This window comes from Marmoricola sp. URHA0025 HA25, from assembly GCF_054059435.1.
This window is the reverse complement of the sequence record NZ_JBSSCD010000001.1, coordinates 1,405,567-1,463,111: the sequence shown is the minus strand read 5'-3', so window position 1 is coordinate 1,463,111 and position 57,545 is coordinate 1,405,567. Positions and strand designations below refer to the sequence as shown.

Below are 57,545 nucleotides of genomic sequence, written 5' to 3'. Positions count from 1 at the left end.
CTGGGCCATCGACGCCACCCGGTCGCGGTCGAGCCGGAGCCGGTCGATCAGGTGGGCCGGAGTGCCGGCCTGCTCTGCCGCGGCGACGTCCTCGCCGTTGGCCGCGAGGATCCGGTCGCTGCCGTCGAGGAGCGCCGCAGCCATCGCCTCGAGCGCGGCGTCCTTGGTGGCCCGGGTCGCGAGCGCGAGCACGGTGGCGGCTTCGCGGGCACGCGTCGCCACCTGCACGATCTGCTCGGACATGGTGCTGAGCCTAGTGCTTGCTCAAAGGCGGAACTGCACCGACGTCGGCGAGCGGAACCCGACCGGACGGCCGCCTCCACGCCGGTCGCGGAGCGCCTTCTCCACCACCTCGAGGCCGACCACCTCCCACGACGGGAGCCCGGCCGAGTCGCGGTGCTCGGTCCACAACCGCAGCGCCAGGGAGGCGACGTCCAGCATCGAGTCGCCCTCCTCCCAGAACTGCAGCTCGGCGCTGTCGCCGGTGAAGGCCACGGAGTCGATGAACGGCCGCTGCTCGGCGAGTCTGGCCAGCGCTGAGCGCACCAGCAACGGCTCGACCGCGGTGCCCGCCACGGTGATCGTCACGTGCCACAGGCGCCCAGCAGGGTCCCTCAACGCGCGCCTCCTCAACCCCGTCGACCCCCGACAGCGCCAGTCTGGTCGACCCCCGGTCGCGGCGGTGCCGAATGCCACAACTTTCCGCGGTCGGGCAATCTCAGACGAGGAGGGTGAGGTCGTCGCGGTGGACGACCTCGCGCTCGTACGACGCACCGAGCTCGCGGGCCAGCTCGCGGGTGGAGCGGCCCAGGAGCGCCGGCAGCTCCGCGGCGTCGTAGTTGACCAGGCCCCGGGCGATCGCCCGGCCGTCCGGGTCGAGGAGGTCCACCGGGTCGCCGGCGGCGAAGGAGCCGGTGACGTCGGTGATCCCGGCCGGAAGCAGCGAGGCGCGCCGCTCGGTCACGGCGCGGACGGCTCCGGCGTCCAGCCGGATCGCGCCCTTGCCCTCGGTGGCGTGGGCGAGCCAGAGCAGCCGGGTCGGCCGCCGCCGCCCGGTGGCGTGGAACAGCGTGCCGACGTCGTCGCCGGCGAGTGCGCGGCCGACCTTGTCGGCGCCGGTGAGGATCACCGGGATCCCGGCGGCCGTCGCGATCCGGGCGGCCTCCAGCTTGGTCTGCATGCCGCCGGTCCCGACACCCGCCTTGCCGGCCTTGCCGACCGTGACGCCGTCGAGGTCGGAGTCGCGCCGGACGTCGCTGAGCAGCCGGCTGCTCCCCGGGACGCCCGGGACCTTCGGGGGCGGCCCGTCGTACAGGCCGTCGACGTCGGAGAGCAGCACCAGCAGGTCCGCGTGCACGAGGTGGGCCACCAGTGCTGCCAGCCGGTCGTTGTCGCCGAACCGGATCTCCGTGGTCGCGACGGTGTCGTTCTCGTTCACGATCGGCACGACGCCCAGTCCGATCAGCGTCACGAAGGTGCGCTGGGCGTTGCGGTAGTGCCCACGCCGGGTCACGTCGTCGAGGGTCAGCAGGACCTGCCCGGTCACCTGGTCGTGCCGGGCGAACTCCTCGGTGTAGCGGTGGACCAGGATCCCCTGCCCGACCGACGCCGCGGCCTGCTGCCGGGCCAGGTCGCGCGGCCTCCGGCGCAGCCCCAGCGGTGAGAGGCCCGCGGCGATCGCCCCGGAGGACACCAGCACGACCTCGACGCCCGAGGCGTGCGCGTGCGCGAGCGTGTCGACCAGCGCACGGACGCGATCGGGGTCGATGCCGCCCTCCGCGGTGGTCAGGGACGACGAGCCGACCTTGACGACCACCCGCTTCGCCTCGACGACCGCCGTCCGGCTCATTCCTCGTCCTCCGGTACGTCGAACCGGCGGGCGACGTCCGCACGGGTCTCCGTCTCGCCGCGCTCGGGCATGGCCTCGTCGATCGCACGCCGCCGGTGGGCCGCCGGGCGGGACTCGGTGAAGCGCTGGTCCTCTCCGCGGCGGCCGAGCATCTCGGCGCCACCAGCGTCGAGTCCGGGCTTGAAGTCGAACACCACGGCGTTGTCCGGGTCACCGATCAGGACCGGATCGCCCTCGACGGCGCCGAGCGCGAGGAGCTTGGCCTCCACGCCGAGCCGGTTGAGCCGGTCGGCCAGGAAGCCGACGGCCTCGTCGTTGCTGAAGTCGGTCTGCTTGATCCACCGCTCGGGCTTCTCGCCGCGCACGCGCCAGCCCTCACCGGTCTCCCGGATCGTGAACTCCTCACCGCCGTGCCGCGCCTTGGGCCTCAGCACGATCCGCTCGGCGGTCGCCACCACGCGCTCCCGGCGCGCCTTCGCCACGACCTCCGCCATCGCGAACGACAGCTCGCGCAGGCCCTCGTGGGTGACCGCACTGACCGCGAGCACCGGCCAGCCGCGTCCGCGGATGTCCTCGCCGACCATGTCGGCCATCTCGCGGCCGTCGGGCAGGTCCACCTTGTTGAGCGCCACCAGCCGGGGCCGGTCCTCGAGGCCGCCGTACCGGGCGAGCTCCTGCTCGATCACGTCGAGGTCCTCGGCCGGGTTGCGGCCGGGCTCCATCGTGGCCAGGTCGACCACGTGCACGAGGGCCGCGCAGCGCTCGATGTGCCGCAGGAAGTCGTGACCGAGGCCGCGGCCCTCGCTCGCACCCTCGATCAGGCCCGGCACGTCGGCGACGGTGAAGGTCACGTCGCCGGCCTGCACGACGCCGAGGTTCGGGACCAGGGTCGTGAACGGGTAGTCGGCGATCTTGGGGCGCGCCCGGCTCAGCGCAGCGATCAGGCTGGACTTGCCGGCGCTCGGGAAGCCGACCAGGCCGATGTCGGCGACCACCTTCAGCTCGAGGCGGACCGTGAGCTCCTCGCCGGGCTCGCCCAGCAGCGCGAAGCCGGGGGCCTTGCGCTTGGCGGAGGCGAGCGCAGCGTTGCCGAGGCCGCCCTTGCCGCCCTCGGCGACAACCAGCTCGGTGCCGGCGCCGACCAGGTCGGCGATCACCTCGCCGTCCTCGCCGACGACCACGGTGCCGTCCGGGACGGGCAGGACCAGGTCCTCGCCGTGCGCGCCGTTGCGGTGGGCGCCGGCGCCGTGTCCGCCGTGGGTCGCCTTGCGGGTGGCGTTGTGGTGGTAGTCGATCAGGGTGGTCACGTCGGGGTCGACCCGCAGGATCACCGAGCCGCCCGGCCCACCGTTGCCGCCGTCGGGGCCGCCGAGCGGCTTGAACTTCTCACGGTGCACCGAGGCGACACCGTTTCCGCCGCGGCCCGCGGCGACGTGGAGCACCACGCGGTCGACGAACGTCGGGACTGCCATCGCGTGCTCCTTTCCTCGAACAGGACGAAGGGCGCCCCTGGCAGATCAGGGACGCCCAACGTTGGAATCTGTGTGTGGTGCTAGCGCCGCCCGGTCACTGTGCCGGGGACGGGACGATGTTCACCACCCGGCGACCGCGCCGGGTGCCGAACTCGACGTTGCCCGCGACCAGCGCGAACAGCGTGTCGTCGCCACCACGGCCGACTCCGCTGCCGGGGTGGAAGTGGGTGCCACGCTGGCGCACGATGATCTCGCCGGCGTTGACGAGCTGGCCGCCGTACCGCTTCACGCCGAGGCGCTGGGAGTTGGAGTCGCGCCCGTTCTTGGTGGACGCTGCGCCCTTCTTGTGTGCCATGTTCGTCTTCCTTCGACGTGGGTGGTTTCGACGGGCTCAGCCACACTCGGTGGTCGAGCCCTGTCCAGACCTAGAGCTTGATGTCGGTGACCTTGACCTGGGTGTACTTCTGGCGGTGACCCTGGCGCTTCTTGTAGCCGGTCTTGTTCTTGTACTTCTGGATGATGATCTTGGGGCCCTTGGTGGCGCCGAGGACCTCGACGGTGACCGCGGCCTTGTCCAGGCCGGTCGAGGTCACCTTCTCACCGTCGACGACCATCACCACGGGCAGGCTCAGGGACGCGCCAGCGACCTCGTCGGTCCTGTCGATCTCGATGACGTCGCCGACAGCTACCTTCTGCTGCTTGCTGCCACTGCGCACGATCGCGTACACGTCCGTTCACACTCCTCGTCCATGAATCCGGGCCGCTGGCACACGTCCGCCTCGCCGAGAGGCTGGAGGGTGGTCCACGCGGAAGGGCGCGCACGAGCACGCCGAGGGTCAACTTTACGCGGTCGCCGGGCGTGGGGTCAAAACGGGACGGTGCCGCCCTCGCCGAGATCGTTAACCGATGTGAAGTATTCTGCCCGGGTGCCGCAACCAGCCTCCTCCGAACCCACCAGCCAGGCACCGCTCTCCCGCCTGGACAAGGACCACCCGCACTACCGCTGGGTGGCGCTGTCGAACACCACCCTGGGCATGCTCATGGTCACGATCAACTCCTCGATCGCGATCATCTCCCTGCCGGCGATCTTCCGGGGGATCCAGCTGGACCCGCTCGAGCCGGGCAACGTGAGCTACCTGCTCTGGATCATCATGGGGTTCCTGGTGGCGACCGCCGTGCTGGTCGTGACCCTGGGCCGCCTCGGGGACATCTACGGCCGCGTGAAGATGTACAACCTCGGATTCGCGGTGTTCTCGCTGTTCTCGGTGCTGCTCTCCGTCGACCCGTTCACGGGTGGGCAGGGCGCGATGTGGCTGATCGTGATGCGCGTCGGGCAGGGCGTCGGCGGCGCGATGCTGTTCGCGAACTCCACCGCGATCCTCACCGATGCCTTCCCCGCCCACCAGCGCGGCATGGCCCTGGGGATCAACCAGGTGTCCGCGATCGCCGGCTCGTTCCTCGGCCTGCTGCTCGGCGGCGTGCTCTCGGAGTGGCACTGGCGAGCGGTGTTCTGGGTCAGCGTGCCGATCGGCATCTTCGCGACCGTCTGGGGCTACCGCTCGCTGGTCGAGCTCGGCGAACGACGGGCGGCCCGGATCGACGTACCGGGCAACCTGACGTTCGGTCTCGGGCTCACCGCGATCCTGGTGGCGATCACCTACGGCATCCAGCCGTACGGCGACCACACGACCGGCTGGACCAACCCCTGGGTGCTCGGCGGCCTGATCGGCGGGGCGGTCCTGCTCGTCGCCTTCGTGGTGGTCGAGCAGCGGGTCGAGCACCCGATGGTGTCGATCGGGCTGTTCGGGATCCGGGCGTTCACGATGGCCAACCTCGCCGGGCTGATGGCCTCCATCGGCCGCGGCGGACTCCAGTTCATGCTGATCATCTGGCTCCAGGGGATCTGGCTTCCGCTCCACGGCTACAGCTACGAGTCCACGCCGCTGTGGGCGGGGGTCTACCTGCTGCCCCTGACGATCGGCTTCCTGGCGGCAGGTCCGGTCTCGGGCTGGCTGTCGGACCGTTACGGCGCCCGCCTCTTCGCGACCGGTGGCTCGCTGATCGTGGCTGCGACGTTCATCGCCCTGCTGCTGATCCCGATCGACTTCCCGTACTGGTCGTTCGCCGTGATCATCTTCCTGAGCGGGGTCGGCTCCGGGCTGTTCAGCGCGCCGAACGCCACCGCGGTGATGAACTCGGTGCCCGCCCACGAGCGCGGAGCGGCGTCCGGCGTGCGGGGCACCATCTTCAACTCCGGGACGTCGTTGTCGATCGGGGTGTTCTTCTCCCTGATGATCGTCGGCCTCGCCGACGTGCTGCCGAGGAGCCTCACCGACGGCCTCACCGCCCAGGGTGTGCCGCACGACGTCGCCGCGCGGATCGGCAACCTGCCACCGGTGGGCTCGCTGTTCGCCTCGTTCCTCGGCTACAACCCGATCGGCTCGCTGCTCGAGCCCAACGGCACGCTGCACACGCTCCCGCGCGATCGGGTCGACGTGCTCACCGGCAAGGAGTTCTTCCCGCACCTGATGAGCCACCCGTTCCACCACGGCCTGGTGATCGTGTTCGTCACCGCGGCGCTGATGATGGTCGTGGCGGCGGTCGCCTCCTGGGCAGCCGGCGGGAAGTACGTCCACGACGACCGCGCCGGCGAAGCCCTCGGCCGGGAGTGACCCCATGGTGATGGAAGACCCGGCCGGCACGTCGTCCCCGGAGACCGCCCGGCTCTACCTGGCGCTCGGTCGCCTCAACCGGGCGCTGCGGCGGGACGCGCGGGACGCGCTCGTGGGTCACGGGGGCCTGAGCGCGCTCGCGACCCTGGTCGCCGACGGGCCGCAGCGTGCCGGCGCGCTCGCGGCGGCGGAAGGCGTGACGGCTCCCGCAATGACCAGGATCCTCAATTCCCTCGAGGAGCAGGGCTACGTCGTACGCCGGCCCGATCGTGTGGACGGCCGCGCCAGCGTGGTCGCGGCGACACCGGCCGGCCTGGCACTCGTCACAACCGGCCGATCGGCGCGGATGCGTGCCCTCCAGGATCGCCTCGACGCCCTGCCGGACGAGCAGCGCGCGCGGCTCGCCGACGCGCTGCAGTCGCTGGAGGACCTCGGCGCGGAACGCTGACCGGTCAGCGCTTGCGCGAGCCCTTCTTCTTGACCGGCACGTGCACCAGCGACGGACCGTGGTCCTCGTCGTGCTCGCCGCCCTCGTCCTGCTCGGGCGCCTCGGCGCCCGGTTCGGGGGCGTCGGTCGTCGCAGCTGGCGGTCCGGCCGGCCGGCCGGCGCGGCGACGGCGCGTGCTCGTCACCACGATCGGTGCGGCGGCCGGCTCCGAAGCCACCGGTTCGGCGATGTCGGCGCCGTCGGCCGGGCCGGAGCCGTCGGTCGCCTGCTCGGCGGGGGCGATGCCCGCCCAGGTGACCTCGATCGGCTCGTCGGCCTTCTCCTCGGGGTCCGGCGCGGTGCCCATCAACGCTGCCTCGAAGGGGTCGCCCTTGACGCGTCGCGAGCGTCGCGGCGCCCTCCCGCCGGTCGCGGCGGTGGCGGCAGTCTCGGCCTGGCTGGACTCGGCGTCGGTCGCCTCGGTCGCAGGCGGCGCGAGTGTCTCCTGGACTTCGGGAGCGTCGTGGGAGTCCGCCTCCGCGGACTCGGGGTGCGGCTTGGTGCCGGCGAGCGCCATCGGGGACGGCTTCACCGACTCTGCCGGCGCTGGGCCGTCGGCGCCGCCGCGGCCCCGGGTGCGTCCCGCGCCGCCGCGTCCGCGGCGCGAGCGGCCCTCGTCGGGCGTGCTGCCCCGGCCGTTCGGCTCGACCGGCTGCTCGTGGACGATCACGCCGCGGCCCTTGCAGTGCTCGCACTCCTCGCCGAAGGCCTCGAGGAGTCCGGTGCCGATCCGCTTGCGGGTCATCTGCACCAGGCCCAGCGAGGTCACCTCGGCGACCTGGTGGCGGGTGCGGTCGCGGCCCAGGCACTCGACCATGCGGCGCAGGACGAGATCGCGGTTGGACTCGAGCACCATGTCGATGAAGTCCACGACGATGATGCCGCCGATGTCGCGCAGCCGCAGCTGGCGCACGACCTCCTCGGCAGCCTCCAGGTTGTTCTTGGTGACGGTCTCCTCGAGGTTGCCGCCGGAGCCGGTGAACTTCCCGGTGTTGACGTCGACCACGGTCATCGCCTCGGTCCGGTCGATCACCAGCGAGCCGCCGGAGGGCAGCCAGACCTTGCGGTCGAGCCCCTTGGCGATCTGCTCGTCGACCCGGTACGCCGCGAAGATGTCCTTGCCGTTCTGGGACTCGTAGCGCTCCAGGCGATCCTTGAGGTCGGGAGCGACATGGGCGACGTACCCCTCGACGAGGTCCCAGGCGTCCTCGCCCTCGACGACGAGACGGGCGAAGTCCTCGGTGAACAGGTCCCGGACCACCTTGAGGGTCAGGTCGGGCTCGCCGTACAGGAGCTCGGGGCCCTTGCCGGCCTCGACCCGCTTCTCGATCTCGCTCCAGCGGGCAGTGAGCCGCTCCACGTCGTGGGTGAGCTCCTCCTCGCTGGCACCCTCGGCGGCCGTGCGCACGATGACGCCGGCGGTGTCCGGGACGATGTCCTTGAGCAGCGACTTGAGCCGGTTGCGCTCGGTGTCGGGCAGCTTGCGCGAGATGCCGCTGGTCGTGCCGTCGGGCACGTAGACCAGGAAGCGGCCCGGCAGGCTGATCTGACCGGTGAGCCGGGCGCCCTTGTGGCCGACCGGGTCCTTGGTCACCTGCACCAGGATGGTCTGCCCCGACTGGAGCACGGACTCGATCTTGCGCGCCTGGCCGTCCTTGTGGCCCAGTGCCGACCAGTTCACCTCGCCGGCGTAGAGGACGGCGTTGCGACCCTTGCCGATGTCGACGAACGCCGCCTCCATCGAGGGCAGGACGTTCTGGACGCGGCCGAGGTAGATGTTGCCGATCAGCGACGTCTGCGACTCACGGGCGACGTAGTGCTCGACCAGCACCTTGTCCTCCAGCACGCCGATCTGGGTGAGCTCGCCGCGCTGGCGGATCACCATCAGGCGCTCGACGGACTCGCGACGGGCGAGGAACTCGGCCTCGCTCACGATCGGGGCGCGGCGGCGGCCGGCCTCACGGCCCTCGCGGCGGCGCTGCTTCTTGGCCTCGAGCCGAGTGGACCCGGCGACACTGGTGATCTCGTCCTCGGGATTGCGCGGCTTCCGGACCCGGGTGCGACGGCGACGGGTGCCGCCCTCTCCGCTGTCCCCTGCCTCGGCGCCGTCTCCGTCGGCGTCCTCGCGGTCGTCGGTCGAGGTCGACGACTCGTCGCCTCCGTCGGGGCCGTCCTCACCGGCACCGCGGCGGCGGCGACGGCCACCCCGGCGGCGACGGCGCCTGGCGCCGCCCTCCCCCGACTCGCCCTCGTCACCGTCGACACCCTCGATGTCGGGCTCGGCCTCGGCCGGTTCGTCACCGGCCTGCGGTGACCGCTTCTGGGCCTTCTTGGCCGTGGTCTTCTTCGCCGTCGTCTTCTTGGCCGTCTTCTTGGCGGTCTTCTTCGCGGGTGCCTCGGCGGTCTCGGCGGGCTCCGTGACGGTCCCTGCGTCGGCTTCGGCCGCGGACTCCGGGTTGGTCGCGGCGACGGCCTTCGCGGCGCGCTTCCGGGTCGGTGTGGTCGCCTCGGGTGCCTGGAAGAGCACCATCGGCGCCGCCGGCTCCTTGGTGGCCCGCTTCGACGCCTTCCGCGGCCTCTCGGCGCCCTCGGGCTCGGCGCCGTCCTGCGGTGCGTCACCGCTCGGCTCGCTCTCGGCGGGCGCGGCCTTCTTGGCGGTCCTCTTCGCGGCGGTCTTCTTCGCGGCGGCCTTCTTGGCGGTCTTCTTCGCCGCCTTCTTCACCGGCGCCCCGGCCTGGGGTGCCACAGCTCCCTGATCGGGGGCGTCGCCGGCCGAACCGGAGCCGACCGCGCCTTCAGGGGTGGAATTGTCAGAATTGCTGGTGTCGTCAGCGTCGAGCACGGTGCTCTCCTATGCACGGGCCCTGCGCATCGCCGGGCGACCGTGCGGGTCGCGCCGCGGGGAGTGAGCCCCGCGACCAAAGCCTTCAGTCGGCGACGACATCCTCCGTGTGCGTACGTCGAGCGGAGTCTCCCCGGTCACTGACCGCGGTCGCTAAGCCTTGGCCGAGTCGCACTGTCACCACGTCTCAGCCGGCCGCGTCGCGGTCCGGTGACAACGGATCCCCCACCGTGCCGGAACGTGGATCAAGTGGACCCTGCGCCAACCGCTGCGCGAGGGCAGCTGGGCCGGCGTCGATTCCCGTGACCTCACGGAGCGCGGCGAGAACGTCGTCGGGTCTCACGGACGGTGTTCCGTGTCGCAAGACCACTGCGAGTATCGCACATGTTTCCCCGCCGTTCTCCGACGCGCCGACCGCCCGTGTCCCCAGTGACACGATCGCCGCGCGGGCGTCGAAGGTCCGCAGCCCCTTCTTGGTCATCCGCTCGACGGGGATCTCGGGCGTGGCGAGCAGCCGCTCCACCCCGGCCGCGAGCACCTCGGGATCGACACCGCTGACGGTGACCTCCCACAGCGACGCCTCGAGCCGTTCGGCCAGCGACCCGCCGGCGCTCACGACGACCTCCAGGAGGTCCAGCCCCTCGGGAAGCGACGCGTCGAGCTCCCGGCGCAAGGCCTCGGGCTCGACCGCCTCGGACAGCCCGATCTCCAGGTACTCGGCCTCGCTGGCGGCCCCGGTCGGGCTGGCACCGGCGTACGAGATCCGGGGGTGGGGGTTGAACCCCGACGAGTAGGCCATCGGCACCCGCGCCCGGAACAGGGCCCGCTCGAAGGCCCGGCTGAAGTCGCGATGGCTGGTGAAGCGGAGCCTCCCACGCTTGGCGTACCGGATCCGGAGCCGCTGCACGGGAGGTGCCTGCTGCTCGGGCTGGTCTCGGGGAGGCACCACGCCGAGGACCCTATCGAGTGGCGAAACCGCCGCGTCGGTGTCCTACGGTGTCCCCGTGCCGGCGACCGAAGTTCCCTCTCGACCCCCGGCCACGAACGAGGACTCGAGCACCAAGGGCCGCGAGCGCCGCCTTCTCCTTCTCGGCCGCCTGGCTCTCGGCTACGCGCTCGTGGTCACTCTCCTGCCCATCAAGCCGACCATGCCGGAGCTCGGCCTCGATGCCAGCTGGAAGATCGCCATCAACCGGGCCACCGCCGAGGGCCTGCAGTTCGGCCATGACATCGTCTTCACCTACGGGCCGCTGGCCGGCGTCGTCTCCGGCGTCTACGAGCCCGGAATCCGTACCCTGGTCTTCGGCGCCGCCCTCGTGCTCGCTGCCGGGTTCGTGACCGCGGCACTGCTCGCGTTCTCCCGACTCGGCGGGATCTTCCACCTGGTCGCTGCGCTCGGCATCGTCACGTTGACGTCGCTTCCCGCCGAGGGGCTCGACGGACTCGTCCTCCTGTACCCGATGGTGGTCGTCTCCGCCGTCCGCAACCTGCCTGAGCGACGTCGTGCGCGGCTGCTGCTCGTGGTCCTGCTGGCGGCGCCCTTCGGTCTCCTGCCGAGCGTCAAGCTCTCGATCGTCCCGGCCCTGGCCGCAGGACTTGCGGCAGCCGCGGTCCTTCTCGTGCGTCGACGGGACTGGCCCGCCCTCGGCCTGCTCGCGGTCGTCCCGCTGGTGAACCTCGCCCTCTGGTGGCGCGCAGCCCACCAGTCGCTCTCCGGACTCGTCGACTACGTCCACAACTCCTGGTACGTCGTCGCCGGGTACTCCGAGGCGATGTCCGTCCACGAGGTGTCCCGCCTGTCCTCGGGCGCGGGCACTCCGATCTTCGTGTTCGGGGCGGCCATCCTGCTAGCCGGCGCGATCGCGACGCGGCACGACGTCGACTCGCTGATCGAGGCGGGCATGGTCGCGGTGACCCTCTTCCTGGCGTTCAAGTCGGGCTTCGTCCGCGCCGACCTGCACATGCAGTCAGGGGCTCTCGCGCTCCTCGCGGCGGCGGCCATGGTCCTGCCGGGCGGCAACGGCACCCGGTTGCGACGCGGCGTGGTGACCGCAGGCGTCGCGGCGGCAGCCCTGACGTGCTACCTGAGCGGACCCGTCTCGAGCCCGCTCGCGGCCGTCGGGGACCAGACGGTGCGGCTGGCGTCCGCGGCGGCCTCCGGCGACCTGTCCTCGAGCTCGCTGGACCGTCACTATGCGGCTGCGCTGCGGTCGATCCGGGAGCAGGCGAGCATCCCCGAGGCCGTGGGCAGGAGCGACCTGTACACGTCCTCGTTGAGCCTGCTCTTCGCCCAGGGGGCGACCTGGGACCCGCGACCGGTCATCCAGAGCTATGCGGCGTACACACCCGAGCTCGCCCGGCTCAACGCCCGACACCTCGCCGGCCGGGATGCGCCGCGGACCGTGTTCTACCAGGTGGCGCCGATCGACTTCCGGCTGCCGGCACTCGAGGACGGCGCGAGCTGGCTGCCTCTTCTCGAGAACTACAGCGTGTCCCCCGAGTCCTCGGCCTACCTGGTGCTGCACCGACGAGCCGCCCCCGCCGCGGTGGTGCTCGGCGCGAGCACCCACGTCATCCGTGCCCGCATCGGCGCTCGCGTCGACCTCCCCGCGGAGGGCACGAGCTGGCTCGCCAGCTTCGACGTGAAGGGGACCATGCTCGGCAAGCTGCGCAACGCCCTGTGGAAGCCGCCGCAGCTGCGGATCGCCGTGCAGACGGCCGACGGCAGGACCGCAGTCCGGCGGTTCGTCCCCGCGATGGCCCGCAGCGAGTTCATCCTCTCGCCGTACGTCGCCGACACTGCCGGGCTGCAGTCGTTGTTCCCGGGACAACCCGCGGATCCGGGCAAGCAGGTCACCTCCATCAGGTTGCTCGCCGATTCCTCCACCGATCTCCACTTCTGGCAGAAGGACTACTCACTGAGGCTCCGATCTCTGGTCGTGTCCCCGCAGTGACCGTCGCCCGCACGGAGGCCGGCGTGGTGAGGCATTACGATGATCCGGCCTCGGTCAGCAGAGCGCAGGCCTCGACGAAGGGACCTCGATGAGTTCGGAATCGGAGGACCTCAAGGTCCTCTATGCCAACCGCTTCGGCCAGGAGGAGGAGCAGCGCACCGATCTGTGGCAGGTCCTCTGCTCGCACTTCTTCCAGAAGTGGGTTCCTGAGGACGCGACCGTGCTCGACGTCGCGGCGGGGCACTGCGAGTTCATCAACAACATCCGCGCCGGCCGCAAGATCGCGGTCGACCTGAACCCCGACGTGAAGGTGCGCGCCGCCGGCGACGTGGAGACGCACAACCAGCGGTCCGACGCGATGACCGGGATCCCCGACGCCTCGGTGGACCGGGTCTTCATCAGCAACTTCTTCGAGCACGTCCCGCGCGAGGTCATCGTCTCCACGCTGGTCGAGGTGCTCCGTGTCCTCAAGCCCGACGGCAAGCTGCTGATCCTGCAGCCGAACGTGCGCTACTGCGCCAAGGACTACTGGATGTTCTTCGACCACATCACCCCGGTCGACGACCGTGCCCTGGTCGAGGCACTCCGCGCCACCGGGTACGACGTGGAGACCTGCATCCCGAGGTTCCTGCCCTACACCACCAAGAGCCGGCTCCCCAGCGGCCCCGGCCTGGTGCGGCTCTACCTCAAGATCCGGTTTGCGTGGCGGTTCCTCGGCGCGCAGGCGTTCGTCGTCGCGGTGCCGCGCTAGCGGCTCGCAGGCCCGCCGCAGCCCTCAGCGGACCCACCTGCGGGCGGCCGCGAACGGGGCGAGAAGCGCGGATCCGATGCGCATCCGGCGCGAGGACTCGAGAGCCTCGACGCGCGACCTGAGCCGCTGATTGGCCTTCCGGGCCTTTCGCAGCCGTCGTCGCAGCGTCGTCAGCTCACGCCCGGTCGCCCATTCGGCGTGGAGCCAGTCGGGGAGGTCGAGGTCGACCTTCGGCTCGGAGAACCCGTAGTCCTCCGGCTTCTGGCCCTCGGGTACGCGGCGAAGGACGACGTGGAACTCGAGGTCGTGGGACACGGGGAGCAGCGTCTCGACGTACCAGTCGCTGAGGCCCAGGATCCTCAGCTCCACGAGCTGCTGCACGAAGGACTCGGGGGTGAACATCCACACGTGGCAGTCGACGTACTCCCCCGCGCGGGCTCGCTCGACCTTGCCGCGCACGTCGGCCAGCCGCTCGGCCAGGGGTTCCCGCGCCGGTGGTCGATCGCCTCGCCAGAGCGCAACCGTGTCGACGCTGACGGTCGAGCTGAAGTGGTCGTAGACGGCACGCGTCGAGGGGCGTGCGTCACGCCGTTCGTGCGCCTCGAGCGCCTGCCCCACGGTCGTCGGAGGGCGATGCCGGTCGAAGGAGTAGCGACGGTCCGGCACCGCGAGGATCAGGGCTCCGCCGTCGACCGTGAGAGCGGCGATCTCAGCCAGCCAGCCGACGTAGTCGGGGACGTGCTCGATCACGTGGGAGGCGATCACCCAGTCGTAGGGTGCCTTGGCCGCCGCCGCCTCCGCGAGGGTGCGCGTGGCCCCGCCCTGGACGAGCGGAAAGTCGATGGTCGGAATGAGCTCGGGGATGACGTTCTGGTCCCCCGCGTAGTGCGAGCGGAGACCCTCGGTGTCGAAGACATCGACGTAGCTCACGTCATGGCGGTCGGGATCGGCGATCCCGGCGTCGAGCGGCCCGATCTCCAGGCCGTGCCCGGTGGCGAAGTCCGCCAGGCTCAGGAAGTGCGCGCGGCGTGCCGCGATCACCGTCCGCTGGAGCTCCGCCCCGAGCTCGCGCTTGGTGCGCGGGGTGGCGTCGGTCTCCGGTGGCATGCCGGAATCCTAGTCAGCGGCCGAGAGCACTCCTGCACACGTCCGGACTGACCCACATCGGCCACGCATTCACCCGCAGGCCGTTGAACTGGATCGGCAGCGGGTAGCGCGCCCGGCTCGAGTCGGCGCACTTCACGACCTCGTCGTGCCAGTCCAGGCGTTCGCTGTGCCGGACGAAGGCGTCCGGCACCCGGGCCAGCGCCCAGGCCAGCATGAAGCTGCCGACGGTGGCGACCACGGCCTCTCTCCGGGCCCGTGAGACCAGGTAGACCAGGAACATGCCCCACGCAGCGAACGGCAGGAAGAAGTAGCGGCCGCCCGCCAGGATGGGGTGGGCGATGAACGGCGCCGGCAGCGCGGACAGCGCGGAGTACACACCGGAGACGACGAGGATCTCCAGTCCCACGACCCTGGCCTCGAGGGTGCCGAGCCTCAGTGCGCACAGCACCATGACGGCGACCACGACGACCCCGATGCCGGTCTCGAGGAGGTGGTCGAGCGAGCGGTCACCGATCAACGGCCGGACGACGAACCAGCTGGCGTTGACGAAGGTCTGCTCGAGCGTCTTCACGACGTCGGTGTGGCTGCTCGCGTGCCTGTCCGAGCGGAGGTACAGGGCGGCGTGGAGCACGAAGCAGGCCCCGAGGACGCCGGCGCCGGCGAGCAGCGACCGCGAGCGCTCCCGGAGCCCGGTGAGCAGGTAGACGACGAACAGCGCTGCCGCAGCCATCGAGTTCAGGCCGGCGAAGACGAGCACGGCGAAGCCGAGCCTGCCGGGTCTCTTCGTCCAGCCGAGCACGATGAGAGGCCACAACGACGTCCACCAGAACGTGTAGAGCGCCACGTCGTAGGTCTCGGGATCGACCGGTACGACGGCAAGGTAGGCCACCATCGCACTGCGGACGGGGAGGCCGCCCCAGCGCGAGCCGGGAAAGAGCAGCAGCGCACACGTGGCGGCGAAGGTGACCACGGCCAGGACGTAGTCCGCGGTCGGGAACGCCAGCCAGTCGAGCCGGGACGCCAGCCCGATGAAGCCCGCTGTGAACGGCAGGAAGTCACCCTGGATCGGGTGGAGGACGCTCGTCCAGCCGTCGTGCAGCCAACGGCTGACGATCACGCTCTCCTCGACCCACACGTAGTGCGCATGGAACTCGTCAGGGCGCCGGGCCATGCTGACCGCCGTGGCGCCGACGAGGACGCACGCCGCGCCCACGGCAGGCCACCAGCCGGGCCGCGCGCGAGGCGCCGACTCGTCCTGTTCCACACTCACTCCCGGGCTGACGTCGCGGTGGACCCGCGAAGTCTATGGGGGCACGCCCCGGCCGGTCCGGGCGCCATCCGACCCGTGCCTCCGGGCGCGTGGGGCAGGTGCCGCTCGTCATACACTCAGCCGCATGCCCGGAGACCCGAGAGTGCTCGAGGACCAGCGCGCCCAGGTCGCGCGGCCCGGGATCCCTGCTGATCTGCGGGTGGCGGCAATCGTCCCGTGCTTCAACGAGGCGATCGCGATCGCGAAGGTCGTCGAGGACCTGCGCACGGCCGTGCCCGGTATGGCGATCTACGTGTACGACAACAACTCGACCGACGACACCGCCGAGGTGGCCGCTGAGGCCGGCGCGATCGTGCGGCACGAGGACGCCAAGGGGAAGGGCAACGTCGTCCGCCGGGCGTTCGCCGACGTGGACGCCGACGTCTACCTGATGATCGACGGCGACGACACCTACGACGCTTCGGCAGCTCCCCGCCTGATCCGCACGCTGCTGGACGGGCCGTACGACCAGGTGCTCGGAGTCCGCAAGCAGGTCACTGAGAGTGCCTACCGACCCGGGCACGAGGCGGGGAACCGGGTCTTCAACCTCGTCGTCAGCCGCATCTTCGGTGTCGAGGTGCGTGACATGCTCAGCGGCTACCGGGTCTTCAGCCACCGGTTCGTCAAGTCGTTCCCGGCCGTGTCCCAGGCGTTCGAGACCGAGACGGAGCTGACCGTCCACGCCGCCACGCTGCGGGTCCCTCAGACGGAGGTCGAGGTCGGGTTCACCGACAGGCCCGAGGGCGCGGAGAGCAAGCTGCGCACGTACCACGACGGGTTCAAGATCCTGCGGCTGATCCTGCATCTCATGCGGGTCGAGCGCCCGGTCCTGTTCCACACGGCGATCTCGTTCGCGCTGGGGATCGTGGGCCTGGCCCTCGGCATTCCTGTGCTCGTGGAGTACCTGCAGACGGGGCTCGTCCCGAGGTTCCCCAGCGCGATCCTGGCCGCGTCGATCGAGCTGCTCGCGTTCATGACCTTCTTCCTCGGGCTGACGCTGAGCGCCCTCAAGCGCATCAAGGACGAGAACATGAGGCTGGTGTACTTGTCGATGGGGCCGCCGCTGCCGCGCCAGACCGCCTCGACCGACCGACCGGACGCCGGGTGACGGCTGGCCGGCGGACGGCGCGCGCCCTGCCGTTCGTACTGCCTTGTGTGGTCTTCGTCCTCTTCGCCCTCGCCGGGCTGACGACGTCGAGCATCGGGGCACTGCGCGAGGACCCGGGCCACCCAGCGGGAACCGAGATCGGCGCACCCCTCCCGATCCGGGCCGACGAATTCATGACCGAGTCACCCATCGGCCTGGGCTGGATCGCCTCGGGTTCCCGTGGCATCGACAACCCGCTCAGCGTCGCTCCGAACTTCTTCCAGCAGCTGCCGTCGGGGCCGGTGTCGGGGGTCGTCTTCTTCGACGGGACCGTGGCGATGCTCGGTCCGTGGCTCCCCGACGCCATGCTCTTCGCCGCACGGTGGTGGCTTCCGACCCTCCTGCTGGTGATCGGGTTGCCGATCTGGTTCCGTCAGGTGACCGGAACGATGCGCTGGGGCTACCTCGCGACCGTGGTGGTGCTGTTCTCTCCGTCGAACATGTGGTGGAGCGGCCGCCCGGTCAACACCCTGGGCTTCATGTTCGCCGGCTGTGCCCTGCTCCTGGCCGGGCACGATCTCCTCACGCGGGGCCGCACTGCGCGGGCGGTCGGGTTGTTCCTCGCCTCCGCTGTCCTGATGGCCCGCTTCCCGTCGTACTATCAGCCCTTCGCGATCATCCTCGGATTCCCGGTCCTCCTCGCCACCCTCGCGTTCCTGTGGGCCCGCACCGGCGCGCTGAAGGAGAAGGCGATCGCGGTGCTCGTCACCGGAGGCGTCGGCGCCCTCCTGACCGCCGGCACGATGCTGGAGAACCTCGACGCGATCAAGTCGGGCCTGGGCACGGTGTACCCCGGTGAGCGGGTGTCCACCGGCGAAGCACAGTCGTTCGGGAAGGTGTTCGGCGCGCCCGTGCTCGGCTCGCTCGAACACGTCCAGGGGACGCTCGTCAACACCAACGCCACCGAAGCGAGCTCCTCGTTCATCGTGCTGTTCCTCGTCGCCGGCCTGCTCTGGCTGGCGCGGGGGTGGCGCGGCGAGCGGCCCGCACGCTGGGCCTTCGTGGTCTGGATGGCGTTCACGGCGATCTGGCTCGCCTGGTGCACCGTCGACTTCGGGAGCATCGGCTCGCACCTGCCACTGGCCAAGCTGGTGCCGGCGATCCGGGCGGCCAACGACGTCGGCTTCCTCGCCGTCATCGCGTTCTTCCTCCTCATGGCACAGTGGCGCCCCGAGCACGTCAGGCGACCGATACTGGTGATCGCCGCCGCCGTCGCCGGCGTCGTGACCTACTTCGCCGGAGTCTCCTGGCGAGACAACGGCATCCCGGCCCTCACGCACGTCACCATCCTGGTCGCAGCGGCGGTCGCAGGCGCGGTGGTCTTCCTGCTGCTGCGCTGGCCCGGTCACTGGATCCCGTGGGTGGCCACGGCCGCGTCCGTGGTCTCGCTGACCGCCATGGTCAACCCGCTGGAGCTCGGGCTCGCCGACCTGCGCGGCAGTGGCACCGCTCGGTTCATGATCGACGCGGGCAAGGAGTCGCGCGCCGGCCACGACCTGTGGGCGAGTGACGACCCGACGTTCGACGCGCTCATGTTCGCGACCGCCACGCCTGCGCTCTCCTCCCGCCAGCAGGTCGGTCCCCATGACGCGGAGTGGCTCAAGCTCGACCCGGGCGGGGCGCACCGGGAGATCTGGAACCGTGGCGGCAGCTATGTGCGCTTCACCTGGACCCAGGACCAGCAGATCGTCTGGTCGAACCCGACGATCGACCAGATCGTCATGGCGGTCTCGCCGTGCGCGGTCGCGCGGCAGGAGCCTCGCCTGCGCTACGTCGTCTCGGTCAGAAGGCTCGACGACAGCTGCCTTCGGCTCAGCCGGAAGCTCCTGTGGTCCGGACGCCCCCACTTCGTCTACGAGGTGACCGGCTCCGGGGTGTGAGGAGCTTCGGTCAGCGCGCGGTCGAGGGAGCTCCTTCGCGCCACCTGGTCGGCGCGCACCATGATCGCGACGACGGCGACGATCCCGAGCGCGCCCACGACGGTCACCACCGCCGGGACCAGGTTGAGCTCCGGCGTCCAGAAGTCGCTGAAGCGCGGGTTGGGTCTCTGGTAGACGACCCCCGCATAGGCGGCCTGGAGGATCACCACGAGGACACCGAGCCGGATCGAGTACGTCGCGGTCCAGGCGAACGGGACGGCCGCGAACACGAGGAGCCAGACGTAGGTGCCGACGTGGACGGTCGCACCGTCGGGCAGGAACAGGACCAGCGTCCACGCCAGCATGCACACGAAGCACGCGACGACCAGGACCGCTGAGAGGTGGCCCGAGGGATCCCGTGGTCGGCGGCGGGCGACCGCGACGAGCCAGACGCCTGTCCACACGAGGAGCAGCACGGTCCCGAGCCCGATCGCGAAGGTCGAGCTGAAGAAGTCCTGGCTGCGCCACGAGTCCGGCCATGAGCCGCCGGGATGGAGCCGGTCGGCGATGCGGTGGTCGAAGACACGGTTCAGGTTCGCCCGGCGCGCCTCGAGCACCTTCCCGAGCGTGGTGTCGCGGTAGGCGTCGACCAGCGTCGGGAGGAACGGCCTCTTGTCCGGCGCGATCACGCCGGCGAAGTGCCACTTGAGCAGGCGCCCGTAGTTCGGGTCGGCGTACTTGCTGTAGAGCTCCCACGGCAGGTAGAGGACGCCCACGACGCCCAGGTTGAGACCGGAGTTGACCACAAGCTCCCTGGTGCCCCGCCCACGCAGAGCGAGAAGGGCGACGAACAGGATCGCGGGGACGACGAACGCGGCCGCACCATGGGTGAGGAAGGCAAGGACGGTCAGGGCGCCCGCTGCAGCCAGAGGCGCCCTCAGGCGTTCGGGCCGCTCGAGGCACAGGGTCACCAGGATTGCCAGAGCGGACAGTGCGAGACCTGCGCTCATCATCTTGGGCCAGGTGTAGGTGGTGTTCCACACGCCCAGCGGGAGCACGGTGACGAACGCGATGGTGAGCATCGTGACGCCCCGCCCGACCCGGAGCGCCCGCATCAAGGCGTACATGCCGGGAATCCAGATCAGCTGCGCGACGATGCTCGCGGCGATCCCCCACTGCATGCCGTGGACGTCGGTGTACCTCACGCTGTTCGAGATTCCGGCCAGAGTCTCGAACGGCCGGGTCAGCAGGAGGACTCCGGACTGGAGCGGCGGCCGATCGCTGCCGTTCCAGTCGCTGTAGAACAGCACCGTGCTCAGGTTGTTCCAGAGGTGGTAGGCGAACTTGTACTGGAGGACGTTGTCGCCGGGCTGGGCGCCGTACCGCGTCGCGACGGCGAGGAACGGATCGCGTAGGCCTCCCCACAGGAACGTGTGGCCGACCGCCAGGCCGAGGACCGAGGTCGACATCGCCGTCAGCGGGACCCAGGTGCGCCAGCTCGCCCAGAACCGGGTGAGGGCCAGCGCGGCCGCCGATCCCACGAGCACGGCGACCGAGAACACGATGCAGGCAGTTCGGGACCACCAGCAGAGGATCCAGGCGGCGTGCGCGGCGAGCCCGAGCCCCAGCACGCCGTACGCCGGCGCCAGCCACGGCGCGTCGGCCCACAGGCGGCGCGTGAGGCTCGCACTCGCACCGATGACCAGGGCGACCGTCAGCAGGGACGCTGACAGCGCGGCCCCGAACAAATGACTACAGCCGTCCGTCTGCCACGGCCTGGGTGACCCACGGGATGACCTCGTCGAGCATCTCGTCGAGGCTGGTGGTGCACTCGAACCCGAGGACGTCCTTCGCCTTCTGCACGTCGGGGACCCGCTTCTGCACGTCGTACTCGTACGCCGGGTCGCTGACCAGGGACAGCGGAGCGTCGCCCTTGATCTTGCGCCAGATCACCTCGGCCAGCTCACGCACGCTCGTCGACTCGGGCGTGGAGATGTTGAAGTCCTCGTTGAACGCCGCGTCCTGGCTCATGCACTCGACGATCCCCTTGGCCAGGTCGCCGCCGTAGGTGTAGTGGCGGACCTGGTTGCCCTCGCCGAGGATGTGCAGCGGGTCCTGGCCCTTCACGATCTTCTGCACGATGTCGGGGACGACGTGGCTCATCGCGAGCTTCACGTTGCCGGAGTCGACCTCGACGTCACCGAGCGCACGGCCTTCGCCGATGCCGACGCAGTTGAACGGGCGGATGACCGTGTAGGGCAGCTTGTACTGGTCCCACGCCGCCTTCGCGAAGTACTCCACGGCGAGCTTCTGGAAGCCGTAGGAGGACAACGGCGGCGGGATCTTGCGCTCGTCGCCCTCCTTCGACGGCCAGTGCTCGGTCGACTCGAAGACCATCGAGCTGGACAGGTAGGTGACCTTCTTCAGCTTGCCGTGCCGGTGCGCCTCGATGGCGGCGTCGCACGACGAGGCCATGATCCGCTCGTTCGTCGCGAGCAGGTCGTAGGCATAGGCGTGGAAGTAGGAGATGCCGCCGATCAGCGCGGCGCCGGCGACGAAGTGGTCGCAGTCCATGAGCAGCTTGGACATCAGGTCGACGTTGCGTGCGTCGTCCTCGTGGAACTCGTAGTCCGGGTGGTTGTCGTAGGACTTCTCGACCTTGCCGTACTTCGAGTAGTTGTCGATCCCGACCACCTTGTAGCCGCGGCGGAGGAGCTCCTCGACGACGTACCCGCCGATGAAGCCGGCCGAGCCGGAGACGAGGACCTTCTGGCTGTCTGCATTCATGACTGTTGACTTTCCCATCGTGTCGGTCGGCTGAGCGCCGGGGTCAGGACTTGTTGTTGAGCGCGGCGATCCGGCTCGCTTCGCGCCGGACCTGCTCGAGGGTGAGCTCGGGTCCGAAGGCGAACCGGTACCAGCGCAGGTACTTCGGGATCCAGGCCTTCAGCTGGAAGTTTGACTCACCGAAGTCCCGGTCGAGCCAGATCGTGGGGAGCTCGGCGACGGGCCGCCGCAGCCGGCGTGCCTTGGCCGTGAGCTCGAGCCCGATCTCGAAACCGCTGCGGCTGTGGATGCCGACCTCGCGGATGAAGTCCGTGGAGTAGGCCTTGAAGCTGTTGGTCGCGTCCCGTGTGCCGACGCGGCCCATCAGCGCCAACGACCTTCCGGCGCCTCGGGAGAGCAGACCCTTGAAGAGCGGCCCCCCGACCTGCTGGCCGCCGGCGCTGTAGCGCGAGGCGGCCGCCACCACGACACCGCGGTTGACGAGCCTGGCCAGGTCGTCGATCTGGCGGGGGTCGTCGCTGCCGTCGGCCATGGTCACCACGACCACCGGGCTGGTGACCTGGTCGATCCCGTAGCGGATCGCGTTCGCCGGCCCACGACCGTAGGTGCTCACGACCGGCTGGACCTTCGGGTTGGTGTTCGAGAACTCCTTCACCACCCCGACGGTGGGGTCCTCGTCGAAGTCGACGACGACCAGCACCTCGTAGTCGGACTCGACCGAGTCGGTGAGCCGCTCGAGGACGGGCAGGATGCCCTCGCCCTCGTTGTACGCCGGGATGACGATCGAGACCTGCAGGTTCATACGACGCTGCCCTGACCACGCAGGTTCCACACGTCCACGACCGGGACGTCGGTCTCGAGCTCACGATAGATCCTGTGCGGTGCCGCGACGATGAGCAGGTCGCACTCGGCGAGCACGCGCTCGAGCGGCACCAGCGTCGGGTCGACGGTCACGTACGGGTCGGTGCACAACACCTCGCGCGCCCGGAACTCGAGGATGCGCTTGAGCTTGTACGAGAGGCTCGAGCGGATGTCGTCGCTCTCGCCCTTGAACGCCATGCCGAGCACACCGACCTTGAGCTGGGCGAGGTCGTACCTCTTCTCCAGGTGCGAGACCAGGTACAGCGGGAGCCCCTCGTTGACCAGCATCGCCGAGTGCCCGAGCACGAAGGAGTTGTCGCTGAACGCGGCCAGCTGCATCGTGTCCTTGAACAGGCAGGGACCCGCGGCGAACCCGGCACCCGGCATGTCGGCCGCCCGCGGGTAGTCGTAGGCCAGCGCCTTGCGGATCCTGTCGAAGTCCAGCCCGTGGTCGTTGGCCATCACGTAGAACTGGTTGGCCGCCGCGAACTTGATGTAGCGCCAGGTGTTCGTGAAGAGCTTTGCCAGCTCGGCCTCTTCAGGCTCGAGCTCGACGATGCTCCCGGTCAGGTGCCCGAACAGCCGGGCGGCACGGTCACGCACGTCCTGGGTCCGGCCGGACACGATCTGCGGGAGCGTGAAGAGCTCCTCCATCGCCTTGCCCTCTGCGATCCGCTCCGGGCAGAACGCGACGTCCAGCTTGACGCCGCTGTTGGCGAACATGCGCTCGACGCCGTCGGTCACCCCGGGGTAGACGGTGCTGCGCAGCACGAGCAGCTGGCCGTCACGGAAGTGGTGCGTCGCCTCTCGAAGAGCGCGGGTGACGGCATGCGGGTCGGGGTTGAGGTGCTCGTCGACCGGCGTGCCGATGACGACGACGACCGCGTCGGCCGCGGCGATGATGCCGGGGTCGGTCGTGGCGGTCAACCGACCCGCGGCCAGGACGCGCTCGAGCACCTCGGCAGCGCCCTCCTCCTGGAAGGGAAGCTGGCCGCTCTCCACGAGCTTGACGGCTGCGTCGTTGAGGTCGTAGATGCCCACCCGCAGCCCGCGATCGGCGAAGGCGATGGCCAGCGGAAGGCCGACATGTCCGCAACCACCCACCACCACGACGTCGTGGCGTGCCGAATCGGCGTTCAGTGCCTCTTGGGTGGAGGAGCTCACGAGCATTTCCTTCGTCTCTGGTCGACGCCGCGGACCGGTGTCGACGGTTCGTCGGGCCGCGTCGCCTCGCGCGCCACCCTGGGGGACATCATCCGGCGAGGCCGGCACTTCGTCGTGCAGCCTGACGCCGAAGCTCGCGGCGCTCGGCCTGCGTCGGCGGGAGGTTCGGGTAGTCCGGTGTGTACGGATCGCGGACGGGCACTCCCCAACGCCGGCGCATGAACCGGAGCTCACCGGCCTTGGGCGTCGGCTCGCGAGTCTGCGACTCGAAGTGGAACAGCTCGCAGTGGGCCATGTAGAGGATGCGGTAGTCGTGCCGCAGCACCTTGTAGCAGAGGTCCACGTCGTTGAAGCTCTCGGGCAGCTCCTCGGTGAGACCGCCCACTTCGAAGTAGACATCGCGCCGCATCCCCACGCAGGCGCCCGTGACACCGCTGACCTCGCGGTTGATCCGGAGCGCGTTCGCCTTGCCCGGAGTGCCCTGCGGCGCGAACCGGTACGGATGCACGTACTCACCGCGCGAGTACGCCAGCCCGGCATGCTGGATCGCCGTGCTCGAGAAGAAGAGCTTGGCCCCGGTCATCCCGACGTCCGGCTCCTCGAGCGGGGCGACGAGCTCCTCGAGCCAGTCCTGGCTGCGGACCTCGACGTCGTCGTTGAGGAGGACCAGCCGGTCACCGGTGGAGGCCAGCACACCCAGGTTGATCTTGCGGCTGTAGTTGAACTTCTCGCGGAAGGGCACCAGGACCAGTCGCGGACCGGCGATCGCCTTCAGCTCGTTGAGGACGCGCGCGGGCGTCGGCTCGTCGTACACCACGACGACCTCGATGTTCTGGTGGCTGGTGCTCGCCAGCGCGGACCGCACGGCCCTCGTGACGAGCACCGCGCGGCGGCCCCAGACCGAGGACGACGATCCGATCGTGGGGATCACGATGCTGACGCGGCGCTCGCTGGGCAGGTGACGCTTGACGACGTACCGTCCCGGACCGCCGATCTCCACGGTGCCGTTGATGCCCATTCGGTCGAGGTGCTCCTGCACGGCCCGTCGGCCCGCCTCGAGCGCGTACGGCTTCGCCTCCGCATCGCCGGCCGCGGAGCCTTCGATCACCCGCCAGTGGTAGAGCACCTTGGCGATGTGCTCGACCCGGCGAGCACGCTCCGTCACGCGAAGGACGAGGTCGTGGTCCTGGGAGCCGTCGAACCCCTCGCGGAAGCCACCCACGTCGGCGACCAGCGACGCACGCATCACCGAGAAGTGGTTGCAGTAGTTCTGCCCGCGCAACCGCTCCGGCGACCAGTCGGGCTTCGGGAACGGATCGGTGAACCGGCCGTCGCCACGCACCAGGTCCTCGTCGGAGTAGAGGTAGTCGACGTCCTCATGGCGCTCGATCACCGCAGCGTTCTCGGCCAGGGCGTCGTCGGTGAGCAGGTCGTCGTGGTCGAGGAAGGCCACGAACCGACCGCGCGCCGCCGACAGGCCGTCGTTCGATGCCGCGACGATGTGGCCGTTCTCGGCCCGCTCGACCACCCGGATGCGGGCGTCCTTCGCGGCGTACTCCCGCAGGGTGTCGCGGACTGCCTGCTCCGGCGAGCAGTCGTCGACGAGGATCAGCTCCCAGTCGTCGTGGGTCTGCGCGAGCACCGAGTCGATCATGTCCCGGAGGACGCCGATCGGAGGGTTGTAGACCGGTGTGACGATCGAGAACTGCGGCTCTCGCCCTTCCTGGACCTTCATCCCTTGAGTCGCCCCAGGGGCCGCGTGAACATCCGGCCGATCCGCATGGTCCGCGACCCGCGCAGGGCAGCGATCTCGGCGTCACGCTCGGCAAGCTGCTTGCGGAGGCGGCGCACGCGCACCCGGATCGCCTTCAGGTCGTACTCCAGGCGGGCGGCGGTGGCCTCGAGGCCGACGACGTGGTCGATCGCGGTGAGCTCCGCGTGCCGCGCCAACAGGCCCGCATCATCGGTCGCCGCGGCTCCCCCGACGGCGACGGCCTCCGTCAGCTGCCGCTCGGCCTCGAGCAGGGCGCGGCGCTTCTCGATCACCTCCGCGTTGAGCGGTGCGAACTGGCTCTCATAGCGTTCGACGATCGTGCGCTTGGTCAGATCTGCGCGTTCGAAGAGGACGGCCCACGTGGCGAGGAAGGTCACGTCGGCGTCCACCCGCCGGTAGAAGCCTCGCTCGGCGAACCATGCCGCCCACTGCGGGGTCGGATGGACGTTGACGTGCGTGGACTCGTCGAAGTCTGCAGGGGTCGAGCTGAACAGGATCGTGTCGGTCGCGGCGCACATCACGTCGATCGCCTTCTGCGCGTCCTCCGGCGAGAGGTGCTCGAGCACCTCGACGCAGGTGATCAGGTCGTAGCGACCCTCGATCGGCTCCGTCGCGGACGTGACGGTCAGGCGGTCCCGGACGTCGGGGTGGGCGCTGTCGACTGCATACTCGGAGATGTCACGGCCGTGCGCATCGACGCCCCGCGAGACGAGCGCCTGCACCAGGAGGCCCTTGGCGCAGCCGACGTCGAGCGAGGTCGACGGATCGAGCAACCCCACGATGCGGTCGGCGACCGCGGTGAAGAAGTTGCGCCAGTGCGGGGTGTCCCATCCGTAGGCGCCGAGCTCTTCCACGTCGTAGTGGTTGTAGTAATTGTCCGCGTAGTCCACCGGGGCCGTGGACAGGCTCGACGTCACGCGTTTCTCGGAGGTCATGCGTGGCCAGGTCTCCCCGTCGTGTCGTATGGCGGTGCCAGCGGAATGATCAGCCGACACGATACTCGACACGGGCCCTTTCACAGCAAACGCCCGGTGCCGCCCGCGCGCTCAGAGCGACCGCACGAGCGGCGACTGGTAGATCGACTTCACGACGTCACCCGCCAGCGACTCGGTCAGCGCTGCCGCGACCCGGTCCAGCGCCGCTGCCGCATCCCCGGCGAGGGGTTCGGCCGGGACGACGACGACATGGCCGGCGTCGTCCTGGGTCCAGCCTCCGACGATGCGGCCGGCCCACCAGGCGGTGGGGCCACCGTTGCCGTTGGCGTCGAACAGCCGTTCGGCATGCTCGCCGAGGTAGAAGCCGCGCTGCTTCCAGCCCATCGTGGTCGGATCGAGCGCGGGAAGGAGGGCGGCCCAGGGCTCCACCGGATCGTCGTCATCGAGGTCGTCGGGCAGCACCCAGCCGGTGCCGTCGGCGAGGGTCACCTCCACCGCCTCGACGTCGGCCAGCGCCCGCCGGACCGCCGCCTTGGTGGCGCCGAGCCACCAGACGATGTCGGCCTCGGTGCCGGGACCGAACGTGTGCAGCCACGAGCGCACGAGCGCCGCGTAGCCCTCGTGCTCGGACATCGGCGGACCGACGTCCATCCAGTCGGAGGTCACCGTCCACCGCGGCCGCGAGGTCTTCCAGCCGCCTGCGTTCGCTCCGCGGACGACGGCCCCGCTCGCGGCCAGCGTCGTGAGCACGCGCGGCGCCACCGGGAACTCGCCGCCGTACGTCTTGCCGGGGGACACCACGAGGCGAGCCTCCAACGCACTCAGCGCGCCCCGCAGCTCCATCGTGGTCATCGGCCCCCGCTCGTGCAGCATCGCCAGCACCGCGGCTGTCGTCGCCTCGACCCAGGCCGGCCCGTCCTCGCTGATGCCGGCCTTGGCGACGTCGCGGGCGAGCTGGGCGCGCTGCTGGGCCGCCACGCGGGCGGCCGCACTCCCCCAGACCGCGGGGAGCAGCCCGCGCGGAAAGGCGAAGACAGTACGCCGCATCGCGAGCTGCTTGACCACGCTGCGGTCGTCGTACAGCGCCTTGTCGACCGCGTCGACGCTCGCGCCGCAGCGCGCGAACGCGGCGAGGTGGACCGAGGCGGGCTCGGTGGCGTGCAGGCAGGTCATCGCCGCCGCAGCCTCCTCGACGGAGGCGACCGGCTCGGCCAGCCCGTGGCGGCGTCCGAGACGGATGCGGCGCTGGGCATCGGTGATGGTGCGCACGGACCCATCCAAACGCAGGCCTCCGACGAGGCGCGGTTCTCACCAGGTCTCGACTGATCGCTCGCTGGCGCTCGCTGCTCGACCACCCGGGCAGGGTCTCAACTGATCGCCACCCGGGCGGGGTCTCGACTGATCGCTCGCTGGCGCTCGCTGCTCGACCACCCGGGCAGGGTCTCGACTGATCGCCACCCGGGCGGGGTCTCGACTGATCGCTCCCTGCTCGATCACCCGGAGGGACGCGACCGAGGGTCCTCGGGCGGATGATTTGATCGTCCGGTGCACCAGGCCGACGCGAACACCGAGACCAGGCTCCAGCGCGTCCTGGTCGTGCTCGGCATCGCGGTCCTGGCCTTCAACCTGAGGCCGGCGGCCGTGAGCGTCGGCCCGGTGCTCGACGAGGTCCGGCACGGCCTCGGCCTCAACGCGGCGGAGACCGGCCTGCTCACCGCGCTCCCGGTGCTCTCGTTCGCGGTGTTCGGAGCCCTCGCACCGAGGTTCGCGCGGGTGGTCGGGATGCACCGGGTGACCCTGCTGGCCCTCGGCGCGCTGGCGGTCGGTCTGTGGTTCCGCACCCGGGTCGACTCGGCGCTCCCGTTCCTGCTGCTGTCGTTCCTCTCGCTCGCCGGGATGGCGATCGCCAACGTCGTCCTGCCGTCACTGGTCAAACTGCACTTCCCCGACCGCGTCGGCCTGCTCACCTCGCTGTACTCGACGTTCCTGGCGCTCGGGCTCACCTCGGCCTCCGTGCTCACCGTGCCGATCGCCGAGGCCGGCTCGGACGGGGGCACGATCGACTGGCGCCTGGGCATCGGGACGTGGGCCCTGACCGCGTCGGTGGCGGCGGTGCCGTGGCTCGCCCTGGTCCGCCACGACCGCAAGGACACCGAGCAGCCGCGCCACCTGAAGCTGACCGAGGTCGCCAGGACCCGGATCGGCTGGGTGATGGCGCTGTTCTTCGGCCTGCAGTCGCTGCAGGCTTACGTGATCTTCGGGTGGTTCGCGAAGCTGTACCGCGACGCGGGTTTCAGCGCCTCGACGGCAGGGCTCCTCCTGGGCGTCGCGACGGGGATCAGCATCCCGCTGTCGTTCGTGATCCCGTCCCTCACGGTGAGGGTCCGCGACCAGCGGGTGCTCCTCACCGCGATCATGGCGTGCTACCCCTTCGGCTACCTCGGACTGCTGATCGCGCCGGTGGGTGGCGCGTGGCTCTGGGCTGTCGCCGTGGGCACCGGCACGTGCACGTTCCCGTTCATCCTGACGCTGATCGGCCTGCGGGCGCGTACGCCGGAGGGCACGGCCGTCCTCTCCGGCTTCACCCAGTCGGTCGGCTACCTGGTCTCCGTGGCGGGGCCGTTCGGGGTCGGCATCCTGCACGACGTGACCGGCGGATGGACGGTGCCGCTCTGGGCCTTGATCGGTCTCTGCGTGCCGCAGTACCTGCTCGGTCTGGTCGCGTCACGGCCGGCGTACCTCGAGGACCAGCTGGACTCAGTAGGCGCGCGCTAGCGTCGCGCTCACGCGGCACCCGCGCGCAACGCGCCGGCCCCCGCGGGCAGCCTGACCGTGACGGTGGTGCCCACTCCCGGGGCGGAGACGAGCGAGATGGTGCCACCGTGCTCCTCGACGATCCTCTTGACGATCACGAGGCCCAGGCCGGTGCCCTGGATCGCCATCCGGGTCGCCACCGAGGACCGGAAGAACTGTGTGAAGAGCTGGTCCTGCTCCTCCACGGGGATCCCCAGCCCGGTGTCCGCGACCGTGAGGACGAGGTCCGCGCCGTCGCGGCGGGCGTCGAGCGAGACCGAGCCGCCCGGCGGCGTGAACTTGACCGCGTTGGTCAGCAGGTTCAGGAGCGCGCGGTCGAGCTGGTCGCGGTCCCCGACGACACTTCCCGTGCCGGGCCGGCACGCGACGGTCAGCGCGACCGACTTGGCGGCCGCCGCCGGGCCGACCTGGCCGCCGACGTCCTCGACGAGGTGCTCGACGAGCGTGGCCCGGCGATGGAGCTGGATCGCGGTGGTGTCGATGTGGCTGAGCGTCAGCAGGTCCTCGATCAACGTCAGGAGGCGGCCGCTGTTCCGGCCGATCATCTCGACACCACGTGCCTGGTCGGCGGACAGCTCCCCGAGGTCGCCGTCCTCGAGGAGCTCGAGCTCCCCGATGATGCTCGTCAGCGGCGTGCGCAGCTCGTGGGAGACCGTGGCCACGAACTCGGTCCTCATCCGGTCGAGCTGCTCGAGCTCGTGCACCTGACGCTGGAGGGCGGTCTCGAGCGCCTTGCGCTCGGTGATGTCGTGCGCCGTGACGACGATGCCGTGGACACTGGGGTCCTCCAGGAGGTTGGTGCTCACCGCCTCGACATCGGTGAACTCCCCGTCGCCTCGACGCATCCTCCACTCGGCGTGGTCGGTCTTCCCCGGATGCAGGGCGAGCCGGCAGAAGTAGTCGCGCAGGACCAGCGCTTCGGCCGGGTCCACCAGCGAGGTCAGCGGTGTGCCCGGCAGGCCGTCCGGATGGTGGCCGAGCGCGCGCGCCACGGAAGGCGTGACGTACCGGATCACCAGGTCGGCGTCGACGACCATGATCATGTCCGAGGAGTTCTGGACGAGCGCGCCCACCCTGGACTCGCTGCGTTGGTGGCTCAGGTCGTCGCTGAGCGCGGCGGCCTCGAGTGCCACGGCAACCTGTGCCCCGAGCGTCCGCAGGCCGTCGACGACGTCGGTCGGCAGCGGTCGGACGTGCTCCACGACGACCTGTCCGTACGCGTCGGCCTGGGTGAGGAGAGGGATCACGAGCGCATCGGCCGCCCGAGTGGTCTCCACGCCGGGACCGGCCGGTTCCCACAGGTCGACGGCGATCGACACCTGCGAGAGCTCCTCCACCAGCGCGCGCGCTCCGTCGACCGCGGCGCGCCGGATGTGCTCCCGGTCCGGGGCGGCTGCGAGTGCGGTCGCCGCGAGGCGCAGGACGGTCTCGCGGCGGCGTGCCTGCTCGTGGCGGTCCACGGCGCGGCGCAGGCTCGAGACGAGACCCGTCATCCGCACCAGCACCAGCACGAACATCACGACCGAGACCGCAGCCGCGACGGCCACGTCGAAACCGTCGATCGGCCACTTCCGGTCCGCGAACACAGTGGCGGGCGCGATCAGCGTGGCAGCGGCGAGGAGCAGGATCCGCTTCCCGCTCAGCGACGCGCTCGGTGCGGGCGCCCGTGTCGACAGGGCACGCATCGACGGGTGCAGCGCAGCGGCTCCCCACAGCAGGTAGGTGCTCATCCAGCCCGCGTCGAGCCAGCTGCCCATCGTGTAGCTGCCGCTCAGCTCGATGGCGCCGTAGACGACATCGGTGGCGACGAGGCACAGCATGCTGGCAGCGAGGAGGCCGAACGCCCGGGGCCGCGCCCCGGTTCCCATGACCAGCCGGACGGCTACCGCGAGGAGCAGCACGTCCATGGACGGATAGGCCATCGAGACCATGCTCGAGAGCAGGGTGTCGCCCTCTTGACGGGTGTACGGCTCGATCAGGTAGATCCACGACAGCAGCCCGAAGCCGACGGTGATGATGCTGGCGTCGAGCAGGCTCGCGAAGTCCCTGCCCGGCGTACGGCTGCGGATCAGCAGGACCAGGCCGGTAACCTGGAGCGGGTAGTAGGCGATGTAGAGCCCGTCGGCCAGGGACGGGAACGACAGGTCATAGGTGTAGTAGAAGAAGTCGCCGGCGACGAACAGCACCTGGGCGAGGATGAAGAGCAACCAGGGCAGCACGGGGGTCGGCCGGTAGCGCACCACCCCGATCGCGATGGCCGCGGCGGCCGAGAGGCCGACGAGCTCAAAGAGCCAGTTGCTCCCCGCCAACGGGGGAACGAAGAGGTAGCAGACGAGCGCGACGGCGCCCCCGAGCAGGTACGCACGCGACGCACGACCGTCGCGGGAGGCACCGTGCGTGCCGCCCACGGCCCGCCGGCCGAACCCTGCCGTCCAGCCCAACACTCCCGAGGCGCCGCGCGTCGAAGTAGCAACGTGCACATGCGCCATCACTGCACCCCCCACGCGTGCGTCGTGATCTTCCCCCACTGACGGTGCCGCCAGCCGCTGTGGAGCGGCCAGAGCAGAAGGTCCCTAGACAGGGGTACTAGGTCCCGCTGCCCTCGGCAGCGGCGGAGTAAGAGGTCAGACGACGGCGAGCGGGAGCAGCTTCTGCCCCGTGGGGCCGATCTGGATGTCCGTGCCCATCTCCGGGCAGACACCGCAGTCGTAGCAGGGGGTCCAGCGGCAGTCCTCGACGTCGACCGACTCGGGGTCGAGGGCGTCCTCCCAGTCCTCCCAGAGCCAGTCCTTGTCGAGTCCCGAGTCGAGGTGGTCCCACGGCAGCACCTCGTCGTAGGTGCGCTCACGCGTGGTGAACCAGTCGACGTCGACCCCCGTGCCGGCCAGGCCACGCTCGGCGGCGCTCATCCAGCGCTCGTAGGAGAAGTGCTCGCTCCAGCCGTCGAACCTGCCGCCGTCGCGCCAGACCTCCTCGATCACCCGGCCGACCCTGCGGTCGCCGCGCGACAGCAGTCCCTCGACGATGCCCGGCTTGCCGTCGTGGTAGCGGAAGCCGATCGCGCGCCCGTAGCGCTTGTCCGTGCGGACCACCTCGCGCAGCTTGCGCAGCCGCTCGTCGGTGGTCACGTGGTCGAGCTGTGCGGCCCACTGGAACGGCGTGTGCGGCTTGGGCACGAACCCGCCGATCGACACCGTGCAGCGGATGTCGTTGTGGCCGGAGACCTCGCGGCCCTTGGCGATCACCTTCTTGGCGAGGTCGGCGATGGCCAGGACGTCCTCGTCGGTCTCGGTGGGCAGGCCGCACATGAAGTAGAGCTTCACCTGCCGCCAGCCGTGGGAGTACGCCGCGGCGACCGTGCGGATCAGGTCCTCCTCGGTGACCATCTTGTTGATCACCTTGCGCATCCGCTCCGAGCCGCCCTCGGGGGCAAACGTCAGGCCGGACCGGCGGCCGTTGCGGGAGAACTCGTTGGCGAGCGTGATGTTGAAGGCGTCGACCCGTGTGCTCGGCAGGGAGAGCGAGACGTTGGTCCCGTCGTACCGGTCGGCGAGGCCCTTCGCGACGTCGGCGATCTCGGTGTGGTCGGCGCTCGACAGCGACAGCAGCCCGACCTCGTCGAACCCGGAGCGCCGGATGCCGTTCTCGACCATGTCGCCGATCGTCTTGATCGACCGCTCGCGCACCGGTCGGGTGATCATCCCTGCCTGGCAGAACCGGCAGCCGCGCGTGCAGCCGCGGAAGATCTCCACCGAGAAGCGCTCGTGGACCGTCTCCGCGAGCGGGACGAGCGGGTTGCGGGGGTAGGGCCAGGCGTCGAGGTCCATCAGGGTGTGCTTGCGCACCCGTGCCGGGACGCCCGCCACGTTCGCCCGTACGCCGGCCAGCGACCCGTCCGCCGCATAGGACACGTCGTAGAACTTCGGGACGTAGACGCCGCCACTCACCGCGAGCCGGCGCAGCAGCTCGTCACGCGGCTCGAGGCCCCTTCCATCGGGCAAGGTGCCGGCAGGTCGGCCCTCGGCCTTCCACTCGCGGACGACCTCGCTGATCTTGAGCACGACCTCCTCGCCGTCACCGAGGACGGCGGCGTCGAGGAAGTCGGCGACCGGCTCGGGGTTGAAGGCCGAGTGCCCGCCGGCCAGCACGACCGGGTCGTCGCCGGTCCGGTCCACTGCGTGCAGCGGGATGCCGGCGAGATCGAGCGCGGTGAGCATGTTGGTGTAGCCGAGCTCGGTGGAGAACGAGATGCCGAACAGGTCGAAGGCGCGCACCGGCCGGTGGCTGTCGACGGTGAACTGCGGGATGTCCTCGCGGCGCATCACCGCCTCCAGGTCCGGCCACACCGAGTAGGTGCGCTCGGCGAGCACGTCGTCGCGCTCGTTGAGCACCTCGTAGAGGATCTGAACGCCCTGGTTGGGCAGGCCGACCTCGTAGGCGTCGGGGTACATCAGCGCCCAGCGCACCGTGGAGTCGTCGGCGCCCCAGTCCTTCTCGACGGAGTTGAGCTCACCGCCGACGTACTGGATGGGCTTCTGCACGCTCGGCAGATGGGGCTCGAGCCGGGCGAAGAGCGAGACCGGCGCGGTCGAGACACTGCTGTCGGGCACGACAGACCTTCCGGGAGTGAGGGGGGACAAAGTCCAAGGGTAAGGGCGATAGTTCAGGCATGCACGCCGAGATGCAGGCACTGAGGGCGCCGGTCGCCTTCGACGGCACCCGGTTCATCCCCGGCGGCGTCACGGTGATCATCGACGCGGACACGATCTTCGCGGTCGAGAGCTACGACCATCCCGTGCCGGTGGCCTGCCCGGTCACGACGTACGACGGCACCCTGCTGCCTGGTCTGTTCGACGCCCACGTGCACCTCGTCTCCGACGCCGGCCGCGGGAGCCTGGAGCGGGCCGCAACCATGACCGACGAGGAGCTCGACTCGGTGATCACCCAGTCGCTGCGCCAGCAGGCGCTCGCGGGCGTCACCACGGTGCGCGACCTGGGCGACACCGGTTTCCGCACCCTCACCCATCGTGACCGGGCCGCTGCGGGCATGCCCCGGATCGTTGCCGCCGGACCACCGATCACGGTTCCGGACGGCCACTGTCACTACCTCGGGTGCGTCGCGGAGGGGCCCGAAGCCGTCCGGACTGCGGTCCTCGGGCACGCGGAGCGAGGCGTCGACGTCATCAAGGTGATGGCCGGCGGCGGCATGACCACCGGCGGCAGCGACGTCTTCGGGGTCCAGTTCGCCGCCGACGAGCTCCGGCTACTCGTGGACACCGCACACGACCTCGGGCTGGGAGTGCTCGCCCATGCGCACTCGCTCGCCGGTATCGAGCACGCCCTCGACGCCGGAGTCGACGGGATCGAGCACTTCACCGGCATCTCACCCGACGGGATCCGCCTTCCCGACGAGCTTCTCGACAGGGTGGCGGCCGCCGGAGTCGCCGTCGATCCGACCCTGGGCAGCGACGCCACTCAGTTCGCGCCGTCGGAGGGTCCACCGCCGCGGATCGTCGAGGAGCTGGCCAGGATCGGGGTGGACCTCCCGACGCTGCTCGCCCGGCGGCGCATCGATGCAGGCCGGATGCGCGACCACGGTGTCCGCGTGGTCAGCGGTGTCGACGCGGGCGCGGCACCTCTGAAGCCGCACGGCAACGCGTGGCGCGCGGTGGCGGACCTGGTGAGCGCGGGGTACCCCGTCGACGAGGCGCTAGCGACAGCCACGTCGGTGGCGGCGGACGCCTGCGGCCTCCGCGAGGTCACCGGCGCGCTGCGGGAGGGGCTGTCCGCCGACCTCCTCGTGGTCGACGGCGACCTGCGCTCGGACGTCGATGCGTTGCACCACCCCGTCGCGGTGCTCGTCTGCGGTGCCGACGCCCTCGCCTGACGCCGAGCGGGCACAAACGCAGCCCGAAAGCACGCCGAGCGGGCAGAAACGCTGCGCGAAAGCACGCCGAGCGGGCGGAAAGGCTGCGCGAAAGCACGCCGAGCGGGCAGAAACGCTGCGCGAACCGGCGCGGGCCGGCACGACGGTGCTCGCGTCGAATCCAGCGTTTGTGCCCGGTCGGCGTACCCGGGCGCTGCGTTTGTGCCCGGTCGGCGTACCCGGGCGCTGCGTTTGTGCCCGCTCGGCGTACCCGGGGGCTGCGTTTGTGCCCGCTCGGCGTACCCGGGGGTTCGGGTTCAGCGAGTCAGTACGCGCGCGCCCGGCAGCCGGTTCGCGGGGGCGTGGACCGAGCGGCGCTGGATGTTCAGCAGCAGCCCGATGGCCACGAGCGAGGCGAACATCGAGGAGCCGCCGTACGACACCAGCGGGAGGGGTACGCCGGTCACCGGCATGATCCCCAGGCACATGCCGATGTTCTGGAACGTCTGGAAGCCGAGCCAGCAGGCGATCCCGGCGGCCGCGAGCCGGCCGAACAGGTCCTCGGCACGCACCGCGACCAGCAGCGCGCGCCACAGCAGCAGGGCGAACAGCGCGATCAGCACGCCGGCGCCGACCAGACCGAGCTCCTCGCCGGCGACGGTGAACACGAAGTCGGTGTGCTGCTCGGGCACGAAACCCGACTTGGTCTGCGAGCCGCCGAACAGGCCCTGGCCGAAGAGCCCGCCGTTGCCGATGGCGATCCGCGCCTGGGTGGTGTTGTAGCCGGCGCCCCGCGGGTCGAGCTCCGGGTTCGTGAAGGCCATGAACCGGTCGACCTGGTAGGCCTTGAGGATGCCGAGGGAGACGACGAGCGTCGCGCCGGCCACACCGGTGGCGAGCATCCCGACCAGCCAGCGGCGCGGAGCGCCAGACACCCCGAGCACGCCGAACACGGTCGCGGACAGCACCAGCATCGTCCCGAGGTCCGGCTGCAGCAGGATCAGCAGTGCCGGGAGGCCGGCGATCGCCAGCATGCCGGCGACCTCGACGTTGCCGATGTGTCGCCGGCGCGAGCCCTCGACGCGCTCAGCCGCGAGCAGGGCCATCCCCACGACGACGGCGAGCTTGGCGAACTCGGCGGGCTGCAGCGACAGGCCGCCCACGATCAACCACGACTGCGACCCGTTGATCGTCGAGCCCATCGCCAGCACGAGGACCAGGCCGGCCACCGAGCCGGCGTACACGAGCGGCGCGAGGATCCGCACCCAGCGGTGGTCGGTCACCAGCACCGCCCCCGCCAGGCCGAGCCCGATGGCGATGTTGACGAGGTGCTTGCGCAGGTACGCCGTGCCGTGACCGTGGGTGAGCGCGTCGTTCGCCGAGGTGGACGACCAGACCAGCAGGGTGCCGATCACCAGGATCGCCGCGGCCGCGAACACCAGCACCCAGTCGGTCCGCGGCCGGGTCCGCAGGGAGGGTGTCAGCGTCTGCAGACGTGCGCGCGCCTGCGGGATGACCGTCATCGCGAGCCTCCTGTGACCGGCGGCAGGATGGAGCCGTCGTCGGTGAAGGTCGGCAGCCGGCGCGGCGGAGTGACCCCCGGGATGGTCGACCTGGACGCGTCGACCTCCTCGCCGGTGATGCCGTAGAGCGCCTCCCAGATCTTGCGGACCGCCGGCCCCGACGTACCGGAGCCGGTGCCGCCCTGGGTCACCATCATCACCACGACGTAGTCCTTCGTGTAGGTCGCGACCCACGAGGTGCTCTGCTTGCCGTAGACCTCGGCCGAGCCCGTCTTTCCGCGGATCTTCACCTGGTCGAGCGGGAAGCCGCCGAACTTCCAGGCGAGCGTGCCCTCGCGCGGCGTCCCCTGCAGCGCCGTGTCGACGTAGGAGATCGCGGACCTCTTCGACTTCACGTGGCCCTGCACGACCGGGTCGATGCGCCGGACGACCTTGCCGGCCGGGTCGACGATCGCCTTCGCGACCCGGGGCGCGTACAGCGTGCCGCCGTTGGAGAGGGCGGCGTACGCCCGGGCCAGCTGCAGCGGGGTGACGATCGTGTCGCCCTGCCCGATCGCGAAGTTCACGGCGTCGCTTGCCCGGTACTGGCTGCCCTCGAGGCAGAACTCGTGGGCGAAGACGTGGAGGTAGTCACGCTTGTGCGCGGTGTTGCGCTTGTCGATCGCGCAGTAGTGGCCCTTCATGGCGTTCCAGTAGTCCAGCTTCCAGTGCCGGTCCGCGATCCGGCCGCTGGCTTCTCCGGGGATGTCGATGCCGGTCCTGGTGCCGAAGCCGAACGCCTTCGCCTCCGCGACCAGCGGGTCCTTGGCGTTGACGTTCGTCGGGTCGGAGCCGAAGCGGTTCCAGAAGCTCAGGCCGACCCGGTAGAAGAACGTGTCGCAGGAGATCTCGAGCGCGCGGGCGAAGTCGATCATCCCGTAGGAAGCCGACTCGTAGTTCTTGAACAGCCGGTTGCCGACCTGCACTCCGCTCGAGCAGTCGAGCCGGCTGTCCGGGGAGAACCCGTTGTTGAACGCACCGACCGTCATGAACGGTTTCCACGTCGAGCCCGGCGCGAACTGGCCCTGCGTCGCCCGGGAGAGCAGCGGGTTGCCGGACTTCTTCGAGTACAGGCTCTTCAGCTGCTTGCCGGTGATGCCGTCCACCCAGACCGAGGGGTCGTACGTCGGCTGGCTGGCCATCGCGACGACGCTGCCGTCCCTCGCGTCGAGCACGATCGCCGCTCCGCTGTCCGCGACGTAGTTCTTGTGGGTGACCTTGTCGTAGGTCTTGCGGGCGGTCGTGATCGCGTCGTGCAGCTGCTGCTCGACGACGCCCTGCACCTTGGCGTCGAGCGACGTCACCAGGGTGTCCCCCGGGGTCGCCTGGACCTGGCCACTGTCGCCCAGCACGCGGCCCATCGAGTCGACCGCGACCCGCTGGTAGCCGGGGATCCCGCGCAACCACTGGTCGTAGGACTTCTCCACCCCCGATCGGCCGACGACCGAGGCTCCGTTGACCGACGTGTCGTCGGCCTGCTCGGCCTCGTCGAGCTCGTCGGCGGTGATCGGGCTGAGGTACCCGAGCACCCCGGCTGCGTTGACCCCGAACGGCGCCGGGTAGGACCGCACGCTCTCCCGCTGGGCGACGACGCCTGGATATGCCTCGGCCTGCTCGGAGATCTGCACGGCGGTCGCCTGGTCGACGTCGCGGGCGACGGGGACGGGCTGGAACGGGGACCCGTTCCAGCACGTGCCGGTGACCGCGCCCGGCTGGCCGCAGACCACCGTCCGCGCCACGAGGTCGGCGTACGGCTCGTGGACGGCGCCGGCCACCTTGCGCAGCAGCGCTTCGCGGTCGGCCTCGCTCAGCTTGCCGAGCACGGTGCGGTCGACGCTGACCACCCAGCTGTCCCGGTTGGCCACCAGCGGACGACCCATCGCGTCGACGATGAGCCCACGCGCCGGCTGCACGACGATGTCGCGCACCGACTGCTCGGCAGCCTTGGCCTGGTACTCCTCGCCGGTGAACACCTGCAGGTACCAGAGCCGCGCGAACAGGGTCACGAACAGGGAGACGAACATGACCTGCACGACGAACAGCCGCAACCGGCTCCTCCGCTGTGTAGGCCGGATCAGCACCGCAGCCATCAGTGCGGCACCCGCACCCTCGGCCGCGCCCGGCTGCGCGCGTCCACGCGGTCGCGCCCGGGGCCGAGTGCGGCGAACGCGGCGAGCAGGAGGGGCACGAGCAGCGGCGCGAGCAGGACGTCCCAGAGGACGCTGGTCACGATCACCTGCACGGTCTGGTCGACAGGGAACGAGCCGTCGCCGACCACGACACCCGACAGCGCGTAGACCGACGTGCCGACGAACGACGCGGCTCCGACGACGAGCACCGCCGCAAGCGCCGAGGACCGCGCGTCCTGGCGCACGCGCCCGGCAAGGTAGCCGACCACGACGAGCGCGAGTGCCCACCGACCGGCGACGTGGTCGGCCGGTGGCGCGAGGTCGACGAGCAGACCGGCCACGAAGCCGAGCAGCGCGCCGTACTCGGGCCCGCGGTCGATGGCCGCGACCACGACCAGGACGAGGGCGAGGTCGGGCACGACGCCGTCGATCGCGACGTGCCGGAAGACGACGGTCTGGAAGACGACGGCGACGCAGACCAGGGCGGCGACCCCGGCACCGCGAAGGGCGTTCACTGGGGCGCTCCCGCGGTCAGCACCGGACGGTCGCCCTGCGTCCCCTTCGGTACGACGACCCCGACGACGTCCAGCGAGGTGAAGTCGACGAACGGCTTGATCACCGCCTGGCGCGAGCTCTGTCGCGGGGAGGAGACCACCGACTCGACCCGCCCGATCGGGATGCCCGCGACGTACGGGACCCCGTCCTTCGACCCCCAGGTCACCACCACGTCATCGCGCGACGGGACCACGGAGGTGTCCACCAGGTCGAGGGCCAGCCGGCCGTCGTCCCCGACCGAGCCGCGGCCGCGCAGGAAGCCGATCTCCTGGTTGGTGCCGAGGCGGCCGCCCACCACCGAGTCGGTGTCGACGATGAGCAGCACGGTTGCGCTGCTGCGGGTCACCCGGACGACGCGGCCGACGAGACCGTCCGCGTCGAGCACGGTCATGCCCTGGCGGATCCCGGACGACGTGCCGGCATCGATCGTCACCGTGCGCGAGAACGACTGCATCGGACCCACCGCGACCACCCGGGCCGCCACCATCGAGTAGCCGGTGTCACCGACGACGCGGGTGAGGCCGTCCAGCTCCGCGAGCCGCTGGCGGTCGAGCGGCTCGGTGGCGACCTTGCCGCGGAGCGCGGAGTTCTCCGACTCCAGCTGCGCCACCTGGTCGCGGAGCCCGTGGTTGGTCTGCAGGGCATCACCGAGGCTGGTGAACGGCCGGATCGCGGTGGCCGTCGCCGACTCCATGGGGCCGACGACGTTGCCGACCGCGCTGCGCAGTGGGTCCAGCGGTGAGCTCGAGCCGGCCCGGGCGTCGAGGACCATCAGGGTCAGGCAGGCCAGCACGAGCAGCCCGAGGACGCGCCGCGTCCGCTGGTCGGGCGACGGTGGGCGCCCGCCCCGGGACGCCGGCCCCCGCAGCATCAGGCACTCCGGCGATGGGTCTCCGAGACCAGCACCTGCTGGAGCGCCTCGAATTCCTCCACGCACTTGCCCGAGCCGAGCACCACCGAGCTGAGCGGGTCGTGGGCCACGTGCACCGGCATGCCGGTCTCGTGGCGCAGCCTCTCGTCGAGCCCGCGCAGCAGCGCTCCCCCGCCGGTGAGCACGATGCCGCGGTCCATGATGTCACCGGCCAGCTCGGGCGGAGTCTGGTCGAGCGTGGTCCGGACGGCGTCGATGATCGTGTGCAGCTGCTCCTCGATCGCCTTGCGGATCTCCACGCTCGAGACCGTGACGGTGCGGGGCAGGCCGGAGACCATGTCGCGGCCGCGGATCTCGGCGGTGGGCTCCTGGGCGAGCGGGTACGCCGACCCGAGCGTCACCTTGACCTCCTCGGCGGTGCCCTCGCCGAGCATCAAGGAGTGCTCCTTCTTCATCCAGGCGATGATCGCCTGGTCGAGCTCGTCGCCCGCCGTGCGCACCGACAGCGTGGTGACCAGGCCGCCGAGCGAGATCACCGCCACCTCGGTCGTGCCGCCGCCGATGTCGACGACCATGTTGCCGGTCGCCTCGTGCACGGGCAGCCCGGCGCCGATCGCGGCGGCCATCGGCTCCTCGATGATGTAGACCCGGCGCGCTCCGGCCTGGTAGCCGGCCTCCTTCACCGCGCGCTGCTCGACCGGCGTCACCCCGCTCGGCACGCAGATCACCAGCCGCGGCTTGGCGAAGTAGCGCCGGCGGTGCACCTGGGCGATGAAGTGGCGCAGCATCTGCTCGGTGGCGTCGAAGTCGGCGATCACCCCGTCGCGCAGCGGCCGGATCGCGGTGATGCCCTCCGGCGTACGCCCGATCATCCGCTTCGCGTCCGAGCCGACCGCCAGGATCTCCCGGGTCTGCGAGTTCATCGCGACCACCGACGGCTCGTCGAGCAGCACGCCGCGCCCGCGCACGTACACCAGGGTGTTCGCGGTGCCGAGATCGACCGCCATGTCGCGGCCGATGAAGCTGTTGGCCATGTGCTGCCTCGCAGGGACGTCGTGGGGGAAGAGGCAAGGCGCCCCTGCCGGCGCGCCGTACCCGAGCACGAGCCTAGGAGCGGGCGCGCTCATTCCCGTGGAGGACACGCCCCACTGGTCACATTGGCCACAACCCGCGGGACTTGGTTTCGACAGGCTCAACCCCCGGGTGGTCGAGCAGCGAGCGCCAGCGAGCGATCAGTCGAGACCCGGTGAGGTACCCACAGGGCTCAACCACCGGAGCCTACCGGGTGGTCGAGCAGCGAGCGCCAGCGAGCGATCAGTCGAGACCCGGCCAGGCACCCACAGGGCTCCAACACACGGAAGCCCCGGGTGGTCGAGCAGCGAGCGCCAGCGAGCGATCAGTCGAGACCCGGCGACGTGCCCACAGCCTCAGCCCGAGGGCTCAGAGCCCGGGGAACCAGATCGCGATCTCGCGGGCGGCCGACTCCGGGGAGTCCGAGCCGTGCACCAGGTTCTCCCGGTTCGAGAGCGAGAAGTCGCCGCGGACGGTGCCCGGCGCGGCCTTCCGGCCGTCGGTGGCGCCGTTGATCGCGCGGACGACCTCGACCGCCTCGTCGCCCTCCAGCACCACGGCCGCGAGCGGGCCGCCGGTGACGAAGTCGCGCAGCGGGGGGTAGAACTCCTTCGACACGTGCTCGGCGTAGTGCTGGTCGGCCAGGGCCGCGTCGACCGTCCGCAGCTCCAGGGCCACGATCGAGAGCCCCTTGGCCTCGAAGCGACCGAGGATCTCGCCGACCAGGCCGCGGCGGACGGCGTCGGGCTTGAGGAGGACCAGAGTGCGCTGCGTCATGTCCCGAACCCTAGGACCCCGATCCGCTGGGCACGGTCCCCGGGTCCCCGGCAGCCGCCCGGTCGCGGTCGATGGTGCGGCCCAGGCGCACCGCGGTGAGCCAGAGCGCCAGGAAGACGGTGCCGAGGACGAACATGGCGCCGACCTCGAAGCCGAGCGCGAGCGCGGCGACCTGGATCGCCCAGCCGAGCCAGTACGCCCACCCGAACCGCAGCAGCCCGGTGACCAGCACGCACGCGACCGTCAGCCCGAGACCCACCCAGAGCGCACGCGCCGTGTCCACCGACTCCACCGAGATCAGCACCGGCGTCGAGAGGCCGAGCACGACGGCCTCGAGCAGCAGGATCGCCGCGCAGAGGCGGCGCTGCATCAGTCGTCCTTCCCGCGAGGCCTCAGCAGCGCCCGGGCCTCGCCGACGGTGATCACCGACCCGGTGACCAGCACTCCCCCGGATCCGAGGCCCTCACCGAACACCCCGCCCGCCTCGGCGAGCGTGGTCGCCTGGTCGACGGCGTCGACCAGGGAGGGCGCCTCGCTGACCCGGTCCTGCCCGAAGATCCCCCGGGCCACCTCGGCGAGCTCGTGGGCCGGAAGGGCGCGCGCCGTCGAGTTCTGCGTGCAGACGATGTGCGCGAACACGGGCTCGAAGGTCGAGAGCAGGCCCTCGTAGTCCTTGTCGGCCATCACCCCGACCACGCCGATCAGCGGGCTGAACACGAACGAGTCCTCGAGCGCCTCGACGACCGCGGCCGCGCCGTGCGGGTTGTGCGCGGCGTCGAGCACGATCGTGGGAGACCGGCGGACGATCTCCAGCCGGCCCGGTGAGGTCACCTCGGCGAACGCGTCCTTGACCACCTCCTCGGCCAGTGGCTCGTCGCTGCCCAGGAACGCCTCCACCGCAGCGAGAGCGAGGGCGGCGTTCTGTGCCTGGTGCGCGCCGTACAGCGGCAGGAAGACGTCGTCGTACACGCCGCGCAGTCCCTGGAGCGACAGGAGCTGGCCGCCGACGGCAGGGACCCGGCTGCGCACCCCGAACTCGAGGCCCTCGCGGGCGATGGTCGCGCCGACCTCGGTCGCGCGCTCCACGATCACGGCGGCGACCTCCTCCTCCTGGACGGCAGTGATCACCGTGGCGCCTGGCTTGATGATGCCGACCTTCTCCCGGGCGATCTTCGCGGCGGTGTCGCCGAGGTACTTCTCGTGGTCGATGGCGACCGGGGTAAGGACGGCGACGATGCCGTCGGCGACGTTCGTGGCGTCCCAGGCGCCGCCCATCCCGACCTCGACGACGGCGACGTCGACCGGGGCATCGGCGAACGCGGCGTAGGCCATCCCGACCATGGTCTCGAAGTAGGACAGCGGGTGGTCGTGCTCGGCGTCGACCAGGTGCGTGTACGGCGCGACGTCGTTGAAGGCGCGCACGAACTCGTCCTCGCCGAGCGCCTCACCGTCGATCACGATCCGCTCGGTCATGGACTCCAGGTGCGGGCTGGTGAACCGTCCCGTGCGCAGCCCGACGCTGCGCACCAAGGTCTCCACCATGCGGGCAGTCGAGGTCTTGCCGTTCGTGCCGGTCAGGTGGATCACCGGGTAGGCGCGCTGCGGCTCGCCGAGGAGCTCGGTGAACGCCTCGATGCGCTCGAGGGTCGGGTCCAGCCGGGACTCGGGCCACCGCGAGAGCAGGGCGTCCTCCACCTCGGCATAGGTCTCGGCGGGACGCGCGGCTGCGGGGATCTCGGACATCGGGCCGAGTCTACGGAGACACCCGGCTTCGGTGCGTGCCGGTTGCCGCGAGGTGATCGATCAAGCTTCGAGACCCAGCGCCTCCGCGTCCTCGACGGGCACCTCGGGGAGACCGTGGTGCTCCACGACGTACGCCGCGAGGTCGCGCAGCTTGACGTTCTGCACGCTCGAGTAGCGGCGCATGATCTCGAAGGCCCGGTCGACGGAGATGTCGTAGCGCTGCATGAGGATGCCCTGCGCGACCCCGATCGTGTGCCGGTTGTGCATGGCGCTCTGCAGTCCGGAGATCTCCTTGGCGGTCGCGAGCGACGCAGCGGCGTGCAGGGCGTAGAGGAAGATGACGTCGAGGGTGTCGCTGTCGTCGAAGCCGTCGGTCTGCGAGGAGTAGAGGTTGAGCGCGCCCATCGAGACCGCGCCCACCTGGAGCCGCACCGCGAGCAGCGAGCGGACGCCCTCCCGTGCTGCGCGTGGGCCCCAGCGAGGCCACCGCGGGTCCTGCGCGATGTCGCCGCTGCGGTACCACTCGTTGTCGACCAGCGCCTCGATGCACGGCCCCTCGCGCAGCTCGTACTGCAAGGCGTCGCAACGAGTGGCGATTTCCGAGGTCGCGGCCAGCGTGCGGGCCCGCCTGCGGTCGGGGACGGTCACGCTCGCGTGCTCGATCTCGGGGGCGAGGGTCAGGGACCGCTCGAGGAGCGTCTGCACGGTGGCGCTCTCGTCGCGCACAGCGAGGAGCTGCGCGCTCAGGCGTGCGAAGACGGCAGCCTGGTTGGCCGGAATGCTCATGGAACCCACCGTGCGAAGGCGAACACCGGCCCTCGTCTCGAGCCGGTGCTCTTGACGCTACACCCGCCCCGTGGCTCTCACTCGTGCTGTTCGCGAAGCACGAGCTCCGCCGTCTCGGTCAGCGAGTGCCCGTGCTGTCCGGCTCGCTCGAGAAGCCTCAAGTAGGCCTGCTCCATGTCCACGTCGTGGAGGTAGGCGAGGGCGCCCTTGGCCTGCTCGACGACGGAGCGCGCCATGACCGCCTCGTGGACCCTGGCCAGCACCTGGTCGAACGGGACGTCCGCGGCTTGGACGAGCACGAGGGTCGCCACGTCAGCGAACGCCTGACCGAGCAGACCCGTGTCCTCGCGCTGCTCGTCGTCCACGGTGCGGAAGATGTTCAGCCCGCCGAACACCTCGCCGTGCCAGCGCATCGGGAAGGCATGCACGGAGTGGTATCCCGCATCCCGGATCGCCGGTCCGACGTCCTTCCAACGGTCCGCCATCTCGGTTGCCCCGACCGCCTCCACCGGCTGGCCGCTCGCGATCGTCTCGACACACGGGCCTTCGGACTCCTGCGCCTGGAGCATCTCGAGCTCCACCACGCGATGCGTGCTGGCACTCAGCAGCGAGAGCGTGGACTCCTCGAGGACGAGGATCGCCGCTGCGTGGGCAGACATCGACGGCAGGCAGTCGGTCATCAGCTGGGCCAGGACGTCGGCCACGCGGTCGCCGGCCAGCATCGAGGCCGACGCCGACGCCATCGCCTGGACAGCGCTGGGCTGGTCGTTCGACCGGCCGTCGGGGTGAACTGTCATTGAGTGGTCCCGTCCGCATCGTCGGTGTCGCTGAAGTCGAGCTCTCGGGCGAGCACCCAGTTGCTCACCGCGGCCAGCGTGGTCGAATGGGCGAACGCGTGCGCGCGCAGCACCGCCACCGCATCGGCCGGTGCGACCCTGAGCTGCGCCACGACCATGCCGGTGGCCTGGTCGATGCGGTCGCGGACCGCCCATCGGTCGTGCGTCACGCTCTCGGAGTCCAGGTGCCCGAGGAGCGCCACGCCGACCGCGTTCGCGAGGAACTGCGCGTCGTCGTCGGTGACGGCCAGGTGCCGCTCACCGCTCTGGTAGACGCAGACGACGCCGACCACCGCCGACTCAGGACGGACCGGGAATGCGTGCAGGGACAGAGACCTGCCGCTCTGGCCGAGCAGGTCGGAGAGCATCGGCCACCGGTGTCGCTGCTCGGCCAGCGAGAGACCACTGACCGCCGCGCCGGTGCGGAAGGCGTCGAGGCTGGGCCCTTCGCGCAGCACGTCCTGGGCGTCCTCGACCTTGGCCGCCGGGTCGTCGGTCGCGCAGAGGGTGATCCGGTCCTGCGGGGCGAACCCCAGGGTGATCGAGCCGCCGTCGGCGGCGACGATCTCGTTGAACGCCTGGCACAGCCGCATCGCCATCGGGTTGCCTGCCTCCGTGTGCGCCAGCCCGCGGGTCAGCCGAGCGAGGAGCGGGTTGAGCTCCGGCATCAGTGCCACCTCGTCCCCATCGGCTCGGTGCGCGGACGGTCACGGGCTGGTCCTGCGATCGCGTCGGTGTCATGACCGTGGGCCCGACAGCGCTCATTCCACCGTACTCTCCGAGCCACCGACCACGGAGCAGACGAGCCGAAGGTCGCCGGCAGACAAAATAGAACACGTTCCACTAGGGTGCTCGAGACCCCTACCTGGCTGGAGCGTGAGCGATGCGGACCACCGTCGCAGTCGTCAACGAGCAGGGCGGCGACTTCTCCCTCGAGGATGTCGAGCTCGACGGGCCGCGGGGCGACGAGGTGCTCGTGCGCATCGTGGCCACCGGTCTGTGCCACACCGACATCACGATCAAGGGCTTCCTGCCGGCCGAGATGTTCCCGAACGTCTTCGGCCACGAGGGTGCCGGTGTCGTCGAGGAGGTGGGCTCCGAGATCACCGGCATCGAGGTGGGCGACCACGTCGTGATGAGCTTCCGCTCCTGCCGCACCTGCGAGAAGTGCACGAGCGGCCTGGTCGGCTACTGCGACTCCACGCTGCTGATCAACTACATGGGGCTGCGGATGGACGGGTCGACCACCTACACGCGTGACGGCTCACCTGTCTTCGGGTCGTTCTTCGGCCAGTCGAGCCTCTCGCGGCACGCCATCGCGTACGCCGACAACTGCGTGGTGGTCGACAAGTCGCTGGACCTCACCCGCCTGGCGCCCTACGGGTGCGGCTTCCAGACCGGCGCCGGCACCGTGCTCAACGTGCTCCGGCCCGGACCCGAGCACAGCCTCGCCGTGTTCGGCGCCGGGGCGGTCGGGCTGGCCGCGCTCGCCGCCGCCCGGTACGCCGGCGTCGGCACCCTGGTCGCCGTCGACCCGCTGGCGTCCCGCCGCGAGATCGCCGAGCGGTTCGGCGCGGTCGGCGTCGACCCGACGGGCGACGCACCGGTGGTCGACCGAATTCGCGAGCTCACCGGCGGTGGAGCGTCGTACGCGATCGACACGACGGCCATCCCGGCAGTCGTCAAGCAGGCGCAGCAGGCGCTCGGCGTCCGCGGCACCCTGGTGGCGCTCGGTCTCGGCCCCGAGGAGTACGCCCTCGACGCGATCGACCTGCTGCAGAACGGCAAGAGGGTCATGGGATCGGTCGAGGGTGACTCCGACCCGCAGGAGATGGTCCCGCGCCTGATCGCCCTGCACGCCGCCGGCGACTTCGACCTCGACGACCTGGTCACCACCTACCCGTTCGAGGAGATCAACTCCGCCGTCGCCGACGTCCTGGCCGGCAAGGTGGTCAAGCCGGTGCTGGTCTGGTGACCGGCCGGTAGCCTCGGCGCATGAGGCTTCGCCTGAGCGACGAGGAGGCCGTCTTCCGCGAGGAGATGCGGACCTTCTTCACCACCCAGATCCCGAGCGAGACCCGCGAGGCGGTGGCCGCGGGCCGCCACCTCGACAAGGACGCGTACGTCGAGACCATGCGGATCATGAACGCCGCCGGGCTGGCCGTGCCGAACTGGCCGGTCGAGTGGGGCGGGCGGGACTGGACGCCGCTGCAGCGGCACATCTGGCACGAGGAGCTGCAGCTGGCCTGCGTGCCGCCGCCGCTGGCGTTCAACGCCAACATGGTCGGGCCCGTGATCGCGAACTTCGGCTCCCAGGAGCTCAAGGAGCGGTTCCTGCCGCCGACGGCGAACCTCGACATCTGGTGGGCGCAGGGGTTCTCCGAGCCCGACGCAGGCTCCGACCTCGCCTCGCTGAGCACCCGTGCGGTGCGCGACGGCGACGACTGGATCGTCAACGGCCAGAAGACCTGGACGACGCTCGGCCAGCACGCCGACTGGATCTTCTGCCTGGTGCGCACCGACCCGTCCGCCGAGCGGAAGCAGGCGGGGATCTCCTTCCTGCTGTTCCCGATGGACTCCCCCGGCGTGACGCTGCGGCCGATCGAGCTGATCGACGGCGGCTTCGAGGTCAACGAGGTGTTCTTCGACGAGGTCCGGGTGCCCGGCGACCTGCTGGTCGGCGAGGTCAACCAGGGCTGGACGTATGCGAAGTTCCTGCTCGGCAACGAGCGGGTCGGCGTCGCACCGGTCGGGGCCACCAAGCGGGTCCTCGCCCGGCTCAAGGAGACCGCCGGCGACCTCGGCCGCCTCGACGACCCGTTCGTGGCGGCGCGGTTCGTCGAGCTCGAGAACGAGCTGCTGGCGCTGGAGCTGACCGCTCTCCGCGTCGTCGCGCACTCCGCCGACGGCAAGCCGCACCCGGCCTCTTCCGTGCTGAAGCTCAAGGGCACGGAGCTGCAGCAGGCGGTCTCCGAGCTCGCCGTCGACCTCGCCGGCTCGCTGTCGCTGGCGAGCGGCTCGCAGTCGGTGCCGGAGTGGGCCGCGCTGACCGCACCGACGTACCTGAACCTGCGGAAGGCCTCGATCTACGGCGGATCGAACGAGATCCAGCGGCAGATCATCGCCGGCACCATCCTCGGACTCTGATCCGCGACACCCCGGGAGACGGACATGGACTTCACCCTCGACGAGGAGCAGCAGGCACTGCGCGACGCGGTCCGCGGTGTCCTCAAGCAGTACGACCCGTCCGTGGACGCCGAGCACCGCCGGGAGGTGACCGCGAAGGATCCGGGCTTCGACGAGGACCTCTGGGGTCGGCTGGCCGAGATGGGCCTGCTCGGCCTCCCCTTCGCCGAGGCCGACGGCGGCATGGGCGCCGGACCGGTCGAGGTGGCGATCGTGTGCGAGGAGCTCGGCCGGGTGCTCGCACCGGAGCCGTACGTCGCGTCGGTGGTGCTCGCCGGCGGACTGGTGGCAGCTCTGGGCAGCGACGAGCAGCGCGCCGAGCTGCTCGGTGGCCTGTCCTCGGGCGAGCACCTGCTCGCGTACGCCGAGGGTGAGGTCGCCGAGCCGGTGATCCAGGGAGCTCGCGCCGACACGATCGTGTGGAACGTCGGCGGCGAGCTGCTCGTCGGACCACGGCCGGCTGATGCGGTCGGCTACCGCACGCACGACGGCGGCCGCGCAGTGAGGCTCGAGCTCGACCGGTCGGCCGCGACGCCGCTCGGCACGGGCGGTGACGCCTCCGACGCCGTCGGGCTGGTCAGGGCGCGGGCCCAGGTCGCCGCCTGCCACGAGGCTCTCGGGGCGATGGACGCGGCGCTGCGGATGACCACGTCGTACCTCACCACTCGCAAGCAGTTCGGCGTGACGCTTAACCGGTTCCAGTCCCTCACCTTCCGCGCCGCCGACCTGTACACCGCGCTCGAGCTCACCCGCAGCATCGTCACCTGGGCGACCATGGTGGCCGCCGAGAGCGACGACCCGCGAGCGGTCATCACCGCCGCCGCCCGCGCCAAGCTGCAGGCCGCTCGCGCCGGGCGGCTCATCGGCCAGGAGGCGATCCAGCTCCACGGCGGCATCGGGATGACGGCCGAGTACGCCGTCGGCCACTACACGTCCCGCCTCACCGCGATCAACCACTGGCTCGGCGACGCCTCCGAGCAAGTCGCCCTGCTCGCCGACAGCCTCACCGACCACACCGTGCTCGACCCGCTGTCCTGACCCGAAGGCACGCCGAGCGGGCACAAACGCAGCCCGGACGTACGCCGAGCGGGCACAAACGCATCCCGAACGTACGCCGAGCGGGCACAAACGCTGCGACCTGCCGGACATTGGCAGACATCGTTTCTGCCCGCTCGGCGCGTCCGCGTGCCGCTTCTCTGCCCGCTCGGCGACTCGGCGCGCTGCTTTTCTGCCCGCTCGGCGTTGGGGGGCGATGACGATCGCGGTGGAGACGCCGGAACGGGTTTTCGCCGCCGGCGCGCCCGCCCGTAGCATTTCGGCCATGACCGACACCCAGCGCCCGCCTTCGGGCCAGTCCTCCGCCACGGCGACCGCAGCTCGTGCGGTCGTCGTACCGGAGAAGCCGGCGCTGGAGGGTCTCGAGCCGAAGTGGTCCGCGCGGTGGAAGGCCGACGACACCTACGCCTTCGACCGCAGCCAGCCGCGCGAGAACGTCTACTCGATCGACACGCCGCCGCCCACGGTCTCCGGCAGCCTGCACGTGGGCCACGTGTTCTCCTACACCCACACCGACCTGATCGCCCGCTTCCAGCGGATGCGCGGCAAGTCGGTCTTCTACCCGATGGGCTGGGACGACAACGGCCTGCCCACCGAGCGCCGGGTGCAGAACTACTACGGCGTCCGCTGCGACCCGTCGCTGCCCTACGACGCCGGCTTCACCCCGCCCGCGAAGCCCGACCCCAAGAAGCAGGTCCCGATCAGCCGCCCCAACTTCGTCGAGCTCTGCGAGCAGCTCGTCGTCCAGGACGAGCAGGTCTTCGAGGAGCTGTGGCGCAAGGTCGGGCTCTCCGTCGACTGGTCGCAGTACTACACGACCATCGGCCCGAAGGCTCAGAAGGTCAGCCAGGTCGCGTTCCTGCGCAACCTCGCCCGCGGCGAGGCCTACCTCCAGGAGGCCCCGACGCTCTGGGACGTCACCTTCCAGACCGCCGTCGCCCAAGCCGAGCTCGAGGCGCGCGAGTACGCCGGCGCCTACCACCGGGTCGCCTTCCATCAGCCCGACGGCACTCCGGTCCACATCGAGACGACCCGTCCGGAGCTGATCCCCAGCGTGGTCGCTCTGATCGCCCACCCCGACGACGAGCGCTACCAGTCGCTGTTCGGCACGACGGTCAGCAGCCCGGTCTTCGGCGTCGAGGTCCCGGTCCTGGCCCACCCCGCCGCCGAGATGGACAAGGGCGCCGGCATCGCGATGTGCTGCACCTTCGGAGACCTCACCGACGTCCAGTGGTGGCGCGAGCTCGACCTTCCGGTGCGCACGCTGATCGGCCGCGACGGCCGGATGTCCCGGGAGACCCCCGAGTGGCTGAGCAGCCCGGCCGCGGCCGCGGCGTACGAGGACCTCAAGGGCAAGACCGCGTTCTCCGCCCGCGAGGCCGTGGTCGAGAAGCTGCGCGAATCGGGTGACCTCGAGGGGGAGCCCACCCCCACCAGCCGGATGGTGAACTTCTTCGAGAAGGGCGACAAGCCGCTCGAGATCGTGGCCACCCGGCAGTGGTACATCCGCAACGGTGGCCGCGACGCCGAGGTCCGTGAGGAGATGCTCGCCCGCGGGGCCGACGTCACCTGGATCCCGCAGCACATGAAGCACCGCTACGACAACTGGGTCGGCGGCCTGAACGGTGACTGGCTGATCTCCCGGCAGCGGTTCTTCGGCATCCCGTTCCCCGTCTGGTACCCGCTCGACACCGAGGGCGAGCCGGACTACGACCACCCCCTCCTGCCCCGCGAGGACGAGCTGCCGCTCGACCCCTCGACGGTCGCGCCGCACGGCTACACCGAGGACCAGCGCGGCAAGCCCGGCGGCTTCCTCGGCGACCCCGACGTCATGGACACGTGGGCGACGTCGTCGCTCACGCCCCAGATCGCCGGTGGCTGGGAGACCGACGAGGACCTGTTCCAGCGGGTCTTCCCGATGGACCTGTGCACCAACGCGCACGACATCATCCGGACCTGGCTCTTCTCCCGCGTCGTCCGCGCGCACTACGAGAACCACGCGACCCCGTGGAGCCACGCGATGATCTCGGGCTTCATCGTCGACCCGGACCGCAAGAAGATGAGCAAGTCCAAGGGCAACGCCGTCGTCCCGGACGCCGTCCTCGACCAGTACGGCGCCGACGCGGTCCGCTGGCGCGCCGCGATGGCCCGCCCGGGTCTGGACTCGCCGTTCGACGAGACCCAGATGAAGGTCGGCCGCCGGCTGGCGATGAAGGTCCTCAACGCGTCGAGGTTCGTGCTCGACTCGGTCGGCGCCACCGATCCCGACCCGGCCCCGATCACCGAGGCGATCGATCGGGCGCTGCTTGCCCGTCTCCTCCAGACCTGCCGCGAGGCCACCGAGGCGTTCGACGCCTACGACTACACCTCCGCGCTGGAGGTCACCGAGCGGTTCTTCTGGGAGTTCTGCGACGACTATCTCGAGCTGGTCAAGGAGCGCGCGTACGCCGACGGCGAGGGATCGGAGTCGGCGAAGGCTGCGCTCGCCTGCGCCCTGCACACCACCCTCCGGCTGCTCGCGCCGTTCCTGCCCTACGTGACCGAGGAGGTCTGGTCATGGTGGCAGGAGGGATCGATCCACCGCGCGTCCTGGCCGAGCCCGGCCGACGCCGCACCGGCGTCCGGTGAGCCCGGCGTGCTCGAGGCCGTCGCGACCGCCCTCACCGGCATCCGGGGAGCGAAGTCGAACGCCAAGGTGTCGATGCGCGCCGAGCTGGCGCGGGTCGAGATCGCCGGACCAGCGGCGCTGGTCGTGGCCGCAGAGTCCGCGGCCGATGACCTGCGCAAGGCGGGCAAGATCACCGGTGAGCTGGTGTTCACCACCCGGTCCGACCTCGCTGAGCTGGTCGTGACGGCAGAGCTGGCGCAGCAGGGCTGACCAGGTCCCGCGCGAAGGCGCTCAGGGGCCCGCGGGCCGGCCCTTCCCGATCCCCGCGCCCGGAGCGGTCCCGGTGGGCGTCGCGGTGGGCGTCCCGGTCGGCGTCCCGGTGGGCGTCGGGGTCGCCGTCTCGTGCGCCTTGGCGTGACCCTTCCCGTGCGGGGCGGCGGTGGCGGTCACCTCGGCCGTCGACGTGGAGGCCGAGGGCGACGTCGCGTTCCCCCCGACGGCGCTCGACCCGGGCGCACCGTCCGATCCGGCGCGAGCCTTCTGCGTCGTGCCCACCGTGCTCGGTGACGCGACCTGGACGGCGGCGGTGGTGGGACCGGCCACCGGTCCCGGTGACCACAGCTCGGGCGACAGCGGGTGCATCAGGACCGCGCCGGAACGGACCTGCAGGTGGCCGCCGAGAACCACCTCCGGGACTCCGTTCGGGTTCACGTGAGCCGGTGACGTGGCCGGGCCCGACGCGGGTCGGTCATTCGCGCGGAGACCAGCGCCGGTGATGACTGCCGCAGCGATCGCGAGCAGCCAGAAGGCAGCCAGCGGGCGCGCTTGGTCGGCGTTCACGGTGCTTCTCTCCCCGAGCTGCGAGCCACGGACAGATGGCTCTGGGCGGTCTCCCCCGTCCACGTCCCACGCTATTGCGTGGCGAGCCGTGGGGCATGACCCATGTGAGCCATAGGCCGGGCGCGCGAAGGGCCATCCGGCCCGCCGGTCGGCCGTGGGCCGGACCGGCTCAGCTGCCGAGGATCAGGCCGACTTCTTCTTCTTGGCCTCGGGCTCGCGCGGGACCAGGGTCGGGTTCACGTTGTCGGAGACGACCTCGCCGGTCACGACCACCTTGGCGACGTCCTCGCGCGAGGGCACGTCGTACATCACGTTGAGGAGCACCTCCTCGATGATCGCCCGCAGCCCGCGGGCGCCGGTGCCCCGCTCCATCGCCTTCTCCGCGATCGCGGAGATGGCGTCGTCGGTGAACTCCAGCTCGACCCCGTCGAGCTCGAAGAGCTTCTGGTACTGCTTGATCAGGGCGTTGCGGGGCTCGGTGAGGATCTGTCGCAGCGCCTCGCCGTCGAGCTTGTTCACGCTCGCGATCAGCGGCAGGCGGCCGATGAACTCGGGGATCAGGCCGAACTTGACGAGGTCCTCGGGCCGGACCTGGGCGAACATCTCGTCGGACTCCGCCTCCTTCGTCAGCCGCATCTCGGCGGTGAAGCCCAGCGTCTTCTTTCCGATCCGCTGCTCGACGATGTGCTCGAGCCCGGCGAACGCGCCGCCGACGACGAACAGGATGTTCGTCGTGTCGATCTGGATGAACTCCTGGTGGGGGTGCTTGCGACCGCCCTGCGGCGGGACGGAGGCGGTGGTGCCCTCGAGGATCTTCAGCAGTGCCTGCTGGACGCCCTCACCCGAGACGTCGCGGGTGATCGACGGGTTCTCGGCCTTGCGGGCGACCTTGTCGATCTCGTCGATGTAGATGATCCCGGTCTCGGCCTTCTTGACGTCGTAGTCGGCCGCCTGGATCAGCTTGAGCAGGATGTTCTCGACGTCCTCGCCGACGTAGCCGGCCTCGGTGAGCGCCGTGGCGTCGGCGATGGCGAACGGCACGTTCAGCATCCGCGCGAGCGTCTGGGCCAGGTAGGTCTTGCCGCAGCCGGTCGGGCCGATCACGAGGATGTTGGACTTGGCGACCTCGACGGCGTCGTCCTTGCCCTTGCCGGTCGAGGTGACCGCGCCCGCCTGGACCCGCTTGTAGTGGTTGTAGACCGCCACCGCGAGCGACTTCTTGGCCGTCTCCTGGCCGATCACGTAGGAGTTCAGGAACTCGAAGATCTCCCGCGGCTTCGGCAGCTCCTCGAGGCCGACCTCAGCGGTCTCGCTGAGCTCCTCCTCGATGATCTCGTTGCAGAGGTCGATGCACTCGTCGCAGATGTAGACGCCGGGTCCGGCGATGAGCTTCTTGACCTGCTTCTGGCTCTTCCCGCAGAAAGAGCACTTGAGCAGGTCACCACCGTCACCGATGCGTGCCACGGGCGACGTCTCCCCTCATCCGTGCCGACCGGAGGCCGGCATCAGTTCACTTGTGCCATCGACGACCGCGGGGCCGCCGTGCGGGCGTCGTGCGCTCTCCCGACCGTACCCCGTTCGAGGGACGTTTGGGCTCGGACACGACACAAACCGCCTGGCTCCGGCTCAGACGAGCGCGGCTGCCTTGCGCGACTCCAGGATGGAGTCGATCAGGCCGTACTCGACCGCGCCCGCCGCGGTCAGGATCTTGTCGCGCTCGATGTCGAGGCTGACCTCGTCGACGGTCTTGCCCGAGTGCTCCGCGATCATGTTCTCCAGGAGCTCACGCATCCGCAGGATCTCGTTCGCCTGGATCTCGATGTCCGAGGACTGCCCGTAGGTGCCTTCGGTGTAGGGCTGGTGGATCAGGATCCTGCTGTTGGGCAACGCCATCCGCTTGCCGGGCGTGCCCGCCGCCAGCAGGATCGCGGCCGCCGAGGCCGCCTGGCCCAGGCACACGGTCTGCACGTCGGGCTGGATGAACCGCATGGTGTCGTAGATCGCGGTCATCGCCGTGAACGAGCCGCCGGGGCTGTTGATGTAGATGCTGATGTCGCGGTCGGGGTCCATGGACTCCAGGCACAGGAGCTGGGCCATCACGGCGTTCGCGATGTCATCGGAGATCGGGGTGCCGAGGAAGATGATCCGGTCCTCGAAGAGCTTGGCGTACGGGTCGATCCGGCGGAAGCCGTACGACGTGCGCTCTTCCCACTGCGGGATGTAGTAGTTCATCTCAGTCCTTCGTCCGGGCCGGACGGCCCTCGTCGGCGGCTTCGCGGGCGCTGGTGATCACGTGGTCGATGAAGCCGTAGTCCTTGGCCTGCTCCGCGGTGAACCAGCGGTCGCGGTCCGCGTCGCGCTCGACCTGGTCGAGCTCCTGACCCGTGTGCTCCGCGATCAGCTCGAACAGCACCTGCTTGATGTGCAGGGACTGCTGGGCCTGGATCTTGATGTCCGAGGCCGAGCCGCCCATGCCGCCGGACGGCTGGTGCATCATGATCCGCGCGTGCGGCAGGGCGTACCGCTTGCCCTTGGCGCCCGCGCAGAGCAGGAACTGGCCCATCGACGCGGCCAGGCCCATCCCGACGGTCGCGACGTCGTTGGGGATGTAGTGCATCGTGTCGTAGATCGCCATGCCGGAGTCGACCGAGCCGCCGGGGCTGTTGATGTGGAGGAAGATGTCCGCCTCCGGGTCCTCCGCGGAGAGCAGCAGCAGCTGCGCGCAGATCGCGTTGGCGTTCTGGTCGCGCACCTCGGAGCCGAGGAAGATGATCCGCTCGCGGAGCAGCCGCTGGTAGATGTGGTCGTCGAGGCCGTTGGCGGAACCGCCGCCGTCCATCCGGGGCTCGTGCATCTGGGAGATCTGGTTCACGTCCCTGACCCTAGACGTACGCAGGGGCAATTCCACGGGCAAGGGGTCGATGTTCGCCCACAGCGGATTATCCGGGCCCCAGGCTCTCCGCCGTCACGCCTCGACGGCGGCCTTGAGCCTCTCGAGGGTCTGGTGCATCCCGCGCTCGAGATCGTCGGCGTGCCCGTCGTTCCCGCCCAGGAACAGCGGCGCGAAGACCCGGCTGACCAGCGTCAGCCGCCGCGGCACCGGCCGGCGATGGACGACCCGGGTGCCCTGACCCTCCGGCGCCAGCTCGTAGATCCACCGCGCGCCACTCGACCGGGTGTCCCAGGCGAGCCGCCGGCCCGGCTCGACATCGGCGACCACGCTCCGTGTCGGCCAGACCACTGCCTTGCGCCGGTTGACGCCGAGGTACTGCTGGCCCACCTTGAGGCCCCCGGGGCGCAGCGGGACCATCCGCAGCAGCTCCGGGCTCCAGTAGGGCATCCGGCGCAGGTCCGTGATCGCCGCCCAGACCTGGTCCGGCGGTGCGGCGATCGTGGTCTCGGCACGCAGCTCGCGGGCAGCGCGGTCGCTCATGCTGTCTCCTGACAGGCAGGTTGGGCCAGCCATCCCCCGAGGGCGGCGTGGACCTTCTCGTGGTTCAGCAGGTCGAAGTGGTCGGCACCGGGGACGTGCACCACGTCGGCACCCGGGAAGATCTCCTCGCCGTTGGGCAGAAGACCCGCCGCGGAGCGGTAGGGCACCAGGAGGTCACCCACGGTCGCGGCCAGCGGGTGCCGCGGCGACCGGGTCAGCGTGGCCGCCACCAGGTGGTAGCGGGCGTGCGGCAGGTGCGCGATCTCGTCAGCCGGCCCGTCATGGAGGTCGAGTACGCCGACCGACCGCTGGTCGAAGATCCGGGCGAACGGCGAGAGCTCGGGAACCTTGTGGAACACGGTGACCCCCCGAGCGATCGTGCGCTCCACCGGTGAGCCGAGGTGAGGCGCACCGAGGAGCACCACGTCGGTGACCCGGTGCGTCCATGCGCGGTCCGCGGCCGTGCTGACCGCGCACGCCGCCCGCACGATGAGCCCGCCCATCGAGTGCCCGACGAGAGCGATCCGCTGCACGTCGGTTGGCCAGGCCTCGACCACCTCGGAGAGCAGCGAGCTCAACGCGACCCCGGACTCGGCGATCGTGAGGCCGGTGTTGGCGCGCACGTAGACCGGGGACCAGCCGTGGTCGGCGGCGAGCCGGGCTCCGTACGACGGGGCGGTGGTGCCGTCGGCACGACGTGGCCGGCTCCGGCGGTCCCAGTAGTGCTCGGTCTCGCACAGGCCGTGCACGAACACGACGATCGCGTCGGTCGCGTCCGGATACGCAGCGGCGAGTGACGGGCCGTCGGCGGCCACGTCGCGCCCGGCGTGGCGCACGGCCATCCGGATGGCGAGCGGTGACTCGTCGGCGACCAGGCGGTCGCCGATCAGCCCGTTGACGGCCGACACGACGAAACGGCCCCGCGGGGATGCCTCGATGGGCCCGCCGAGGCCGACGCGGTCGGCGGCGCGCAGGCCCCGGGCCGCGGCCTTGAGGCCGAGCCCGAGGCCGCCGTACACGACGCCGGCGATGCCGTCGTGCGCCCTATGGCTGACCGTCGACCCACCGGCCACCCGGTCGACGACTCCGTGCACCCGGCCGGCGACCGAGCCGTGGATGTCACGCGCGGCGGAGAGCAGCAGGCTCTCGGCGTGCTCGGTGGCCAGCGCGACCGCCTCGAGGACGCCGGCACCCTCGCGGCGCGGGCTGGGGCGACGGGGAGGGGCCATGGCCGGAAGTCAACGCAGCCGCCGATCGGGTGTCAACGACCGGCGGCTGCGTCCTGCATCACAATCAGTGAACGATCGTCCACTGAGATGGATCAGTCGTCGGCTGCTTCGCTGTCGTCCGCGTCGGCGTCCGTCTCGGTGTCCGTCTGTGCGTCCGCATCGGCGAGCGGCTCGCCGATCGTGCCGTCGGGGCGCAGGTTCTTCAGCTCGACC

Annotated in this window: 49 protein-coding genes (2 of these 49 only partly in view); 12 read left to right on the top strand and 37 right to left on the bottom strand. The window is 70.6% G+C overall.

Annotated elements, in window-relative coordinates; all coding sequences use genetic code 11:
- From ACVW00_RS07150 to rplU, 6 genes are all read right to left on the bottom strand, one after another.
- A protein-coding gene (locus tag ACVW00_RS07150) for a glutamate-5-semialdehyde dehydrogenase (RefSeq protein ID WP_457110208.1) crosses the window boundary here: on the bottom strand, nt 1–243 show its beginning. The gene continues 1,002 nt to the left of window position 1, outside the view; 243 of the gene's 1,245 nt are visible here — the first part of the coding sequence; it begins with the start codon at nt 241–243; its stop codon lies beyond the left edge, outside the window.
- A gap of 21 nt (nt 244–264) precedes the next feature.
- On the bottom strand, nt 265–618 hold the full coding sequence (locus tag ACVW00_RS07145; RefSeq protein ID WP_457110207.1) for a hypothetical protein: 354 nt from the start codon (nt 616–618) through the stop codon (nt 265–267).
- Between the two features lie 100 nt (nt 619–718).
- Complete coding sequence (gene proB, locus ACVW00_RS07140; RefSeq protein ID WP_457110206.1) at nt 719–1,849, bottom strand: glutamate 5-kinase; 1,131 nt, start codon at nt 1,847–1,849, stop codon at nt 719–721.
- Complete coding sequence (gene obgE / locus ACVW00_RS07135) at nt 1,846–3,321, bottom strand: GTPase ObgE (protein ID WP_457110205.1); 1,476 nt, start codon at nt 3,319–3,321, stop codon at nt 1,846–1,848. The genes proB and obgE overlap by 4 nt, the downstream gene beginning before the upstream one ends.
- A 94-nt stretch (nt 3,322–3,415) precedes the next feature.
- A complete protein-coding gene (gene rpmA / locus ACVW00_RS07130) occupies nt 3,416–3,676 on the bottom strand; it encodes a 50S ribosomal protein L27 (protein WP_457110204.1) in 261 nt (86 codons plus the stop codon).
- Between the two features lie 70 nt (nt 3,677–3,746).
- A complete protein-coding gene (rplU, locus tag ACVW00_RS07125) occupies nt 3,747–4,049 on the bottom strand; it encodes a 50S ribosomal protein L21 (RefSeq protein ID WP_123223220.1) in 303 nt (100 codons plus the stop codon).
- A gap of 198 nt (nt 4,050–4,247) precedes the next feature.
- On the opposite strand from rplU, the gene ACVW00_RS07120 reads away from it, so the two are divergent.
- Both ACVW00_RS07120 and ACVW00_RS07115 read left to right on the top strand, forming a co-directional pair.
- Nucleotides 4,248–5,993, top strand: coding sequence for an MFS transporter (locus ACVW00_RS07120; RefSeq protein WP_457110203.1), 1,746 nt, complete (start codon nt 4,248–4,250; stop codon nt 5,991–5,993).
- A 4-nt stretch (nt 5,994–5,997) separates the two neighbouring features.
- Complete coding sequence (locus tag ACVW00_RS07115) at nt 5,998–6,441, top strand: MarR family winged helix-turn-helix transcriptional regulator (protein ID WP_457110202.1); 444 nt, start codon at nt 5,998–6,000, stop codon at nt 6,439–6,441.
- Between the two features lie 4 nt (nt 6,442–6,445).
- Here ACVW00_RS07115 and ACVW00_RS07110 read toward each other — a convergent pair whose 3' ends face one another.
- Nucleotides 6,446–9,010, bottom strand: a complete 2,565-nt coding sequence (locus ACVW00_RS07110) for an Rne/Rng family ribonuclease (RefSeq protein ID WP_457113082.1) — start codon at nt 9,008–9,010, stop codon at nt 6,446–6,448.
- A gap of 499 nt (nt 9,011–9,509) precedes the next feature.
- The gene (locus ACVW00_RS07105) at nt 9,510–10,271 is read right to left on the bottom strand and encodes a TIGR03936 family radical SAM-associated protein (protein ID WP_457110201.1); all 762 of its coding nucleotides are present in this window, start codon (nt 10,269–10,271) and stop codon (nt 9,510–9,512) included.
- 55 nt (nt 10,272–10,326) lie between these two features.
- Between ACVW00_RS07105 and ACVW00_RS07100 the strand changes: the two genes are divergently transcribed.
- Together ACVW00_RS07100 and ACVW00_RS07095 are read left to right on the top strand one after the other, a co-directional pair.
- On the top strand, nt 10,327–12,276 hold the full coding sequence (locus tag ACVW00_RS07100; RefSeq protein ID WP_457110200.1) for a hypothetical protein: 1,950 nt from the start codon (nt 10,327–10,329) through the stop codon (nt 12,274–12,276).
- 88 nt (nt 12,277–12,364) lie between these two features.
- Entirely contained in the window at nt 12,365–13,027 is a 663-nt protein-coding gene (locus tag ACVW00_RS07095; RefSeq protein ID WP_457110199.1) for a methyltransferase domain-containing protein, read from the top strand.
- 24 nt (nt 13,028–13,051) lie between these two features.
- Here the strand turns inward: ACVW00_RS07095 and ACVW00_RS07090 are convergent, their stop codons facing one another.
- Entirely contained in the window at nt 13,052–14,134 is a 1,083-nt protein-coding gene (locus ACVW00_RS07090; protein ID WP_457110198.1) for a class I SAM-dependent methyltransferase, read from the bottom strand.
- A 13-nt stretch (nt 14,135–14,147) separates the two neighbouring features.
- Nucleotides 14,148–15,398 carry a hypothetical protein gene (locus tag ACVW00_RS07085; protein ID WP_457110197.1) on the bottom strand — a complete coding sequence of 417 codons (1,251 nt, stop codon included), beginning with the start codon at nt 15,396–15,398 and terminating at the stop codon, nt 14,148–14,150.
- A gap of 130 nt (nt 15,399–15,528) precedes the next feature.
- On the opposite strand from ACVW00_RS07085, the gene ACVW00_RS07080 reads away from it, so the two are divergent.
- Nucleotides 15,529–16,551, top strand: a complete 1,023-nt coding sequence (locus tag ACVW00_RS07080; RefSeq protein ID WP_457110196.1) for a glycosyltransferase family 2 protein — start codon at nt 15,529–15,531, stop codon at nt 16,549–16,551.
- Between the two features lie 47 nt (nt 16,552–16,598).
- A complete protein-coding gene (locus tag ACVW00_RS07075; protein WP_457110195.1) occupies nt 16,599–18,470 on the top strand; it encodes a DUF7657 domain-containing protein in 1,872 nt (623 codons plus the stop codon).
- Here ACVW00_RS07075 and ACVW00_RS07070 read toward each other — a convergent pair.
- From ACVW00_RS07070 to ACVW00_RS07040, 7 genes are all read right to left on the bottom strand, one after another.
- Complete coding sequence (locus ACVW00_RS07070) at nt 18,443–20,197, bottom strand: hypothetical protein (protein ID WP_457110194.1); 1,755 nt, start codon at nt 20,195–20,197, stop codon at nt 18,443–18,445. The genes ACVW00_RS07075 and ACVW00_RS07070 overlap by 28 nt on opposite strands.
- A 4-nt stretch (nt 20,198–20,201) precedes the next feature.
- Nucleotides 20,202–21,236: an NAD-dependent epimerase/dehydratase family protein gene (locus tag ACVW00_RS07065; protein ID WP_457110193.1), complete on the bottom strand. Its 1,035-nt coding sequence runs from the start codon at nt 21,234–21,236 to the stop codon at nt 20,202–20,204.
- Nucleotides 21,237–21,279: 43 nt separating this feature from the next.
- Nucleotides 21,280–22,038, bottom strand: coding sequence for a glycosyltransferase family 2 protein (locus ACVW00_RS07060; protein WP_457110192.1), 759 nt, complete (start codon nt 22,036–22,038; stop codon nt 21,280–21,282).
- The gene (locus tag ACVW00_RS07055; RefSeq protein WP_457110191.1) at nt 22,035–23,261 is read right to left on the bottom strand and encodes a nucleotide sugar dehydrogenase; all 1,227 of its coding nucleotides are present in this window, start codon (nt 23,259–23,261) and stop codon (nt 22,035–22,037) included. Before ACVW00_RS07055 ends, ACVW00_RS07060 begins: the two co-directional genes overlap by 4 nt.
- An 88-nt stretch (nt 23,262–23,349) precedes the next feature.
- The gene (locus tag ACVW00_RS07050; RefSeq protein ID WP_457110190.1) at nt 23,350–24,996 is read right to left on the bottom strand and encodes a glycosyltransferase family 2 protein; all 1,647 of its coding nucleotides are present in this window, start codon (nt 24,994–24,996) and stop codon (nt 23,350–23,352) included.
- Nucleotides 24,993–25,970: a methyltransferase domain-containing protein gene (locus ACVW00_RS07045; RefSeq protein WP_457110189.1), complete on the bottom strand. Its 978-nt coding sequence runs from the start codon at nt 25,968–25,970 to the stop codon at nt 24,993–24,995. The genes ACVW00_RS07050 and ACVW00_RS07045 overlap by 4 nt, the downstream gene beginning before the upstream one ends.
- 111 nt (nt 25,971–26,081) lie before the next feature.
- Complete coding sequence (locus ACVW00_RS07040) at nt 26,082–27,239, bottom strand: winged helix DNA-binding domain-containing protein (RefSeq protein WP_457110188.1); 1,158 nt, start codon at nt 27,237–27,239, stop codon at nt 26,082–26,084.
- 276 nt (nt 27,240–27,515) lie between these two features.
- Between ACVW00_RS07040 and ACVW00_RS07035 the strand changes: the two genes are divergently transcribed.
- Nucleotides 27,516–28,745 (top strand): CynX/NimT family MFS transporter, encoded by a 1,230-nt coding sequence (locus tag ACVW00_RS07035; protein WP_457110187.1) that lies wholly within the window; start codon nt 27,516–27,518, stop codon nt 28,743–28,745.
- Between the two features lie 8 nt (nt 28,746–28,753).
- On the opposite strand, the gene ACVW00_RS07030 is transcribed toward ACVW00_RS07035, so the two are convergent.
- Nucleotides 28,754–31,192 (bottom strand): PAS domain-containing sensor histidine kinase, encoded by a 2,439-nt coding sequence (locus ACVW00_RS07030; RefSeq protein ID WP_457110186.1) that lies wholly within the window; start codon nt 31,190–31,192, stop codon nt 28,754–28,756.
- Between the two features lie 216 nt (nt 31,193–31,408).
- The gene (locus ACVW00_RS07025; protein ID WP_457110185.1) at nt 31,409–33,394 is read right to left on the bottom strand and encodes a TIGR03960 family B12-binding radical SAM protein; all 1,986 of its coding nucleotides are present in this window, start codon (nt 33,392–33,394) and stop codon (nt 31,409–31,411) included.
- Nucleotides 33,395–33,453: 59 nt separating this feature from the next.
- Between ACVW00_RS07025 and ACVW00_RS07020 the strand changes: the two genes are divergently transcribed.
- On the top strand, nt 33,454–34,671 hold the full coding sequence (locus tag ACVW00_RS07020; RefSeq protein ID WP_457110184.1) for an amidohydrolase family protein: 1,218 nt from the start codon (nt 33,454–33,456) through the stop codon (nt 34,669–34,671).
- Between the two features lie 296 nt (nt 34,672–34,967).
- On the opposite strand, the gene rodA is transcribed toward ACVW00_RS07020, so the two are convergent.
- The 11 genes from rodA to ACVW00_RS06965 form a co-directional block, all read right to left on the bottom strand.
- A complete protein-coding gene (rodA, locus tag ACVW00_RS07015; protein ID WP_457110183.1) occupies nt 34,968–36,173 on the bottom strand; it encodes a rod shape-determining protein RodA in 1,206 nt (401 codons plus the stop codon).
- The gene (gene mrdA / locus ACVW00_RS07010; protein WP_457110182.1) at nt 36,170–38,260 is read right to left on the bottom strand and encodes a penicillin-binding protein 2; all 2,091 of its coding nucleotides are present in this window, start codon (nt 38,258–38,260) and stop codon (nt 36,170–36,172) included. Before mrdA ends, rodA begins: the two co-directional genes overlap by 4 nt.
- A 41-nt stretch (nt 38,261–38,301) precedes the next feature.
- Nucleotides 38,302–38,856, bottom strand: coding sequence for a rod shape-determining protein MreD (gene mreD, locus ACVW00_RS07005; RefSeq protein WP_457110181.1), 555 nt, complete (start codon nt 38,854–38,856; stop codon nt 38,302–38,304).
- The gene (mreC, locus tag ACVW00_RS07000; RefSeq protein WP_457110180.1) at nt 38,853–39,767 is read right to left on the bottom strand and encodes a rod shape-determining protein MreC; all 915 of its coding nucleotides are present in this window, start codon (nt 39,765–39,767) and stop codon (nt 38,853–38,855) included. Before mreC ends, mreD begins: the two co-directional genes overlap by 4 nt.
- Nucleotides 39,767–40,801, bottom strand: a complete 1,035-nt coding sequence (locus ACVW00_RS06995) for a rod shape-determining protein (RefSeq protein ID WP_457110179.1) — start codon at nt 40,799–40,801, stop codon at nt 39,767–39,769. Before ACVW00_RS06995 ends, mreC begins: the two co-directional genes overlap by 1 nt.
- Before the next feature lie 406 nt (nt 40,802–41,207).
- Nucleotides 41,208–41,615 (bottom strand): nucleoside-diphosphate kinase, encoded by a 408-nt coding sequence (gene ndk / locus ACVW00_RS06990; protein ID WP_457110178.1) that lies wholly within the window; start codon nt 41,613–41,615, stop codon nt 41,208–41,210.
- 10 nt (nt 41,616–41,625) lie between these two features.
- On the bottom strand, nt 41,626–41,985 hold the full coding sequence (locus ACVW00_RS06985) for a DUF4233 domain-containing protein (protein ID WP_457110177.1): 360 nt from the start codon (nt 41,983–41,985) through the stop codon (nt 41,626–41,628).
- Nucleotides 41,985–43,358 (bottom strand): bifunctional folylpolyglutamate synthase/dihydrofolate synthase, encoded by a 1,374-nt coding sequence (locus tag ACVW00_RS06980; protein WP_457110176.1) that lies wholly within the window; start codon nt 43,356–43,358, stop codon nt 41,985–41,987. The genes ACVW00_RS06985 and ACVW00_RS06980 overlap by 1 nt, the downstream gene beginning before the upstream one ends.
- Before the next feature lie 60 nt (nt 43,359–43,418).
- Entirely contained in the window at nt 43,419–44,144 is a 726-nt protein-coding gene (locus tag ACVW00_RS06975; protein ID WP_457110175.1) for a GAF and ANTAR domain-containing protein, read from the bottom strand.
- A gap of 77 nt (nt 44,145–44,221) precedes the next feature.
- On the bottom strand, nt 44,222–44,941 hold the full coding sequence (locus ACVW00_RS06970) for a GAF and ANTAR domain-containing protein (protein WP_457110174.1): 720 nt from the start codon (nt 44,939–44,941) through the stop codon (nt 44,222–44,224).
- On the bottom strand, nt 44,938–45,648 hold the full coding sequence (locus tag ACVW00_RS06965) for a GAF and ANTAR domain-containing protein (RefSeq protein ID WP_457110173.1): 711 nt from the start codon (nt 45,646–45,648) through the stop codon (nt 44,938–44,940). Before ACVW00_RS06965 ends, ACVW00_RS06970 begins: the two co-directional genes overlap by 4 nt.
- A 215-nt stretch (nt 45,649–45,863) precedes the next feature.
- On the opposite strand from ACVW00_RS06965, the gene ACVW00_RS06960 reads away from it, so the two are divergent.
- From ACVW00_RS06960 to valS, 4 genes are all read left to right on the top strand, one after another.
- Complete coding sequence (locus tag ACVW00_RS06960; protein WP_457110172.1) at nt 45,864–46,955, top strand: NAD(P)-dependent alcohol dehydrogenase; 1,092 nt, start codon at nt 45,864–45,866, stop codon at nt 46,953–46,955.
- Nucleotides 46,956–46,975: 20 nt separating this feature from the next.
- Nucleotides 46,976–48,127 (top strand): acyl-CoA dehydrogenase family protein, encoded by a 1,152-nt coding sequence (locus ACVW00_RS06955; RefSeq protein ID WP_457110171.1) that lies wholly within the window; start codon nt 46,976–46,978, stop codon nt 48,125–48,127.
- Between the two features lie 24 nt (nt 48,128–48,151).
- Entirely contained in the window at nt 48,152–49,204 is a 1,053-nt protein-coding gene (locus ACVW00_RS06950) for an acyl-CoA dehydrogenase family protein (protein WP_457110170.1), read from the top strand.
- 283 nt (nt 49,205–49,487) lie between these two features.
- On the top strand, nt 49,488–52,100 hold the full coding sequence (gene valS, locus ACVW00_RS06945; protein ID WP_457110169.1) for a valine--tRNA ligase: 2,613 nt from the start codon (nt 49,488–49,490) through the stop codon (nt 52,098–52,100).
- Between the two features lie 21 nt (nt 52,101–52,121).
- Here the strand turns inward: valS and ACVW00_RS06940 are convergent, their stop codons facing one another.
- From ACVW00_RS06940 to tig, 7 genes are all read right to left on the bottom strand, one after another.
- Entirely contained in the window at nt 52,122–52,670 is a 549-nt protein-coding gene (locus ACVW00_RS06940) for a hypothetical protein (RefSeq protein ID WP_457110168.1), read from the bottom strand.
- A gap of 183 nt (nt 52,671–52,853) precedes the next feature.
- Entirely contained in the window at nt 52,854–54,134 is a 1,281-nt protein-coding gene (gene clpX / locus ACVW00_RS06935; RefSeq protein ID WP_457110167.1) for an ATP-dependent Clp protease ATP-binding subunit ClpX, read from the bottom strand.
- Nucleotides 54,135–54,296: 162 nt separating this feature from the next.
- Complete coding sequence (locus ACVW00_RS06930) at nt 54,297–54,902, bottom strand: ATP-dependent Clp protease proteolytic subunit (protein WP_457110166.1); 606 nt, start codon at nt 54,900–54,902, stop codon at nt 54,297–54,299.
- A 1-nt stretch (nt 54,903) separates the two neighbouring features.
- Entirely contained in the window at nt 54,904–55,524 is a 621-nt protein-coding gene (locus tag ACVW00_RS06925) for an ATP-dependent Clp protease proteolytic subunit (RefSeq protein ID WP_457113081.1), read from the bottom strand.
- 111 nt (nt 55,525–55,635) lie between these two features.
- Complete coding sequence (locus ACVW00_RS06920) at nt 55,636–56,103, bottom strand: SRPBCC family protein (RefSeq protein WP_457110165.1); 468 nt, start codon at nt 56,101–56,103, stop codon at nt 55,636–55,638.
- A complete protein-coding gene (locus tag ACVW00_RS06915; protein ID WP_457110164.1) occupies nt 56,100–57,332 on the bottom strand; it encodes an esterase/lipase family protein in 1,233 nt (410 codons plus the stop codon). Before ACVW00_RS06915 ends, ACVW00_RS06920 begins: the two co-directional genes overlap by 4 nt.
- A gap of 92 nt (nt 57,333–57,424) precedes the next feature.
- Nucleotides 57,425–57,545: the final stretch of a trigger factor gene (gene tig, locus ACVW00_RS06910; protein WP_457110163.1), read on the bottom strand. 1,289 nt of this gene lie beyond the right edge of the window; the window shows 121 of its 1,410 coding nt (coding positions 1,290–1,410); its start codon lies off the right edge, out of view; it ends in the stop codon at nt 57,425–57,427.

Excerpts from the sequence above, each read along its gene's own strand:
- proB (WP_457110206.1), bottom strand. The coding sequence starts at position 1,849 with ATGAGCCGGACGGCGGTCGTCGAGGCGAAGCGGGTGGTCGTCAAGGTC.
- obgE (WP_457110205.1), bottom strand. The coding sequence starts at position 3,321 with ATGGCAGTCCCGACGTTCGTCGACCGCGTGGTGCTCCACGTCGCCGCG.
- rpmA (WP_457110204.1), bottom strand. The coding sequence starts at position 3,676 with ATGGCACACAAGAAGGGCGCAGCGTCCACCAAGAACGGGCGCGACTCC.
- ACVW00_RS07115 (WP_457110202.1), top strand. The coding sequence starts at position 5,998 with ATGGTGATGGAAGACCCGGCCGGCACGTCGTCCCCGGAGACCGCCCGG.
- ACVW00_RS07110 (WP_457113082.1), bottom strand. The coding sequence starts at position 9,010 with ATGGTGCTCTTCCAGGCACCCGAGGCGACCACACCGACCCGGAAGCGC.
- ACVW00_RS07095 (WP_457110199.1), top strand. The coding sequence starts at position 12,365 with ATGAGTTCGGAATCGGAGGACCTCAAGGTCCTCTATGCCAACCGCTTC.
- ACVW00_RS07090 (WP_457110198.1), bottom strand. The coding sequence starts at position 14,134 with ATGCCACCGGAGACCGACGCCACCCCGCGCACCAAGCGCGAGCTCGGG.
- ACVW00_RS07080 (WP_457110196.1), top strand. The coding sequence starts at position 15,529 with ATGCCCGGAGACCCGAGAGTGCTCGAGGACCAGCGCGCCCAGGTCGCG.
- ACVW00_RS07065 (WP_457110193.1), bottom strand. The coding sequence starts at position 21,236 with ATGAATGCAGACAGCCAGAAGGTCCTCGTCTCCGGCTCGGCCGGCTTC.
- ACVW00_RS07060 (WP_457110192.1), bottom strand. The coding sequence starts at position 22,038 with ATGAACCTGCAGGTCTCGATCGTCATCCCGGCGTACAACGAGGGCGAG.
- ACVW00_RS07050 (WP_457110190.1), bottom strand. The coding sequence starts at position 24,996 with ATGAAGGTCCAGGAAGGGCGAGAGCCGCAGTTCTCGATCGTCACACCG.
- ACVW00_RS07045 (WP_457110189.1), bottom strand. The coding sequence starts at position 25,970 with ATGACCTCCGAGAAACGCGTGACGTCGAGCCTGTCCACGGCCCCGGTG.
- ACVW00_RS07020 (WP_457110184.1), top strand. The coding sequence starts at position 33,454 with ATGCACGCCGAGATGCAGGCACTGAGGGCGCCGGTCGCCTTCGACGGC.
- rodA (WP_457110183.1), bottom strand. The coding sequence starts at position 36,173 with ATGACGGTCATCCCGCAGGCGCGCGCACGTCTGCAGACGCTGACACCC.
- mreC (WP_457110180.1), bottom strand. The coding sequence starts at position 39,767 with ATGCTGCGGGGGCCGGCGTCCCGGGGCGGGCGCCCACCGTCGCCCGAC.
- ACVW00_RS06995 (WP_457110179.1), bottom strand. The coding sequence starts at position 40,801 with ATGGCCAACAGCTTCATCGGCCGCGACATGGCGGTCGATCTCGGCACC.
- ndk (WP_457110178.1), bottom strand. The coding sequence starts at position 41,615 with ATGACGCAGCGCACTCTGGTCCTCCTCAAGCCCGACGCCGTCCGCCGC.
- ACVW00_RS06985 (WP_457110177.1), bottom strand. The coding sequence starts at position 41,985 with ATGCAGCGCCGCCTCTGCGCGGCGATCCTGCTGCTCGAGGCCGTCGTG.
- ACVW00_RS06980 (WP_457110176.1), bottom strand. The coding sequence starts at position 43,358 with ATGTCCGAGATCCCCGCAGCCGCGCGTCCCGCCGAGACCTATGCCGAG.
- ACVW00_RS06975 (WP_457110175.1), bottom strand. The coding sequence starts at position 44,144 with ATGAGCATTCCGGCCAACCAGGCTGCCGTCTTCGCACGCCTGAGCGCG.
- ACVW00_RS06970 (WP_457110174.1), bottom strand. The coding sequence starts at position 44,941 with ATGACAGTTCACCCCGACGGCCGGTCGAACGACCAGCCCAGCGCTGTC.
- ACVW00_RS06965 (WP_457110173.1), bottom strand. The coding sequence starts at position 45,648 with ATGCCGGAGCTCAACCCGCTCCTCGCTCGGCTGACCCGCGGGCTGGCG.
- ACVW00_RS06960 (WP_457110172.1), top strand. The coding sequence starts at position 45,864 with ATGCGGACCACCGTCGCAGTCGTCAACGAGCAGGGCGGCGACTTCTCC.
- ACVW00_RS06955 (WP_457110171.1), top strand. The coding sequence starts at position 46,976 with ATGAGGCTTCGCCTGAGCGACGAGGAGGCCGTCTTCCGCGAGGAGATG.
- ACVW00_RS06950 (WP_457110170.1), top strand. The coding sequence starts at position 48,152 with ATGGACTTCACCCTCGACGAGGAGCAGCAGGCACTGCGCGACGCGGTC.
- valS (WP_457110169.1), top strand. The coding sequence starts at position 49,488 with ATGACCGACACCCAGCGCCCGCCTTCGGGCCAGTCCTCCGCCACGGCG.
- ACVW00_RS06930 (WP_457110166.1), bottom strand. The coding sequence starts at position 54,902 with ATGAACTACTACATCCCGCAGTGGGAAGAGCGCACGTCGTACGGCTTC.
- ACVW00_RS06925 (WP_457113081.1), bottom strand. The coding sequence starts at position 55,524 with ATGCACGAGCCCCGGATGGACGGCGGCGGTTCCGCCAACGGCCTCGAC.
- ACVW00_RS06920 (WP_457110165.1), bottom strand. The coding sequence starts at position 56,103 with ATGAGCGACCGCGCTGCCCGCGAGCTGCGTGCCGAGACCACGATCGCC.
- ACVW00_RS06915 (WP_457110164.1), bottom strand. The coding sequence starts at position 57,332 with ATGGCCCCTCCCCGTCGCCCCAGCCCGCGCCGCGAGGGTGCCGGCGTC.